The sequence below is a fragment of the Flavonifractor sp. An100 genome, from assembly GCF_002161175.1.
Taxonomy (GTDB): domain Bacteria; phylum Bacillota; class Clostridia; order Oscillospirales; family Oscillospiraceae; genus Lawsonibacter.
Window position 1 is genome coordinate 57,672 of record NZ_NFMA01000001.1, and the last position, 56,577, is coordinate 114,248.

Annotated in this window: 54 protein-coding genes, 1 tRNA gene and 2 riboswitches (2 of these 57 running past the window's edge); of the genes, 25 read left to right on the plus strand and 30 right to left on the minus strand. The window is 57.2% G+C overall.

From position 1 onward, the window contains the following. From B5E43_RS00265 to B5E43_RS00275, 3 genes are all read left to right on the plus strand, one after another. A protein-coding gene (locus B5E43_RS00265) for a homoserine dehydrogenase (RefSeq protein ID WP_087392751.1) crosses the window boundary here: on the plus strand, positions 1-1,120 show its 3' portion. Its footprint begins 92 nt before the window's first position; the window shows 1,120 of its 1,212 coding nt (coding positions 93-1,212); its start codon lies off the left edge, out of view; its stop codon occupies positions 1,118-1,120. Between the two features lie 97 nt (positions 1,121-1,217). Next, on the plus strand, positions 1,218-2,444 hold the full coding sequence (locus B5E43_RS00270; RefSeq protein WP_087392752.1) for an aspartate kinase: 1,227 nt from the start codon (positions 1,218-1,220) through the stop codon (positions 2,442-2,444). Between the two features lie 174 nt (positions 2,445-2,618). Next, positions 2,619-3,383, plus strand: coding sequence for a hypothetical protein (locus B5E43_RS00275; protein ID WP_087392753.1), 765 nt, complete (start codon positions 2,619-2,621; stop codon positions 3,381-3,383). Between the two features lie 98 nt (positions 3,384-3,481). Here the strand turns inward: B5E43_RS00275 and B5E43_RS00280 are convergent. The 6 genes from B5E43_RS00280 to B5E43_RS00305 form a co-directional block, all read right to left on the minus strand. Further along, positions 3,482-3,557 (minus strand) — tRNA-Gly (locus B5E43_RS00280). An 85-nt stretch (positions 3,558-3,642) separates the two neighbouring features. Next, a complete protein-coding gene (locus B5E43_RS00285) occupies positions 3,643-4,758 on the minus strand; it encodes a hypothetical protein (RefSeq protein ID WP_087392754.1) in 1,116 nt (371 codons plus the stop codon). 18 nt (positions 4,759-4,776) lie between these two features. Next, positions 4,777-5,649, minus strand: a complete 873-nt coding sequence (locus B5E43_RS00290; RefSeq protein ID WP_087392755.1) for a YitT family protein — start codon at positions 5,647-5,649, stop codon at positions 4,777-4,779. Between the two features lie 25 nt (positions 5,650-5,674). Further along, positions 5,675-7,918 (minus strand): DNA gyrase subunit A, encoded by a 2,244-nt coding sequence (locus B5E43_RS00295; RefSeq protein WP_087392756.1) that lies wholly within the window; start codon positions 7,916-7,918, stop codon positions 5,675-5,677. Positions 7,919-7,968: 50 nt separating this feature from the next. Beyond that, positions 7,969-8,250, minus strand: a complete 282-nt coding sequence (locus tag B5E43_RS00300; RefSeq protein ID WP_087392757.1) for a hypothetical protein — start codon at positions 8,248-8,250, stop codon at positions 7,969-7,971. 69 nt (positions 8,251-8,319) lie between these two features. Beyond that, entirely contained in the window at positions 8,320-10,305 is a 1,986-nt protein-coding gene (locus B5E43_RS00305) for a toprim domain-containing protein (RefSeq protein WP_087392758.1), read from the minus strand. Positions 10,306-10,561: 256 nt separating this feature from the next. Between B5E43_RS00305 and B5E43_RS00310 the strand changes: the two genes are divergently transcribed. The 3 genes from B5E43_RS00310 (at position 10,562) to B5E43_RS00320 (ending at position 13,305) form a co-directional block, all read left to right on the plus strand. Continuing rightward, a complete protein-coding gene (locus tag B5E43_RS00310; protein WP_143382908.1) occupies positions 10,562-10,933 on the plus strand; it encodes a hypothetical protein in 372 nt (123 codons plus the stop codon). A gap of 115 nt (positions 10,934-11,048) precedes the next feature. Further along, positions 11,049-12,464 carry a diguanylate cyclase gene (locus B5E43_RS00315; protein WP_158098919.1) on the plus strand — a complete coding sequence of 472 codons (1,416 nt, stop codon included), beginning with the start codon at positions 11,049-11,051 and terminating at the stop codon, positions 12,462-12,464. Positions 12,465-12,498: 34 nt separating this feature from the next. Then, complete coding sequence (locus B5E43_RS00320; RefSeq protein ID WP_275532977.1) at positions 12,499-13,305, plus strand: MBL fold metallo-hydrolase; 807 nt, start codon at positions 12,499-12,501, stop codon at positions 13,303-13,305. 98 nt (positions 13,306-13,403) lie between these two features. Here B5E43_RS00320 and B5E43_RS00325 read toward each other — a convergent pair whose 3' ends face one another. The 7 genes from B5E43_RS00325 to B5E43_RS00355 all read right to left on the minus strand — a co-directional run bounded on the left by B5E43_RS00325 (position 13,404) and on the right by B5E43_RS00355 (position 17,726). Beyond that, positions 13,404-13,559 carry a rubredoxin gene (locus tag B5E43_RS00325; RefSeq protein ID WP_087392762.1) on the minus strand — a complete coding sequence of 52 codons (156 nt, stop codon included), beginning with the start codon at positions 13,557-13,559 and terminating at the stop codon, positions 13,404-13,406. 26 nt (positions 13,560-13,585) lie between these two features. Continuing rightward, the gene (locus tag B5E43_RS00330; RefSeq protein ID WP_087392763.1) at positions 13,586-14,128 is read right to left on the minus strand and encodes an NADH peroxidase; all 543 of its coding nucleotides are present in this window, start codon (positions 14,126-14,128) and stop codon (positions 13,586-13,588) included. Beyond that, positions 14,125-14,538, minus strand: a complete 414-nt coding sequence (locus B5E43_RS00335) for a transcriptional repressor (RefSeq protein ID WP_087392764.1) — start codon at positions 14,536-14,538, stop codon at positions 14,125-14,127. Before B5E43_RS00335 ends, B5E43_RS00330 begins: the two co-directional genes overlap by 4 nt. Positions 14,539-14,670: 132 nt before the next feature. Continuing rightward, positions 14,671-15,360, minus strand: coding sequence for a VTT domain-containing protein (locus tag B5E43_RS00340; RefSeq protein WP_206406877.1), 690 nt, complete (start codon positions 15,358-15,360; stop codon positions 14,671-14,673). A 140-nt stretch (positions 15,361-15,500) separates the two neighbouring features. Continuing rightward, complete coding sequence (gene metF / locus B5E43_RS00345; protein ID WP_087392765.1) at positions 15,501-16,367, minus strand: methylenetetrahydrofolate reductase [NAD(P)H]; 867 nt, start codon at positions 16,365-16,367, stop codon at positions 15,501-15,503. 20 nt (positions 16,368-16,387) lie between these two features. After that, positions 16,388-16,930 carry an NUDIX domain-containing protein gene (locus B5E43_RS00350; protein WP_087392766.1) on the minus strand — a complete coding sequence of 181 codons (543 nt, stop codon included), beginning with the start codon at positions 16,928-16,930 and terminating at the stop codon, positions 16,388-16,390. A gap of 34 nt (positions 16,931-16,964) precedes the next feature. Next, positions 16,965-17,726 carry an exodeoxyribonuclease III gene (locus tag B5E43_RS00355; protein ID WP_087392767.1) on the minus strand — a complete coding sequence of 254 codons (762 nt, stop codon included), beginning with the start codon at positions 17,724-17,726 and terminating at the stop codon, positions 16,965-16,967. A 320-nt stretch (positions 17,727-18,046) separates the two neighbouring features. Between B5E43_RS00355 and asnA the strand changes: the two genes are divergently transcribed. From asnA to B5E43_RS00370, 3 genes are read left to right on the plus strand one after another with little or no spacing between them, the layout of a single operon-like run. Continuing rightward, the gene (asnA, locus tag B5E43_RS00360; protein ID WP_087392768.1) at positions 18,047-19,060 is read left to right on the plus strand and encodes an aspartate--ammonia ligase; all 1,014 of its coding nucleotides are present in this window, start codon (positions 18,047-18,049) and stop codon (positions 19,058-19,060) included. Between the two features lie 22 nt (positions 19,061-19,082). Continuing rightward, a complete protein-coding gene (locus B5E43_RS00365) occupies positions 19,083-19,760 on the plus strand; it encodes a vitamin B12 dependent-methionine synthase activation domain-containing protein (RefSeq protein ID WP_087392769.1) in 678 nt (225 codons plus the stop codon). Further along, positions 19,747-22,137 carry a homocysteine S-methyltransferase family protein gene (locus B5E43_RS00370; RefSeq protein ID WP_087392770.1) on the plus strand — a complete coding sequence of 797 codons (2,391 nt, stop codon included), beginning with the start codon at positions 19,747-19,749 and terminating at the stop codon, positions 22,135-22,137. The genes B5E43_RS00365 and B5E43_RS00370 overlap by 14 nt, the downstream gene beginning before the upstream one ends. Before the next feature lie 129 nt (positions 22,138-22,266). On the opposite strand, the gene B5E43_RS14795 is transcribed toward B5E43_RS00370, so the two are convergent. Beyond that, on the minus strand, positions 22,267-25,164 hold the full coding sequence (locus tag B5E43_RS14795) for a hypothetical protein (RefSeq protein ID WP_143382909.1): 2,898 nt from the start codon (positions 25,162-25,164) through the stop codon (positions 22,267-22,269). 39 nt (positions 25,165-25,203) lie between these two features. Further along, positions 25,204-25,293: riboswitch (cyclic di-GMP riboswitch) on the minus strand. A gap of 700 nt (positions 25,294-25,993) precedes the next feature. Then, positions 25,994-29,704, minus strand: a complete 3,711-nt coding sequence (locus B5E43_RS00385; RefSeq protein ID WP_087392772.1) for an Ig-like domain-containing protein — start codon at positions 29,702-29,704, stop codon at positions 25,994-25,996. 40 nt (positions 29,705-29,744) lie between these two features. After that, a riboswitch (cyclic di-GMP riboswitch) is annotated at positions 29,745-29,834 on the minus strand. Between the two features lie 401 nt (positions 29,835-30,235). Between B5E43_RS00385 and B5E43_RS00390 the strand changes: the two genes are divergently transcribed. Then, positions 30,236-31,144: a glycoside hydrolase family 25 protein gene (locus tag B5E43_RS00390; protein WP_087392773.1), complete on the plus strand. Its 909-nt coding sequence runs from the start codon at positions 30,236-30,238 to the stop codon at positions 31,142-31,144. Between the two features lie 55 nt (positions 31,145-31,199). Here B5E43_RS00390 and B5E43_RS00395 read toward each other — a convergent pair whose 3' ends face one another. Continuing rightward, entirely contained in the window at positions 31,200-32,279 is a 1,080-nt protein-coding gene (locus B5E43_RS00395; RefSeq protein ID WP_242964650.1) for a hypothetical protein, read from the minus strand. Between the two features lie 173 nt (positions 32,280-32,452). On the opposite strand from B5E43_RS00395, the gene B5E43_RS00400 reads away from it, so the two are divergent. From B5E43_RS00400 to B5E43_RS00410, 3 genes are read left to right on the plus strand one after another with little or no spacing between them, the layout of a single operon-like run. Beyond that, positions 32,453-33,415: a metal ABC transporter substrate-binding protein gene (locus tag B5E43_RS00400; RefSeq protein WP_158098921.1), complete on the plus strand. Its 963-nt coding sequence runs from the start codon at positions 32,453-32,455 to the stop codon at positions 33,413-33,415. Continuing rightward, positions 33,412-34,215, plus strand: coding sequence for a metal ABC transporter ATP-binding protein (locus B5E43_RS00405; protein WP_087392775.1), 804 nt, complete (start codon positions 33,412-33,414; stop codon positions 34,213-34,215). Before B5E43_RS00400 ends, B5E43_RS00405 begins: the two co-directional genes overlap by 4 nt. Continuing rightward, positions 34,215-35,060: a metal ABC transporter permease gene (locus B5E43_RS00410; RefSeq protein ID WP_087392776.1), complete on the plus strand. Its 846-nt coding sequence runs from the start codon at positions 34,215-34,217 to the stop codon at positions 35,058-35,060. The genes B5E43_RS00405 and B5E43_RS00410 overlap by 1 nt, the downstream gene beginning before the upstream one ends. Positions 35,061-35,123: 63 nt before the next feature. On the opposite strand, the gene B5E43_RS00415 is transcribed toward B5E43_RS00410, so the two are convergent. Beyond that, a complete protein-coding gene (locus B5E43_RS00415; RefSeq protein WP_087392777.1) occupies positions 35,124-36,053 on the minus strand; it encodes an AEC family transporter in 930 nt (309 codons plus the stop codon). 154 nt (positions 36,054-36,207) lie between these two features. Continuing rightward, positions 36,208-36,621, minus strand: coding sequence for a hypothetical protein (locus B5E43_RS00420; protein ID WP_087392778.1), 414 nt, complete (start codon positions 36,619-36,621; stop codon positions 36,208-36,210). A gap of 262 nt (positions 36,622-36,883) precedes the next feature. Here B5E43_RS00420 and B5E43_RS00425 point away from each other — a divergent pair, with 262 nt between their 5' ends. The 9 genes from B5E43_RS00425 (at position 36,884) to obgE (ending at position 43,741) form a co-directional block, all read left to right on the plus strand. Continuing rightward, the gene (locus B5E43_RS00425) at positions 36,884-37,330 is read left to right on the plus strand and encodes a DUF1934 domain-containing protein (RefSeq protein WP_242964651.1); all 447 of its coding nucleotides are present in this window, start codon (positions 36,884-36,886) and stop codon (positions 37,328-37,330) included. 42 nt (positions 37,331-37,372) lie between these two features. Continuing rightward, positions 37,373-39,121, plus strand: coding sequence for an arginine--tRNA ligase (argS, locus tag B5E43_RS00430; protein WP_087392780.1), 1,749 nt, complete (start codon positions 37,373-37,375; stop codon positions 39,119-39,121). A gap of 87 nt (positions 39,122-39,208) precedes the next feature. Further along, positions 39,209-39,832: a CoA pyrophosphatase gene (locus B5E43_RS00435; RefSeq protein WP_087392781.1), complete on the plus strand. Its 624-nt coding sequence runs from the start codon at positions 39,209-39,211 to the stop codon at positions 39,830-39,832. Between the two features lie 113 nt (positions 39,833-39,945). Then, a complete protein-coding gene (locus B5E43_RS00440) occupies positions 39,946-40,827 on the plus strand; it encodes a polysaccharide deacetylase family protein (protein ID WP_087392782.1) in 882 nt (293 codons plus the stop codon). A gap of 181 nt (positions 40,828-41,008) precedes the next feature. Beyond that, complete coding sequence (gene rplU / locus B5E43_RS00445) at positions 41,009-41,320, plus strand: 50S ribosomal protein L21 (protein WP_087392942.1); 312 nt, start codon at positions 41,009-41,011, stop codon at positions 41,318-41,320. Between the two features lie 2 nt (positions 41,321-41,322). Beyond that, complete coding sequence (locus B5E43_RS00450) at positions 41,323-41,652, plus strand: ribosomal-processing cysteine protease Prp (RefSeq protein WP_087392783.1); 330 nt, start codon at positions 41,323-41,325, stop codon at positions 41,650-41,652. A 3-nt stretch (positions 41,653-41,655) separates the two neighbouring features. Next, entirely contained in the window at positions 41,656-41,946 is a 291-nt protein-coding gene (gene rpmA, locus B5E43_RS00455) for a 50S ribosomal protein L27 (protein WP_087392784.1), read from the plus strand. Positions 41,947-42,011: 65 nt separating this feature from the next. After that, positions 42,012-42,434, plus strand: coding sequence for a PPC domain-containing DNA-binding protein (locus B5E43_RS00460; protein WP_087392785.1), 423 nt, complete (start codon positions 42,012-42,014; stop codon positions 42,432-42,434). Between the two features lie 26 nt (positions 42,435-42,460). Continuing rightward, a complete protein-coding gene (gene obgE, locus B5E43_RS00465) occupies positions 42,461-43,741 on the plus strand; it encodes a GTPase ObgE (RefSeq protein WP_087392786.1) in 1,281 nt (426 codons plus the stop codon). A gap of 82 nt (positions 43,742-43,823) precedes the next feature. Here the strand turns inward: obgE and B5E43_RS00470 are convergent, their stop codons facing one another. Further along, complete coding sequence (locus tag B5E43_RS00470; RefSeq protein ID WP_087392787.1) at positions 43,824-44,459, minus strand: methyltransferase; 636 nt, start codon at positions 44,457-44,459, stop codon at positions 43,824-43,826. A 110-nt stretch (positions 44,460-44,569) separates the two neighbouring features. On the opposite strand from B5E43_RS00470, the gene rsmI reads away from it, so the two are divergent. Beyond that, on the plus strand, positions 44,570-45,427 hold the full coding sequence (gene rsmI / locus B5E43_RS00475; protein ID WP_087392788.1) for a 16S rRNA (cytidine(1402)-2'-O)-methyltransferase: 858 nt from the start codon (positions 44,570-44,572) through the stop codon (positions 45,425-45,427). A gap of 66 nt (positions 45,428-45,493) precedes the next feature. Here the strand turns inward: rsmI and B5E43_RS00480 are convergent, their stop codons facing one another. Beyond that, complete coding sequence (locus B5E43_RS00480; protein ID WP_087392943.1) at positions 45,494-45,745, minus strand: AbrB/MazE/SpoVT family DNA-binding domain-containing protein; 252 nt, start codon at positions 45,743-45,745, stop codon at positions 45,494-45,496. A 265-nt stretch (positions 45,746-46,010) separates the two neighbouring features. Here B5E43_RS00480 and B5E43_RS00485 point away from each other — a divergent pair, with 265 nt between their 5' ends. Together B5E43_RS00485 and B5E43_RS00490 are read left to right on the plus strand one after the other, a co-directional pair. Then, on the plus strand, positions 46,011-46,628 hold the full coding sequence (locus B5E43_RS00485; protein ID WP_087392789.1) for a nucleoside recognition domain-containing protein: 618 nt from the start codon (positions 46,011-46,013) through the stop codon (positions 46,626-46,628). Positions 46,629-46,646: 18 nt separating this feature from the next. Further along, positions 46,647-47,171 carry a nucleoside recognition domain-containing protein gene (locus B5E43_RS00490; RefSeq protein WP_087392790.1) on the plus strand — a complete coding sequence of 175 codons (525 nt, stop codon included), beginning with the start codon at positions 46,647-46,649 and terminating at the stop codon, positions 47,169-47,171. 41 nt (positions 47,172-47,212) lie between these two features. Here B5E43_RS00490 and B5E43_RS00495 read toward each other — a convergent pair whose 3' ends face one another. The 10 genes from B5E43_RS00495 to rimP all read right to left on the minus strand — a co-directional run. After that, the gene (locus B5E43_RS00495; RefSeq protein WP_087392791.1) at positions 47,213-48,568 is read right to left on the minus strand and encodes a DUF1576 domain-containing protein; all 1,356 of its coding nucleotides are present in this window, start codon (positions 48,566-48,568) and stop codon (positions 47,213-47,215) included. Between the two features lie 66 nt (positions 48,569-48,634). After that, on the minus strand, positions 48,635-49,540 hold the full coding sequence (gene ribF / locus B5E43_RS00500; RefSeq protein WP_087392792.1) for a riboflavin biosynthesis protein RibF: 906 nt from the start codon (positions 49,538-49,540) through the stop codon (positions 48,635-48,637). 20 nt (positions 49,541-49,560) lie between these two features. After that, positions 49,561-50,433, minus strand: a complete 873-nt coding sequence (gene truB, locus B5E43_RS00505; RefSeq protein WP_087392793.1) for a tRNA pseudouridine(55) synthase TruB — start codon at positions 50,431-50,433, stop codon at positions 49,561-49,563. After that, entirely contained in the window at positions 50,423-51,373 is a 951-nt protein-coding gene (locus B5E43_RS00510; protein WP_087392794.1) for a DHH family phosphoesterase, read from the minus strand. The genes truB and B5E43_RS00510 overlap by 11 nt, the downstream gene beginning before the upstream one ends. A gap of 2 nt (positions 51,374-51,375) precedes the next feature. Continuing rightward, positions 51,376-51,765: a 30S ribosome-binding factor RbfA gene (gene rbfA / locus B5E43_RS00515; RefSeq protein WP_087392795.1), complete on the minus strand. Its 390-nt coding sequence runs from the start codon at positions 51,763-51,765 to the stop codon at positions 51,376-51,378. A 169-nt stretch (positions 51,766-51,934) separates the two neighbouring features. Beyond that, positions 51,935-54,361, minus strand: a complete 2,427-nt coding sequence (gene infB / locus B5E43_RS00520; RefSeq protein WP_087392796.1) for a translation initiation factor IF-2 — start codon at positions 54,359-54,361, stop codon at positions 51,935-51,937. After that, a complete protein-coding gene (locus B5E43_RS00525) occupies positions 54,358-55,005 on the minus strand; it encodes a 50S ribosomal protein L7 (RefSeq protein ID WP_087392797.1) in 648 nt (215 codons plus the stop codon). Before B5E43_RS00525 ends, infB begins: the two co-directional genes overlap by 4 nt. Then, complete coding sequence (locus tag B5E43_RS00530; RefSeq protein ID WP_087392944.1) at positions 54,995-55,273, minus strand: YlxR family protein; 279 nt, start codon at positions 55,271-55,273, stop codon at positions 54,995-54,997. Before B5E43_RS00530 ends, B5E43_RS00525 begins: the two co-directional genes overlap by 11 nt. A 47-nt stretch (positions 55,274-55,320) precedes the next feature. Next, positions 55,321-56,493 carry a transcription termination factor NusA gene (gene nusA, locus B5E43_RS00535; RefSeq protein WP_087392798.1) on the minus strand — a complete coding sequence of 391 codons (1,173 nt, stop codon included), beginning with the start codon at positions 56,491-56,493 and terminating at the stop codon, positions 55,321-55,323. 19 nt (positions 56,494-56,512) lie between these two features. Continuing rightward, positions 56,513-56,577, minus strand: partial view of a ribosome maturation factor RimP gene (gene rimP, locus B5E43_RS00540; protein ID WP_087392799.1) — the 3' end only. It continues 391 nt past the right edge of the window; 65 of the gene's 456 nt are visible here — the last part of the coding sequence; its start codon lies off the right edge, out of view; its stop codon occupies positions 56,513-56,515.

Below are 56,577 nucleotides of genomic sequence, written 5' to 3' on the forward strand. Positions count from 1 at the left end.
GGATGACCTGGTACGTTTGAAATACATTCTGGATGTGCGGGAGTTCCCGGACAGCCCCTATAAGGACTGCTTTGTCAAGGACTTCTCGGTGATTGAGAATGATCCGGAGGTCAATATTGTGGTGGAGACCATTGGCGGAGCCAAGATCGCCCTGGAGTTCACTACCCGGGCTCTGAAGGCCGGAAAGAGCGTGGTCACGTCCAACAAGGAGCTGGTGGCCACTCATGGCTATGAGCTGCTTCAGCTGGCCCGGGAGCACGGATGCAGCTATCTGTTTGAGGCCAGCGTAGGGGGCGGTATCCCCATTCTGCGGCCGTTGACCTCTTGCCTGGCCGCCAATGAGCTGACCCAGATCACTGGTATCCTCAATGGTACCACCAACTATATTTTGACCCGTATGATTAAGGCGGGACTTACTTTTGACGCGGCCCTGAAAGAGGCCCAGGCCAACGGCTACGCCGAGCAGGACCCCACTGCCGATGTGGACGGTCACGACGCTTGCCGGAAAATCTGCATTCTCTCTGCCCTTGCCTTTGGGGAGCATGTTTATCCCGAGCAGGTACCCACCCAGGGAATCCGGGATGTCTCTCTGGAGGATGTGGCCTATGCCGATTCCAAGGGCTATAAAATCAAGCTCCTGGGCCGGGGCATTCGTCAGCCGGAGGGCAAGGTGTGTGCCTTTGTGGCGCCTCATCTGGTGCCCAATGATAATCCTCTGGCCGGAGTGGAGGACGTGTTTAATGCCATTGCGGTGACCGGAAACGCCATCGGAGACGTGATGTTTTACGGTCGGGGTGCGGGTAAGCTGCCCACTGCTTCCGCTGTGGTGGCCGATGTGATCGACATTGCCAAGGACCTGAAAAAAGACCGGCATAACAGCTGGGGCCCCGGTGCGCCCGATCTGGTGGTATCCAGCGATATCCTGGCCTCCCGTTGGTATGTCCGGGCTGACGGGACAGCTGACCAGGCCAAGCAGGCCTGCGGGGAGATTGAACTTCTGTCCCGGAGCGGTGCTCCGGCGGGAGAGGTTGCCTTCCTGACCCAGCCCATGACGGAGCCCCAGGTGATGGAGTGCTTGAAGGGGATGCCGGTCCACTCCCGCTTCCGGGTGTTGGAGTGAGTGTCGGTTAGCTGTCTGGAACTCCGGCGCATAGTATGGAGGGGGCGCAAGTCGCTTTCCGTTTAGAAAGATTTGACCTTTAGGGGGAAACACATACATGGCACTGATTGTACAAAAATTTGGCGGCAGCTCGGTGGCTGACGCAGATCGAGTCCGGAATGTGGCCCGTATCATCACAGAGACCTATCGCAGAGGGCACAGTGTAGTGGCAGTCCTTTCGGCTCAGGGCGATACCACCGATGATTTGATCGCAAAGGCGAAGGAAATTAATCCCAACGCATCCAAGCGGGAGATGGATATGCTCCTGTCCACCGGCGAACAGATTTCTATTTCTCTGTGCGCCATGGCTATTGAGCGTATGGGATATCAGGCTATCTCCTTGACAGGGTGGCAAGCAGGCATGCTCACCGATTCTGGATACAGCAACGCCCGGATCAAGCGGATTCGTACCGAGCGCATCCAGAAGGAATTGGATAAGAAAAAGATCGTTCTGGTGGCCGGATTCCAGGGCATCAATAAGTATGACGACGTGACCACTTTGGGGCGGGGCGGTTCGGATACCTCGGCAGTGGCGCTGGCTGCTGCGCTGCGTGCAGACCTGTGTCAGATCTATACCGACGTAGACGGAGTTTACACCGCAGATCCCCGCACCGTAAAGGGAGCCCGGAAGCTGGAAGAGATTACCTTTGATGAGATGTTGGAGCTGGCCAGCTTGGGAGCTCAGGTGCTCCATAACCGTTCGGTGGAAATGGCCAAGCGATATAACGTAAATATGGAAGTATTGTCCAGCTTCAGTGGAAATCCCGGCACGAAAGTCAAGGAGGTTATAAAAACCATGGAAAAGACCCATGTTAGCGGCGTTGCCAAGGATAAGAACGTGGCCCGTCTGGCCCTGGTGGGCCTGGCCGATCAGCCCGGCATTGCCTTTAAAATTTTCTCTCTTCTGGCCAAGAAGGGAATCAATGTGGACATTATTCTCCAGTCCATCGGACGAAACGAGAGCAAGGATATCAGCTTCACCGTGGCCCGCAGCGACGCAGAGGAAGCCAAGCGGGTATTGGAGGAGAATAAGGAGGCCATTGGGTTCCAGACCGTTGAGCTCAATGACCGTATTGCAAAGGTCTCCATTGTAGGTGCCGGAATGGTCAACAACGCCGGTGTGGCTTGCAAGATGTTTGAGGCGCTGTTCTCTGCCGGGATTAACATCAACATGATTTCCAGTAGTGAGATCAAAGTGTCGGTGCTGGTGGATGAGCGGGAGGCAGACCGGGCAGTACAGGCCATTCACGACCGGTTTTTCAGTGAGTTTGGCAGCAACGCCTGATGTGTTAGCTGTGAACAGGCCGGAGCCCATAAAGCTCCGGCCTGTTGATTATTTTTTTTGGTGTTGCAAAAACTAAGGCTATCTGGTACAATATAAAAATGTCTGAGTAACAGATAATGATTAAGGTAAATCTGCCCCGGCAGTGAGACCGGGCAGCGAGGAGATTGAAACTGCATGGATAAAAACCAGAGAGAAGCACGCCGCCGCCAGGAGGACCGCGCCCTCAACCGCGGCTTACTGTGGGTAGCCGGAGCCATCGTGCTGGAGGCTCTGCTGCTGCTCGTCAATCGATATTATATTAACATCCTGACCTCCGAAGTGGATATTGCCATTTTCCTTCAGGGAGTGATGAAGATTGTCCGGATTACGGGGGCTGTAGCGGGAACGGTGAGTCTGGTGTGGGCGATCCTCCAGTTCCGAAAGGGAAAGGCATTTACCCTATTTACTGTAGTGGGGTTGGCCTGCTGGGCTCTAGGTTTATGCGCCCATGTGGTTCTAGCCTTTGATAAGGCTGGAATGCAGATGCTGTTTTTGCTGGTGCCCGCTTGGGCTGGTTTGGCGCTGGTGTATTACCTGTATCAGCGGGAACTGTTTTTAGCGGCAACGGCCAGTGGACTGGCAGCTGTGGGGCTGTGGTTTGTCCGTTATGGAGGTATGGGCTTTGAAGCCGGACTAGCGGTGGTTGGAATCCTGCTGGTGGCTGCCATCGCCCTTTGGCTGAAAAAGAGCGGAGGTGTGATCCGCCGGGGCGCTGGCGAAGAGGTCCAGGTCATGGCGAAGAATACTTCCTACGCTCTGGTGTTGGCCAGCTGTTTGGTAGGGTTAGTCGCTCTGATTGCAGGTGTCCTACTGGGCGGTGTAATTTCCTATTACCTGATTTTTGGAATGGTAGCATGGATGTTTGTGCTGCTGGTATACTATACCGTGAAGCTAATGTAACATGAGATAAGAGAGGGCTCCGTCTATTATGGAGCCCTCTCTTATTGCGAAAAAAATAAAAAAACAAAGGACACACAATTGTGTGTCCTTTGTTTTACTGGAGCGAGTGACGAGGCTCGAACTCGCTACCTCCACCTTGGCAAGGTGGCGCTCTACCAGATGAGCTACACTCGCAGCGACAAATGGTATTATAGCAGAACAGCGAAAAATGTCAATACTAAATTTGAAAAAAATCAAGTTTTTTTAAAGCGCAATGGATTTACGGAGAAGTGGTGCTGCCCGATGCGGTCTGAGCGGCCTGACGGCACCGGGGAACAGAAGCGGTGTCCCAGGTAAAGCCGGCCGCCTCCATCTGCTCATCTACAAGGAAGGAGCTTTGGACGGGATCCATGTGGGTCACATCCAGATGCCGCCAGCCGGACTGAGTGGATACCACCGTCCAGAAGTAGGGCTCGCCATTCAGTTTGCCGGGGACTACCTGGCAGGGGATACCCAATTCCTGGCAAAGAAGGGCTTGGGCCAAAGCCAGCCCCTGGCTGTCGGCGCCGCCCTCTAGGAGAGCGTGGTAGGCGGTGGAGCCGCCTGTAGGAAGATAGCCACCCTGTGCCAAAACAGTTTTTGCCGCAGCCAGAATGGCTTCGTCCCCTGTCACAGGCCCCAAGGCCTGGACCAGATGGTCGGCAGTCTGAAGGAGGGTGGTGTGGCGGCGCTCCAGCTCCTGAGGCTCCAGATGATAGGACAAGAGGATCTCTACGATGCGCTGCTGTCCGCTGTCCGGGTATATGGCAACTTCTACGTCGGGCATGTCCAGAGCGGTGGCAGGATTGGCGCAGAAGGCCTCCTGACACAAGGTGTGTATGTAGTCTTCGTCCTCGTTAAAATAGCTGATCCGCAGCACCTGTTCGGTGGAGAAGTTGGCCAGTGCGCTTTCCAGCTCATTTCGGATGGCAGTGGTGCCGGTGGCGGAGACGATGGAAGCCACCTGTTCCTTGGTGCGGCGGTAAGTGATCTGAATGTCTGCTTCGTAATAGGTGACCACAGAGGCGACACTGTATTTGATGTACTCCACCGCGTAGGCCCCCAGTGGGTCCTCCTGGTCAACTTCCAGGCAGGCGGCATCCAAATCCGCCTCCACGTCCTCCCAGTCGCTGTACAGCCGCACAGAGCCTGTTTCCATGCCCTGGGAGACGAAGTAAATCAAAGCGTTAACTAGCTCCTGATAATTCTCTGCCCGGAGAATGGAGGGGTCGCCTTCAGCGGCGGTGGGGGTCATATTGTGAGGGACCACATAAGAATATTCCCGGTTCAGCAAAGCGGAACAGCCGCTGAGCAAAATGGTTCCAGCCATCCATACAGCCACTATGGCCCGTTTCATTGTGATCTCTCCTCGCGGTTAAATGTCATTTTGGCGGTAACGGCGGAAGCCTCTGCCCAGCACCTCGTGGGCGTTGCAGACGATTAAAAAGGCGTCCGGGTCAATCTCCTTGACCGTCTGCTTGAGCACTACAATCTGGCGCTGCTTAAAGGCACACATAAGCACCTGCTTTTCTTCCCCAGTCCAGGCCCCCTGTCCGTGGAGGATGGTCACACCTCGATCCAGCTGATGGACCAGTACGTCCAGCACAGCCTCGGTGCGCTGGGTGATAATATAGGCCACCTTAGCCGTGTCCATGCCATAGAGGACGCCATCCATCACCACGGTAGAAATGTAGAGGGAGATCAGACCGTACAGGGCACTGTCCAGGCTGCGGAAGGCCAGCGCCACTGCGGCGATGACCACCAGATCTACCGCCAGAAGCAGCTGACCCATGGGAAGATGGCCAAAAGGGATTTTCAGCAGACGGGCGATCAGGTCGGTGCCGCCGGTGGTGGCCCGCTGCAAAAAGACCATGCCCAGGGAGAGGCCTATGAGCAGTCCTCCAAATACAGAGGCCAGCATGGGGTCCATAGGGGGAAAGGTGTAGGCGGCAGCGAGAAGGTCCACCGCCAGGGAGGAGACCGCCATGGCAAACAGAGAGGAGATGAGCATGCGTCCGCCCAAATATTTCCAGCCCAATAAAAAGATGGGGATATTGAGCAGGATAACTGCCACACCTACGGGGATGGCGGGTATAACCAGATGGACAATCTGGCCCACACCGGTGATCCCCCCTAAGCTGATCTGGTTGGGGACATAGCACCAGTCGAAGCCCAGGGCGTAGATGGCGGAGGCCAGGACAATCCAAAGGTAGGAGCGGACAGCGGCAAGGGGCTTGTGATTGGGCATAGCGGGAACCTCCTGAAAGATTCTGTTACATCAAAGACATCTGTTCCTCACCCCGGTCCTCTTCTTTCATAAGGGCTCCGGCGATGGGGAGGGAGCGGGCCCGGTACCGGGCGGCGTTGACGATGGGGGACTGGTCTAGAGGCAGTACCTTCTCCACCCGGTACTTGGGCTTCAGGGTCATCACATTGACCCCCTGGGTGGAGCGGGTGGTCTTGGGATTGAGACTGGCGGTGTGGAAGATCATGCAGCGGCCTTCCGTGGAGATGACTGCAATTTCAAAGTCCTCCTTGAGTAGGAAGGCAGCCACCAGGGGGGCCTTATCGGAGTAGGCCCCGGTGAGCTTTTTCCGCTTGGTCTGAGTCTGATAGGCGCTCAGTTCCACCCGGGCCACCTTGCCGTTGTCAAAGAAGAAGAGCAGGTTGCCGGAGTAGTCTCCGGGGATACAGGCCCAAATAGCCCGCTCCTCCGGCTCCATAGTCAGCTTGGAGGGCAGGTAGTCGCCCAGGGCACTGGCCTTGGTGTCGTCAAACTCGCTCAGGCGGGTTTTGTAGCACTGCTGCTTGTCGGTAAAGACCAGAAGCTCATCCTTGTTATTGGCCTCCCATTGCAGGAAGGGACCGTCTCCATCCTTGTATTTTTGGTCACTGGCCATGCGCAGAGACTGGGGGGTGATCTTCTTCAGGTAACCCTCCTGGGAGAAGAAGAGATGGACGGGGTAGTCAGGGGTGTCGTCCTCCTCAAAGGCCTCCGCCTGCACTTCGTGGTCGTAGATGATGTCGGTGCGCCGGGGGAGGGCGTACTTCTTTTTAACCTCCTCCAGCTCCCCGATGATGATGGATCGGATGCGCTTGGGAGAGTTCACCGTATCCTCGAGATCGGCGATTTCCTCCTCTAGGGCGTCCACCTCCTGGGTGCGCTTGAGGATGTATTCCTTGTTGATGTTGCGCAGGCGGATGTCGGCCACATATTCCGCCTGGACCTGATCGATGCCGAAGCCGATCATCAGGTTGGGCACCACCTCGGCGTCCTCCTCGGTGTCCCGGATGATTTGGATGGCCCGGTCAATGTCCAGCAGGATGCGCCGCAAACCCTTGAGCAGGTGGAGCTTCTCCTTTTTCCGCCCCATGGCATAGTATACCCGCCGGCGCACCGACTCCATGCGCCAGGCCACCCACTCGTCCAGAATCTCTCGAACCCCCATCACCTTGGGCATGCCGGCAATGAGGATGTTGAAGTTGCAGGACTGGCTGTCCTGGAGGGGGGTGGAGCGGAAGAGTTTGGCCATGAGCTTGTCCGGATCGGTGCCCCGTTTCAGGTCGATGGTCAGCTTCAGGCCGGATAGGTCGGTCTCGTCCCGGATATCGGAGATCTCCTTCAGCTTGCCCGCCTTGATGAGTTCCACCACCTTGTCCATAATGGCCTCTGTGGTGGTGGAATAGGGGATCTCGTAGACCTCGATGAGGTTGTTGGCCTTGTCATAGCGCCACTTGGAGCGCACCTTGAAGGACCCCCGGCCAGTGCGGTAAATTTCGCTCAGAGCAGCGGGGTCGTAGAGCAGTTCGCCGCCGGTGGGCAGATCGGGGGCCTTTAAGGTGGAGAGAATGTCGTGGTCGGGGTTCTTCAAAAAGGCGATGGTGGTGTCGCATACCTCCCCCAGATTGAAGCCGCACAGGCTGCTGGCCATGCCCACGGCGATACCCTGGTTGGCGGAGACCAGCACGTTGGGGAAGGAGGTGGGTAGAAGGGTGGGCTCCTTCATCTTGCCGTCGTAGTTATCCACAAAGTCCACTGTGTCCTGGTCAATGTCCCGGAACAGCTCGGCGCAGATGGCGTCCAGCCGCACCTCCGTGTACCGGCTGGCGGCCCAGGCCATGTCCCGGGAGTAGACCTTACCGAAGTTGCCCTTGGAGTCCACAAAGGGGTGGAGGAGGGCACCGTAGCCCTTGGAGAGGCGGACCATGGTGTCGTAGATGGCGGCGTCGCCGTGGGGGTTCAATTTCATGGTAGCCCCCACCACGTTGGCGCTCTTGGTCCGGGCGCCCCCCAACAGCTTCATCTGGTACATGGTATACAGCAGCTTGCGGTGGGAGGGCTTGAAGCCGTCGATCTCCGGGATGGCCCGGGAGACGATGACGGACATGGCGTAGGGCATATAGTTCAGTTCTAGGGTTTGGGTAATGGGCTGCTCCAGCACCTCTGGGCGCAGCCCCATCACGTTGGGGTTGATCCCCTTGGAGGAAGCGCCCTCCGGGGTTTTCTTCTTAGGCATTGGTATCCGTCCTTGCTATGTTAGAGTATCAGGAATGGGAAAGGGGGGGCTTACAGACTACCCACACCCAGCTCGCCCATGGGGTATTCGATGAGGTCGCCCTCAGGAGGACGCGTCAGAGGATCTTGGGAGGAGGCAGACATCCTCTGCTCCAGCTCAAGGCAGAAGTCCTCAGTTTCCACATTTTTGGCGCTCAGCTCCAGGGACAGCTTGCTCTTGGAGCCGGAGCAGTCCAGACCCACCGTGGCGTTGCCGTCGTCGGCGAGGGACAGGGAAAGGGTCAGCGCCAGGGACAGGATCAGAGACAGCAGCTTTGAGATGTTCTTTTTCATGATCTGGGCTCCTTTCTTCTGTGAAGTGAAATGGACAGCGCCTGGGGAAGAGGAGAGGCGTACAGGGGATCAGCTGATATCGGCCAGCTCCAGATATTTGTAGCCGTTATCGGCGATGTGGTTCTTCCGTCCGGTGAGGTCGTCTCCCAACAGCAGGTCGAAGACCTGGGCGGTGCGCTCCACATCCTCGGGCATCACCTTGATGAGCCGGCGGGTGGCGGGGGACATAGTGGTCAGGGCCATCATCTCCGGGTCGTTCTCGCCCAGACCCTTGGAGCGCTGGACATCCACTTTTTTGCCCTCCAGGGAGGCCACAATGTCGTTTTTCTCCTTGTCGGAGTAGGCAAACCAGGTCTTCTCCTTGCAGGTGATCTCGTAGAGGGGGGATTCGGCGATATACACATACCCCTCCTGAATGAGGGTGGGGGTGAGGCGGTAGAGCATGGTGAGGATGAGGGTGCGGATCTGGAAGCCGTCCACATCGGCATCGGTACAGATGACGATCTTGTTCCACCGCAGGCTGCCCAAATCGAAGGCGGCCATGTCCTTGGCCCGCTTGTCGTGGACCTCCACCCCGCAGCCCAGTACCTTGAGAAGGTCGGTAATGATCTCACTTTTAAAGATTTTCCCATAGTCGGCCTTCAGGCAGTTCAAAATCTTGCCCCGCACAGGCATAATGGCCTGGAACTCCGCGTCCCGGGCCATCTTCACGCTGCCCAGAGCGGAGTCGCCCTCCACGATGTAGAGCTCACTGCGGCTGACGTCCTTGGTGCGACAGGGGACAAACTTCTGTACCCGGTTGGAGACGTCCATGGAGCCGGTGAGCTTCTTTTTGATGTTTAGCCGGGTCTTTTCCGCGTTCTCCCGGGCCCGCTTGTTAATGAGCACCTGCTCGCCGATGCGCTGGGCGTCCTGGGGATTTTCAATAAAGTAGACCTCTAGCTGAGAACGGAGGAAATCGGTCATGGCCTCCTGGACGAACTTGTTATTAATGGCCTTTTTGGTTTGGTTCTCATAGGAGGTCTGGGTGGAGAAGTTGTTGCTCACCAGCACCAGGGCGTCCTGGATGTCGGGGAAGGTGATTTTGCTCTCATTTTTGGTGTACTTGTTCTGCTGCTTGAGGTAGCTGTCCAGGGCAGAGACGAAGGCGGAGCGCACCGCCTTCTCCGGGGAGCCTCCGTGCTCCAGCCAGGAGGAGTTGTGGTAGTGCTCCATGAGCTGAATTTTGTTGGAGAAGCAGAAGGATACCGACAGCTTTACCTTATACTCCGGCTTGTCCGCCCGGTCCCGGCCCTTGCGCTCGGTCTGCCAGAAGACAGGCTGGGTGAGGGCGTCCTCCCCCACCAGCTCCGCTACATAGTCGGAGATGCCGTTTTCATAGCGGAAGTCAGTAGTCTCAAACTTTCCTCCCGTCTGGAAGCGAAAGCGGAAGGTAATGCCCGCGTTGACCACTGCCTGCCGTTTCATCACGTCCAGAAAGTATTCCTTGGGGATGTTGGTGTCGGTAAACACTTCCAGATCGGGCTTCCAGTGGAAGGTGGAGCCCGTCTTTTTTCCACGGTCAGTGGGTTCCTTCTTCAGCCCGCCGATGTTTTCGCCCTTTTCAAAGTGGAGGGAGTATTTGAAGCCGTCCCGCCAGACGGTGGCGTCAAAGTATTCGCTGGCGTACTGGGTAGCGCAGGAGCCCAGTCCATTGAGACCCAGGGAATACTCATAGTTATCCCCGGCGTCGTTATTGTACTTGCCGCCGGCGTACAGCTCGCAGAACACCAGCTCCCAGTTATACTTCTGTTCCTTTTCGTTCCAGTCCACCGGACAGCCTCGGCCCTGGTCCTCCACCTGGATGGAGCCGTCCTCAAAACGGGTGACGGTGATGAGCTGGCCGTGGCCTTCCCGGGCCTCGTCGATGGCGTTGGACATAATTTCAAATACGGCATGTTCACAGCCCTCCAGCCCATCAGAGCCGAAAATCACGCCGGGGCGTTTCCGCACCCGGTCAGCTCCTTTGAGGGCGGTGATGGACTCATTGCCATAATTGGTTTTTTTCTGAGCCATGATAAATCTTCCTCGCAATGTCAAAGTGGTGTTGTGTACATACTAATACAGACTAATGATACCAAATCTTGTAGTCGAAAGTCAAGGAAACCTGGCTGTGGCGGAAGAAGGGACGTATAAAAGAAAATGGTGCCTGCCACACTCAGGAGGAAAGGGGAGAGAAAGGGTGGAGCGGTTTCAAGTCATAGAGTCAGGGGAAGGAATTGAGGGCGCCATTCTGCGAGGATTGTCAGCAGGGAGTGCGGGAGAGGTGCTTGTGAGTGAGGAGCATCCGGCCCTGCTGGTGGTGTCTCCGGGGGCAGCTCAAAAGGGATTGGAGCTTCCAGCGGCGTGTCGTACGGTACTGCTCCCTGGCGATGCAGGAAATCTTTTGAAGGGACTGCGGGCGGCCAGTGCAGTCAGCTACGGGGCTTCTCCCCGGGATAGTTTGACCATATCCAGCCGGGAAGAGGGGGTGATGTGGGCGGCACTGCAGCGAGAGCTGGTGACAGTAGACGGCCGAGTGGTAGAGCGACAAGAATTTCCCCTGCCTCTTCCAGGCGCGGGAGGAGCTCTGTCGGCGCTGGCGGTGGCGGGTGCTCTGTTGCTGCTGGGTGTTCCTCCCGAGGATTTGCGAGGCGGGTATTAGGGACTTTTGGCGGTTGGAAAAGGTGGACAAGGGGAGGGGGGTGTGCTAAAATAAAAAGGAAATATCTGGGGGATAGTGACAATAAGAAAGCAATCCCAAGGCTGGAGGGATGGGGATGAAGCAGCAGACACCCACCATAATGATTGTGGATGATAAAGAACTTGATCGTGCTGTGCTGGCAGACATCCTAGGTGGGGATTACCAAATCGTGGAGGCAGACAGTGGAGCCCAGGCATTAAATCTGCTGCAGGAACGGGGCGGTCAGATCCATTTGATGCTGCTGGATGTAACAATGTCGAATGTCAATGGCTATCAGGTGCTGGAACAGATGAAAGAGCAAGGCTGGCTGGAACGGATTCCGGTGGTTATGCTGGTGGGCGAGAATCGAATGGACCAGGTGGAGCGGGCCTACCGAATGGGGGCGGACGATCATATTCAGGCGCCTTTTAATGGCCGGATTATCCGCCAGCGTGTGGCATGCAATTTGATGCTGTATGCCCGGGAGAAGGAGTGGAACTGCATTCGTCCTTGGCGAAAATGGATTGAGGCTCCCTCTGACCGCACTATGCGCCTGTTGGAAAAGGAATGGACAAAATACCGTTTTTTTGCGTCTTTGTCCCGGGAAATCCAGTTTGAGTATGAGCCCGATTCCGACACCCTTAAAATTTCCGATTGGAGTGCCAATTATTTGGGACTGGACCGGGCAGATGTGAGCCCCAGTCGGGGCGATATCTTGTACCAGGTGGTGGACCGGGAAGATGTAGAGCGGGTGTGTGAGCTCCTTCGTGGGACCACTCCTGAGGAGCCGGAGATAGAATACTCCTGTGCCATTCGGGTCAAGGGAGAGCAGCGCTGGGGGAAGCTTTTGGCCATGGCTCTATGGAGTGAAGGACAGCCGCCAACCTATGACGGGGCAATTGGAAAGTTCGTGGATACCCATGAGGAGCATAACCGGATTAAAGTTTTGGAGCGAATTGCCTCTCATGACGGACTAACGGGGTTGTTAAACCGAGACAGTGTGAGCCAGCAGGTGAACCGCTTGCTGGAAAGCTATCCGGAGAAAACATATGCGTTGGCTGTGATCGACCTGGACCATTTTAAGGAAGCCAATGATAAGTATGGACATTTATTTGGGGATAACGTACTTAAATTTGTAGCGGAGAAGTTGAGAAAGAGTATACGAAGCACAGATCTGGCTGCCCGGGTGGGTGGAGATGAATTTCTGCTGTTCATGGAGTATACGGATCAGGTTTATAATCAGGTGGAACGTATTTTCCACTCCTTGTCAGGACACTATGAGGAATTTCCCATATCGGTCAGCATGGGGGTAGCCCGCTCTGATCTTAATTTAGGGGGGTACGAGGTATTGTTTCGTCGGGCGGACCGGGCGCTGTATGAAGCCAAGCGCCAAGGGCGCAACTGCTACTGCTTCTATGACGATTCCATGAAGGATATGCGCTCGGTGCTATCTCCCATTGAGAGCGACAGTAATCCGGATTATTTAGAAAAAAATGAGAGACCAAAGGTGTAAGGAGTTTGATATGAAATTTCAAATTACTACTCTAATGGAAAACGGGAGTCCAAAGGATTGTCTGGCAAGCGAACACGGGCTGAGCTTATGGATTGAAGGAGAAAACTTCCATTTGCTGTATGATACCGGAGCTTCTCCGCGTTTTCTAAAGAATGCCCAGGCCCTAAACGTGCAGCTGCAGCCCATCGATGCTCTGGTGCTCAGCCACGGACATTATGACCACACGGGAGGGGTGACCGCTGTGTTGACCGGTCCCAACCGGCCCGGGGCGATCTATTTGGGAAAAGACTTTTTTGGTCCCCGATATTCCCAAAAGAAGGACGGACCCATGGAGATTGGGGCGGCCTTTACGTCCTATGCCCTGGAGCAAAGTGGTATCCCCAGTTTTGAGGTAGGGGAAAAGCCATTGCAGTTAGCTCCTGGTCTGTGGTTGCTTTCCGGCTTTACTGCCACCGAGGAGCTGGAGGGCCCCATCCCCACTCTGCTGCGGGACACAAATGAGGGGCGGGAACCCGACCGGTTCCAGGATGAGGTAGCGGTGGTGCTGGAAGGAGACCGGGAGCTGGCCCTGGTCTCGGGCTGTTCCCACGTAGGGATTCTGAGCATGTGCCGCCGGGTGCGGGAGATATTTGGGCGTCCGGTGACAACATTTTTGGGAGGAACACACCTCATGGCGGCGGGAGAGGAGCGGATTCGCCGCACCTGTGCCTGTTTAAAGGAATGGGGCGTGGAACGGCTGGGGGCCTGTCATTGTAATGGTGAGCGGGCAGGGGCATATTTTGAAGCAAATTTCCCCGGCTTTTTCCAAAATCACGTGGGTTCCTGTGTAACAGTGGAGTAAAAAAGAAGATAAAATGGGCGGCAGGAAGAGTCCAGCTTCCTGCCGCCCATATATTTAAGAAAAAAGAGGACGGAGCGATCGCTCCGTCCTCTTGGATATTATTCCTTCTCGAAGGAGTCCTTGGCCAGGCCACATACCGGGCAAACCCAGTCGGAGGGCACCTGCTCCCAAGGAGTGCCAGGAGCTACACCGTTATCGGGATCACCAACTGCGGGGTCATAAACATAGCCACAGGGGCATACGTACTTATCCATACTTGCTGTACTCCTTTATCTGAATATTAACCGAAGTAGCGCTTCAGCAGGCCCTCGAAAGCCTTGCCATGGCGGGCCTCGTCGCGGGCCATCTCGTGCACGGTGTCGTGGATGGCGTCCAGACCCAGCTCCTTGGCCTTCTTGGCCAGCTCAAACTTACCAGCGGTGGCACCGTTCTCAGCATCCACACGCATCTCCAGGTTCTTCTTGGTGGAGTCGGTCAGCACCTCGCCCAGCAGCTCAGCGAACTTGGCGGCGTGCTCGGCCTCCTCATAGGCGGCCTTCTCCCAGTACAGGCCGATCTCAGGATAGCCCTCCCGGTGAGCCACACGGGCCATGGCCAGGTACATACCTACCTCAGAGCACTCGCCCTGGAAGTTCTCACGCAGGCCGTTGATGATCTCCTGGTCCACGCCCTGAGCCACGCCCACGACGTGCTCGGCAGCCCAGGTCTTCTCGCCGGACTGCTCCTTGAACTTCTCAGCGGGAGCCTTGCAGATGGGGCAGAACTCAGGGGGAGTGTTGCCTTCGTGGACATAACCGCAAACCGTACAAACAAATTTCTTCATGATTTAATTTCCTCCTCATTATGATGCATACAAGTTTGGCATAGGCCATGGAAAATAAGTTCGTGCCGCTGGACTGCTATGCCATATTGGTCGCTGATCCTTTCGTCCAGCTGCTTGTTGAGCGTGAGCTGATCCAGGTCCAGAACTGCCCCACAGCCGCTGCAAATGAAATGGCTGTGAGGAGTGGTGTCACCATCAAACCGCTCTTGCCCTTTGACCACACCGATGCTTTGGATGGCGCCTGTCTCCTGGAAAAAAACTAAGTTGCGGTAGACAGTCCCCAAACTCAGATCGGGGTGCTCAGGCTTCAGAGTCTGATAGACCCATTCCGCCGAAGGGTGGCATTTCGTACCGCGGATCGCGGCAAGGATAGCCTCTCGTTTTTTACTGTATCGTATTGCGCGTTCCACCGTCACCCTCCTTATCAATAGTAGTTATTATTTACAACAAGATAATAGCACACCTGAATGCCTTTGTAAAGAGGGAAAATGAAAAAAATAAAAAAAGTTCAGGATCTGGAGGAAGATCCTGAACATGAGATGCTAATTCCCTTTTTGCTTGCGCAGGCAGGCCAGTAGCCGCTGCTCCAGCCGCTGTCCATAGACCATCCCCAGTAGAAAGACGGCAATCCCCAACAGACCGATCAAAATAAGAGCCCACAAGGGGACGGAGAGGGAGGAGCCGCCCAGGGCGCTGGCAAAGAGCAGGCCCCAGGGGCGGGTCAAGAGGACGATTAAGGTAAAGCGGCGGAAAGACAAGTCGGTCAGTCCGGCCAAAATACACAATACATCGTCGGGGAAGTAGGGAAACAGGAAAGCCAGGATCAGAAAAACGGAGGTCTTGGAACGAATGAGGTCCTGATATTTCTCTGATAGTCGGCGACTGACTACCCGATCGGCAAAGCTGCGTCCCAGGCTCCGGGCCAATTGAAATACCACCAGGGAGCCAGAGAAGACGGCGGAGAAGGTGAGCAAAAAGGCAGACCAGGTGCCAAAGAGCACACCTCCGGCCGCAGCGGTAATATTGCTGGGGATGGGAGCCAGAATTACCGACAGAAACTGTACCAGAAAAAAGAGCAGGTGGGAATATGGGGCGGAGCGGTCAATATAGGCCTGCAGGGCCTCCGGGGAGGTACAGGCGGCAAAAAAACCGCTGTAATAGAGGAAAGCCAGCCCGCCGATGAGGAGCAGGAGGGTAAGCATCAGACTGCCAAAACGAAAGCGGATGCCCATGATCGGAGATACCTTCTTTGCGGGGACCGGCGGGAACCGGTCGGATTTCAGGGCGGCTGTTTCGCCCACAGCCCCATCGTAACAGAAAAATATTAAGATAATACGAAAAAAGAATGAAAAAAGACGAAAGATTTTCCTGCTTATAGGGAGCGGATGGAGGACAAACTGCCGGCAATCTGGCGGGCCACATCGGGATTATTCATGGTGTACAGATGGATTCCGTCTACCCCGCCAGCGATCAGATCGGAGATCTGGTCAATGGCGTAGGCGATGCCAGCCTCCCGCAGGGCCTGGGGGTGGTCGCCGTAGCGGCCCAGAAGGCGGGTGAGCTTTCGAGGCAGACTGGCGCCGCACAGGGATACCATGCGCTGGATGGAGGAGGCGCTGAGCACGGGCATAATGCCCGCCTCAATGGGGACGGTAATCCCGGCGATGCGGCAGCGCTCCAAGAAGCGGAAGAAGTCCTCATTGTCAAAGAAAAGCTGGCTGACCAGGTGCTGGGCTCCGGCGTCCACCTTAGCTTTCAGGTAGCGGATGTCGCTGACCAGGTCGGGACTTTCCAGGTGACCCTCCGGATAGCAGGCGGCGGAGACGCCAAAATCGCTGGTGGAGCGGATGTAGGAGACCAGCTCATTGGCATGGAGAAAGTCCGTTTTGGGAGGGACGGAGGGGTTGACATCCCCCCGCAGAGCCAGTACGTTTTCCACACCGTCTGCTTTCAAGCCGGCCAAAAGTCCGTCTACCTCCTCCCTGCCCGCAGCCACACAGGTGAGGTGAGCCATGGCGGGGATGTGGTATTGATTTTGAATGATAGCGGCAATTTCCCGGGTGGTCTGGTTGACCTGGGAGCCGCCCGCGCCAAAGGTGACGCTGATAAAGTCGGGCTGAATGTCCTTCAGACCATCCAGTGTTTTGTAAATGCTGTCCACAGGGCTGGTCTTTTTTGGGGGGAATACCTCGCAGGAGAATACAGTTTTTCCTGTTTGAAATAATTCGTGAAGTTTCATATAAGGTTCCTCATTTTCGTTCAATTTACGCCGCAGGGCTCAGCAGGCTGATTGGGGAGATCCAAGGCGTGGGGGTGTTGGACAAAGTAGTCTGCCACCAGGTAGGAGATGGCTGGGTAAGGGTGCAGCAGAGTGAGTGCTTTCTGGGAAGTGACCCATACCGCCTGGTCCACCTCGCCGGAGAGATGGAAATCCTGCTTGTGGACCCGGGCCAAAAAGCCGATCATCAGCATGTCCTTTTTTTCCAGCCAGTAGGTGCCGGTCAGTACCAGGCGGGATACCTCCAGACCCAGCTCCTCTCGGATCTCCCGGGCTGCACAGGTCTCGGCAGATTCCCCGGGCTTCATGTAACCGGAGACCAGCACATGGTACTGCTGGGACAGATAGCCCTGGCGCAGCAGGGCCACTTCTCCATCCTCGTTGACGGCCAGAGCAATAATACAGGTAGCAAACATAGGAAACAGGGGCAGCTTACAGTTTTCGCACCAGGGCACTAAGCCCTCGTCCCCGATCTCCTTTAAAACAGGTTTGCTGCCGCAGTGGGGACAAAATTGAAATCGCATCGTTTGATCGCCTTTCTTTCCAACAGAGTGCCGCTCACTCCAGGTCCAGTTCCAAAAGGACCGGACAGTGGTCGCTGCCTTCTACCTGAGTGAGAATTTCTGCCTGCTTGATGCGGTCCCTCAGTCGGTCGGAGACAATGAAATAATCAATCCGCCACCCGGCGTTGTTCTTCCTGGCGTTGAAGCGGTAGGACCACCAGGAATACATGCCCGTCACGTCGGGGTAGAGGTAACGGAAGGTGTCGGTGAAGCCGGAGGAGAGGAGGAGGGACATTTTTTCCCGCTCCTGGTCGGTAAAGCCGGCGTTCTGCCGGTTGGTTTTTGGGTTTTTCAGGTCAATTTCCTGGTGGGCCACATTCAGGTCACCGCAGTAAATTACCGGCTTCTTCTGGTCCAGAGACAGCAGATATGCCCGCAGATCCTCCTCCCACTCCATGCGGTAGTCCAGACGCTTCAGGCCGTCCTGGGAGTTGGGCGTGTAGCAGCACACCAGATAAAAGGCGGGATATTCCAAGGTAATGAGTCGCCCCTCGTGATCATGGATATCCTTGTCCATACCCATGGCAACACTGATAGGGGTGTGGGGGGTAAAGATCGCGGTGCCGGAGTACCCCTTTTTTTCCGCGGAGTTCCAGTATTCCAAATAGGCTTCACCCAAATCCACATCTGCCTGTCCTTGTTCCATTTTGGTCTCCTGTAGGCAGAGAAAATCAGGGGTCTGCTCCTGGAAAAAGTCCAGAAATCCCTTTTTTAAACAGGCGCGCAGGCCATTTACGTTCCAGGAAATCAGCTTCATGGGCTGGGTACCTCCCATATCGGTAATGAGTTGGACGGGTGCATGTCCTTATAAATTATAAACGAAGACAGCTTTGGGTGCAAGAGTGGGATTGCACTGGAGAAAAGGCCCTGTTAACGGAACGGTCCATGTGCTTCAATTCAGTCTGGAAAGGATGCCCGGCGGTGGAAGCGAGATGGACCGTTGCTTTTCCGGCTTGAATTTTGTATAATAGGGCCTGTTAAATATGGGTCATCCCCTCGCCATAGGTTAAAAAGAGGGGGCAGCTTTGCTCCAATTGAACTTGGAGAGAGCCAATTGTTAGGATAGGAGTGTTCACCATGCGGCAGATTCAACTTCCTAAGGGATATCAGTCTCTTCTTTCCGTCTATGAAACACAAAAGGCCATTGGCCTTCTTAAGCGCCTGTTTGAGGACAAATTGTCCGGTGCGTTGCGGCTGCACCGGGTATCGGCTCCTCTGTTCGTGGCGGCCTCTTCCGGTTTGAATGACGATTTGAACGGTGTGGAGCGGCCGGTGGCCTTCGATATCAACGGAGTTCGGGACACCGCTCAGGTGGTACACTCCCTGGCCAAGTGGAAGCGTCTGGCCCTAAAGCGGTATCAGTTCCAGGTGGGAGAGGGCCTGTACACCGATATGGATGCCATTCGACGGGATGAGGAGCTGGACTATCTCCACTCCGCCTATGTGGACCAGTGGGACTGGGAGAAGATCATTACCCGGGAAGAGCGGAATGTGGAGTATCTCAAAGAGACCGTCCGGGCGATCGTGGGGGCGTTGGCGGATACCCAGGCATTTTTGTGCTCGGTATTCCCTCAGCTGTCGGTGCTGCCCCCCCTGACCACCCAGGTCACCTTCCTCACCGCCCAAGAGCTGGAGGACCGGTATCTGGATTTGACCCCCAAGGAGCGGGAAAACGCCATTGCGGAGGAGTGCCGAACGGTATTCCTCATTGGCATAGGGGGAAAGCTGCGTTCCGGCAAGCCCCACGACGGCCGGGCGCCTGACTATGATGATTGGTCCCTGAACGGCGATCTGCTGGTGTGGGACAGCGTCAATGGGAAGGCCATGGAGCTGTCTTCCATGGGAATCCGGGTGGACCCGGAGAGCCTGGACCGCCAGCTGACCTTGGCTGGCTGCGACAACCGGCGGGAGCTGCCCTTCCATAAGATGCTGCTGGCTGGCCAGCTTCCTCTGACCATGGGCGGAGGCATTGGCCAGTCCCGGGTGTCCATGCTGCTGCTGGGCAAGGCTCATATTGGAGAGGTGCAGTCCTCCCTGTGGGATGAGGATAATTTGGCCGCCTGTCAGGCGGCTGGCATCGAGCTGCTGTAATAAAGAAACGGGAGGAACCGGCATGGCGGTGGCACTGACAAAACTGGATACGGATGAGGTTCTGCGGTACATGGGCTGTCCTCCAGAACAAGCAAAGGAGGACCTGCGGCTACAGGTGGAGCGCGGCACCCAACAGGTGCAGCGGGCGGCGGTGCCGCGCTGGGCCTACCGGGTCTTTGCCATGGCGGTGGAGGAGGAAGGCGTACGCCTGTCCTGTGGTTTGCTGCTGCCGGGAAAGGATTTGAAGGCTCATTTGTCCGGGTGCGGCCAGGTGGTATTGTTTTGCGCCACTCTGGGGGCCCAGGTAGACGCCCTGATTCGCCGGGCAGAGAGCGAGGATATGCTACAGGCCTTGATCCTGGACTGCGCTGCGGCCGCAGCGGTGGAGCAGGTGTGCGATCAGATTGAGGGGCAATTGCAGAGGATGTTTCCGGAAGGACATTTTCCCTTCCGGTATAGTCCCGGCTATGGAGATCTGCCCTTGTCCCTCCAGGGTGACCTTCTGGCCCTGTTGGATGCGCCCCGCCGGGTGGGCTTGACGGCCACTTCCAGCCATATATTGCTGCCCCGCAAGTCGGTGACCGCCTTTTTGGGGGTCGCGGACCGGCCGGTGGAGAGGCGCGTGCGCAGCTGCGTGAACTGCCCCGCCTATCAAACATGCCAATACCGAAAGTCAGGTGGACATTGTGGAATTTCGTGAACTGCTCAAGGGGCCAGGCCCCATTTTATTAGATGGAGGCATGGGAACCATGCTCCAGGCCAAGGGCTTGGCCATGGGGGAGGCGCCGGAGCTGGCGGCGCTGGAGCACCCGGATCGGCTGCTGGAGATCCATCGGGCCTATGTGGAGGCGGGGACTCAGATCCTGTGTGCCAATACCTTTGGAGCCAACCGGGAAAAGCTGGCCCGGACGGGGAAGACGCCGGAGCAGGTGATCGGTCCCTCCATTGCCGTAGCCAAACAGGCCGCGGCGGGCCGGGCTCTGGTGGCCCTGGACCTGGGGCCGTCCGGGCAGCTGCTGGAGCCCACAGGGATTCTCGCCTTTGAGGATGCGGTGGAATTATTTAAAGAAGAAGTCCGGGAAGCGGTGAAGGCCGGAGCAGATCTGGTGATGATTGAGACCATGGCCGACCTGCAGGAGGCCCGGGCAGCCCTGTTGGCCGTCAAAGAGACCTGTGACCTGCCGGTCATGGTCACTATGACCTATGAGGAGCGGGGACGTACCTTCCTAGGCTGTGATCCGGCATCGGCGGCTCTGACCCTGGAAGGACTGGGGGCGGACGCCATCGGGGTGAACTGCTCCTTAGGTCCCCGGGAGATGCCCCCTCTGGTGGAGGAGCTGAACCGCTGGACCACCTTGCCCATCGCCATCAAACCCAATGCGGGCCTTCCTGATCCGGGCGGAGCTGGATACGACATCACCGCCGATGAGTTCGCCCAGAGCATGGCCGAGCTCACCCGGTTGGGCGTGAAGTTGTATGGCGGCTGTTGCGGGACAACCCCGGAGTATATCGCCAAGCTGAAAAAGGCCCTGGAGGGGCGGGAAATTCAGACCATTGCCCGCCATGTGCCCGCCGCCGTGTGCAGCGGCAGCCGGACCGTGGCCATTGACCGGGTGCGGGTGATTGGTGAGCGCATCAACCCCACCGGAAAGAAGCGGATGAAAGAGGCGCTCATTCAGGGGGATATTGACTATATGCTGGGCCAGGCTCTAGCACAGACAGAGGCTGGGGCGGACATCCTGGATGTAAACGTAGGTCTGCCTGAAATTGATGAGGCAGCCATGATGGTCCGGGTGGTCAAGGGGCTGCAGGGTGTGACAGATGCTCCCCTGCAGCTGGACTCCACCCGCCCCGAGGTGCTGGAGGGGGCCCTGCGGGTCTACTGCGGCAAGGCCATCGTCAACTCGGTGAACGGGGATGAGGAGAGCCTGAGCGCTATTTTGCCCCTGGTAAAGAAGTACGGCGCTGCGGTAGTCGGGTTGACGCTGGACCAGAATGGCATCCCCCAAAGTGCCCAAGCCCGGGTGGAGATTGCCCAGCGGATTTTAAAACGGGCACTGTCCTATGGGATTCGTCGGGAGGATGTGTATATCGACTGCCTCACTCTCACCGTTTCCGCTGAGCAGGCAGGGGCGGCTCAGACCCTGGAGGCGCTGAGTCGGGTTAAGTCGGAGCTGGGGCTGAAAACGGTGCTGGGTGTGTCCAATATCTCCTTTGGCCTGCCCGCCCGGCCTCTGGTCAACCAGAATTTCCTGACCATGGCCATGACCCGGGGGCTGGATCTGCCCATCATCAACCCCAATGTGGACGCCATGATGGCGGCGGTACGCAGCTATCACCTTTTGATGAATATTGACAGGGATGCCCGGGACTTTTTGGCGGCCTATGCCGGGGCCCAGGTGTCTGGCACGGTGGTGACGGCGGGGGAGCGGACGGTTGTTTCCCCATCCGGCGGAGAGCGGGACCTGGCCCAGATTGTGGAAGCCGGGCTCAAGGGCGAGGCCGGGGAAGCGGTGCGGCGGATGCTGGAGCAGCGCTCGCCCATGGAAATTGTGGATCAGGTGCTCATTCCAGCTCTGGACAAGGTGGGAGCGGACTTTGAGGCCGGACGCGTATTTTTGCCCCAACTCATCCAGTCGGCGGGGGCGGCCCAGGCGGCCTTCGAGGTGATCCGGGAGAAGCTGTCCGGACAGCCGGGGCAAGAGAAAGGGAAGGCTCCCATTGTACTGGCTACGGTAAAGGGAGATATTCACGACATCGGCAAGAATATCGTAAAAGTGCTGCTGGAGAATTATGGATACCCGGTCATTGACCTGGGCCGGGACGTGGACCCGAAGCGGGTCCTTCAGGCGGTGCGGGAGCATAAGGCACCCCTGGTGGGCCTGTCCGCCCTGATGACCACCACGTTGGGCAGCATGGCGGATACCATCCAGCTGCTGCGCCAGGATGGCGTCCCCTGTAAGGTGGTGGTGGGGGGAGCGGTGCTCACCCCGGAGTATGCCCAGCAAATTGGAGCAGATTTCTATGCCCGGGACGCCAAGGAAAGCGTGGATGTGGCTCGCCAGGTTATTGGGTAAGGGTTCGGGTCGAAAGGCGCCCGGCACGGAAAGAGAACATTCAAAACCGAAAAAACAGAGGAAAAGCCGCCCGTCTCCTTGTGGAGACGGGCGGCTTTTGGTATGAATCAGAGAAATTGGAGATGAAGATCAGTCTTCCCGCTTGCCTTTGCGCTCAGAGAGGGCGAGCCAGGCAAGGCCGGAGCCGGACAGGGCAGAGGCGGCCAGCCACAGCAGAGAGGGATCTCCGGTGGCGGGGACATCGGCCTTGGGAATCTCCTCCTCGGGGAGCTCGGTAACGGGTTCCTCAGTGACAGGTTCCTCCGTAACGGGAGCCTCAGTGGTGGGAGTTTCCTCGTCAGGGACGTCCACAGTGGGGGTATCCTCGGGGGTGTAGTTGTCATCCCCGCCATCATCCCCACCGCTTGGAGGAGTCTGAGGCTGCTCGTACTTCAGATCGAACGCCATACCGAATCCGAACTTCATGTTTTGGAATCCATTGTTAGTAGTGAAAGCTTCTAAACGAGTGGTAAGAGTAAAGACCTCATCGTTATTATAAGCCTGGGCAAATTGGGAATTCAGCTGTGTATTATCAGCCATCTGCTCGTACAGCGTCAAACCGTTAAAGGTATAGACCGAACCATAAAAAGCATAATACAGCGCTTCGGCTGCCTCTTGGCAGGTTTCCGTGATTCTCGCGCCAGAAGCATTTGCGGTCAAACTGGCCAATTCAAGGTCGGTGAGATCCTGGAAAGAAGTGGCAGCGTTGTTAGGAGAACGGAAATGGGTGTTGAAGTAGTCCAGGTAATAGCAGCCGAGATAGGTCTGAGTGATCTCGGCATTGCTCAAATCTTCCCCTGAACCATAGCCGAGTTGAGCAAGCAGAGCTCCGATGGCATCATCCGAGATGTCATTTGTAACGCCCAAGTAGCGCAAAGGCTCATTGATCACTCTTCTGGGAATGAAAGAGTAAGAGGTGCCGTTTTCCAACACAGGGGCGGGGATCGCATAGCCTTCAAAGCCGCTGCCCAAAGAAGTACCGCCAGTATAGGAGTTTACAGTGCCAACCTGAACGGAATCGTTCACATAGTCCATAGCTCTGCCGCTGTTGTTGACCACGCGGAATGTGTAGATCATTTTGTCACCGGGCTGGATTTGATTCGGACCGTCAGCAGCGGACATTTCCTTCATGACCTGCTGTAACACATCGTTGAGATTAATGTGTACCGAGTCAGGAGCGTCCTCAGTAATGGTGATCGTGATTTCCGAGCGGAACACTTGGTCGAGGTAGGTGGCGGGAGTATGAGAGAAAGTGACTCCAGCGCTGGTAGCCTGTTCCGTCATCGCATCCACCGAAGAGATAGACAGGGAACCATAGTCGATCTTATCGACAGTGGGGCCCTCGGGGTTGGGATTCTCGGGATCAGGATTCGGATTCTCAAGAGGATCGGCTACGTACCAGACGGTCATGATAGTGACTCTGCCGTTGCTGATATTATTTTCCAGAGCTCTGAGTTGCTCAAGGGTGACAGTTTGACCGTAAAGTACTCCGTTCTGATCGGTTACATATTGCTGAGCGTCTGCTAAGGAACCGGAAGTGAAGTTTACTTTGTGATAGGAGGGGTAGGAATAGTCGTCATCCGAAGTATAGACCTTGGGCTCCAGGACCTCATAATCGCCGTTTCCGATGGCACCGTAGTAGGGGATAAAGCCTACACACTGCCATGTGTGCCGGTCATTGAGATTGAGGACAAACTCACCGTAATAAGTGCCCACATCGCTGTTGGAAACATAACCGGTGTTGGGATTATTCGTTTTGTTAAACGCATTTTCAAAGGAGAAGACCGTATTTTCCAGCAGATCAAGAGAGGATTTGCTGTTGCCGATGGACATGGTAGCGGTGGAGGGAGTGCCATTATTGTACCAATAGCCCATTTTAGCTCCGGCAAGGTAAATAGAGGTGGTTCCCTTAAACTTATTGATATGAACAGAGGTATCTCTAGACAACTCAGAGAGCGGTTCGCCGTCCATGGTTACAGAGAATGCGGTAATCAGATCGCTGCCGAGTTCCACATCCGCATCAACAGTAGCATAGAGCGTAGCGGACAAATTGCTGCTTTTTACCATACCAGGAATGGTGATGGTCAGCTGACGATTCTCTTCATCATAACTGGCGGTCGCAACACTGTACTCGGGGATAACAGACCCCTTATAATTACCGCTGAAATAAACAACTTTCTTGCTGGAATAATTCGTAAATTCCAGCCCTTCGGAGAATGTGAAGGTGAGCGACAGGTTCTCCAGAGGAAGCAGCCCATTATTATTGAGCTGGAGGTTATACGACAGCTTTTCGCCGGCACTGGCGTTGGCTTTGCTGACAGTATATTTGGTCAGAGCTAAAGTAGCAGCTTTGTTGTCGATATAAGCCTGTACTTCATCTGCACTTAGCGGGGTAGTCTGAGTTGCCTTGCATTTGGAGCAAGTTTCAGTCAACACGCCACCGGTGACGGCTCCATCAGAGTCATAGCTGATGTTCAGATCAGAGGCTTTGAAGCTGCACTCCTCACAACGGGGGATCGTGACCGTCCAGGTCTCCATACGTTTGACAAGGGTGAAGCACTCGTCAAAGTCTTCATTGTCCTCTACATCCGCTACCTGGTCAAGGTCATAGTAAGCGTGTTCATTGTACGAGGGATTGCTTTGGAAGTCATAGACATAATAATAGGTGTTCCGGGTGACCTCCGAGGTGCCGGCAGCCTTACCCTGAACCCGGGCTCTGCTTTCGGAGGAGGCAGAGAAAAGGGAGAGATTGGAGTTGCTCACCGTCCAAATGGTGGAAGAGGTCTTCTTAACGGGCTGTACCTGAGTCTCTTCCGGTTCTGGATAAGCGGCTAAGAGATCCTCCATATAGAGGTATTTCCCTACTTGTACAGTGGGACCCTCCCCCTCGTCTGTAGCGAAGGCGGTGAGGTTGAGCAGACTCATAGTCATGCTCACCGCCAGCGTAACGGCCAGCAGCTTTTTTAATCGTGTTCGCATTTTTGCCATAGTTCCGTTCTCCTTTACCAGTAAATTGAGATCGGAATAAATGGCGGCCGGGCTGGCGTGGCGGAGCAACTCCGCTTTAGCCCCCTGGCTTTGCGTCCCGCCCTTTCAGACGGTTTGCCTTTACATTAATTCCTTGCGCGGCACTCCGCGGGATTACGAATTTGGGTCTCGCTCCTGTAGGAGCGATCGAAAAGAGGTACCTCTTTTCGAAAGGGTATTCAAGTCTAACAAAGCGCTGTGGATGAGAAGGACCAGTTCCAAAACACTTCGGAAGCTGGCTTCTCTTCGCCCCTCCAGCCATAGAACTGAGCCCTGCCAACTGGCGTTTTCCTGAAACAGAACCCGGATCAAGAAGGTAGCGCGCTTTCCTTCCGGCGGGGGATCAGACGGGGAAACGGCAGGTGGGGAAGGGGAGAAGGCGGCAGAGGGAGAACTGGGGAAGGAGTCTAAGAGTTGCTGGATCTTAAAAATCAACTGGGATAGGCTAAGAAATCCTTCCCCTTGGGGCAGACTGGGGTGGTATAAGGTTCCCACTGGTACGTCTGCCTGGTAGTCATCCATGCAGACTGTGAAAATCTTATAGTTGTGCTGGAACCCGAAATCGGGCACGTGTGCTTCACCTCCATCTGCTGAGGATGGAAAAAGTATAGCATAGACTGGTTACAAAACTGGGTACATTTTCAAAAATCTCTTTCAAAAGTGACACATAATTTTTTACAAAAAGAAGATGCGGTTTTTAGCAAAAACTCACAAAAAGAATCCGGCCTGCTCCATACTGTGGAGCAGGCCGGATTGGGGTCAAGGGATAGAAATCACAAAAAGGGAACGATTAGTCTTCCCGCTTACCCTTACGCTCGGAGAGGGCCAGCCAGGCAAGGCCGGAGCCGGACAGGGCGGAGGCGGCCAGCCAGATCAGGGAAGGATCGCCGGTGGCGGGGACGTCAGCCTTGGGTACCTCCTCCTCAGGCAGCTCCGAGGTGGGAGTCTCGCCGTCGGGCAGCTCGGTGCCGGGATCCTTAGGATCCTCCGGATTCTCGGGCGTTTCCGTGGTAGGAGTCTCGGGCTCTTCGATATCCTCCTCGCTTACGTACCAGACGATGATCTCCTTGTCAGAGTTCATAGTACCCTTTACAGGATCACCGGTGATATCGGTTTGCACATAGCCATCGATTTCCTTTTCGGTGCGGTCGGTTACGTCGTAGGAAGAGCCGGAGACCTTGGTGGTGGAGTAGGCGGTAGCCAGCACCTTTTCGGTGCCCTCCTCCAGATAGCGGACAATCAGGTCATAGGAGGTGGTTGTTCCGCCGCCGCCACCGCCGCCAGAGGTCTCCACCGTGTAGGAGACGGTGGGCTTAGCAAAGTTTTCGGGAACTCCAGCGGCTCCAGTCGAGTCCACAGGGTAGAGTGTTGCCTCCAGGTTAGTCAGCAGGCTGGTTTCATGATTGGTGCCGTATTCGTCATACACCCCATAGGTGCCGGAGGTAGACTGGGGGTTGGTAAGGACAACAGAATAGGTGAGTTGGACAGGAGCTGTTTTGGTGACCGGCTGGTTGATCTCCCATACGAAGCACTCCTGGGAGGAGCCGTCCTCGCCCTTGGCATAGTAGCGCAGCAGGAAGGGGTAGACACCGTCCTTGGCAGTTCCAAAGCCGTAGGTGTTCTCATCGATGGTGGTAACAGCCAAAGCGGTGCCGCCCACGGTAAGGGACAGCTTGTCGGCCTGGTTGACGAAGTCGAAGTTGTAGTCGTTGCCGGCGTTGTCCACACCGCTGCCGATGACGTCAACTACCTTGGAGCCGGTGTCCACCAACTGGATGAGTTCGTCCTTCACGTTGTCGAAAATCTTCTCGGTGGAAAGGCTGCCGGAATCATAGCGGGTCACATAGCCCTCGTCGTCCAGCCAAGCGCGGAAGGACTCAATGTACTGGCCGAAGTTGGTCTCATTGTGGTAGGGGTAGGAGACCAGGACCAGGTGGGCCTCATTGGCCGCCTCAGTCAGAGAGGTGGCAGCATAATAGGCAGCGGCCTCATAAGTGGTATAGTAGCCAGGATCATTTATAACAGTGTCCGTGCTGGCTACGTCGCTCTGGGAGGCAGCATTCTTTTCTGCCTCCGTCATGCCATAAGCGCCAATGGTGATGCCCATCTGAGCGTCCGCCCAGGTATCCGAGAAGGAGGGGCAGGGAGTGTTGCCGGGGTAGCGGAAGTCCACAAAGTCACAGTTGCTGTTCCAGTAAACCCTGTCGTTGCACCAATAGGCCTGGGCCATGGCGGCTCCATCCTCATACCACATCCGGGCAGCGCAGTCAGTGAGGAGGATCATATATTTGTCCTCTGCAGAGACAGAGCGGTCAGCCCCGAGCATGGCGCGGGCGGCCTCCACGCCGGCCTGCAGGTTGCTTCCGGAACGGCCATCCATGCCATCATAAGAGGAGTCGGTCATTTCAGTCTGAAGGGCAGCCAAATTGGCAGGATCCTCCAGGGAGAGCAGGCTGCCGCTGCTGTAAAGGACGGGCTCGGAGCCGCCGAAAATCACGAGGCCAGCCTTGGTATTGAGATTCTCAAAGCCAGCAAGTTCACCTAGAAGCTGAGAAGCGGCAGTGGCCAAATCATCCTCATCCGTGCTGGTGGAGCCGTCCAAGACAAACACTACGTCCAGCGCCTGGGAGTAGCTGGCGGCAGGGAGGGATAGAGTCACCTGAGACTGATAATCCTCGTCCAGATTCGTGGCCTTCTTGGACTTGGAGATGTCCCAATCGGGCAGGTCTGGGTCATCGGGCTCCAGGGGGATCAGTCCGTGGGCGGCCTTTAGGGCCAGAGGACCGACGACGGGGCTGGCGGTGTAGCCGGTAAATTCCTCTGTATGCAGAGGCTTTTTGTGAGCGGCCCAGCGGTTGTCAGGGCCGTCCTGATACCAGCCGTCAATGGCGTGATTGCAGTCGTCCAATACCCACTCGGAGTCCGTAGCGCCAAAGGTTAGGGTTGGACCCTCTACGCCTTCGGAGACGTAAATGTCATCTCCGCCGACAGAGGAGTGGTTGTTATAAATAGCAGCGTCAGAGGGGAGAACAACAGTGGGGTCGTAGTTAGCGCCGTAGCCGACATAGAGGCCGCCGCCGTAGCCGTCCAAAAGAGAGTTGCCAACCTGGTTTCCTGTAATCTCCAGAGTAGCGCCCTCTTCTACGGTGAGGGAGCCCTGACGCACATACAGACCAGTATTATGATTGTCTTTGATGTACAGCTTGCTGGTAGCATCCACAAGGCAGGCATAATCATTGTACAGGCGAACTGCAGCGTAGCCATAAGAACTGTTGGAAGCGTTATCCATCACAGTTACCGTGGAGTTATCGGTGATTTGCAGTTCATTGTTTACGGTAATGCCCATACCGTTGTTGCTGTTAGCAGTAACGGTGGAATTCTTAATGTGAAGCAGGCCGGCAGAGAGGCCGCGGCTTCCGTTACCGCTGAAATCGACGGTAGAATCTTCAATGATAAAGTGGGAGCCATTGGAGCCGTTTCCGGCGCTGTTAATGACTTCAACATTGGAATTTTTGATCGTGGCATAGAATGTGCCGGTAAAGCCGGAGCGGTTGTTATCAGAGATGTAGGTGGAGTTGGTGATGTTTACGTTATAGCCGCCATCGCCGCCATCCCACTCCAAGGCGTCTTGTTTATAGTTTTTAATGATTAACGTGGAATAATCCAGGTTCAACTGGTTATTGCTGCAGAAATAGATAGCATGTACATTTCCTGCACCCGTGCCGTCTAAGGACATAGTGGCATTGTTTAAAGTGAGGGAAGCATCTTTGCTTGCGCAGATGGTCATCCAGTTCCATTCAGCCGTATAGGGAGTGGAGCCGATACCCTCTAGCACAACATCACATTCTTCAAAGGTCAGGCTCTTTCCCCACAGGGCAATACCATTGTCCGTGAAGGTAATGGTATACTTTTGGCCATCCTCGCTCTTGATCGTGAGGTCTTTTTTGAGATTAATTCCCTTTGTTGTGCAGTCCCGCAGCAGCACGATGGTGGAACCCTCCGGGGCCTTCTCCACAGCCTCGTCCAGCGTATCATAGGCGGTGTCGCCCACCTCAGCCGCGGGACCGGGGACCTGGATCTCCCAGGTGGTCACGGTCCTCTGGAGGGTCATGTTCTCATCCGGATCGTCGACCTCGTCAAAGTCATAGGGGTCCTGCTGGGACTCATCGTCCGGATTGGTCCAGAGGTAGAAATAGCTGGTGTGGGTGATCACAGCCTCGCCCTGGTATACGCCGGTCACGGTGCCGGCTGGGTCCACGGAGGCGATCTGAGGATCACTGGATCTCCAGGACTCATCCGTGGCCTCGTCCGGATCGGTGACGGGCTCAGTGGAGGTGCTGCCGTCATCCCGGCCGGACAGGTCCAGAGTCTGTCCCACTTCCACGGTGAGGGGGTCGCTGCCATCCGTGGCGAAGGCAGTGAGGTTGAGCAGACTCATGGTCATGCTCACCGCCAGCATAACGGCCAGCAGCTTTTTTAATCGTGTTCGCATTTTTGCCATAGTTCCGTTCTCCTTTACCAGTAAATTTGAGATCGGAATAAATGGCGGCCGGGCTGGCGTGGCGAAGCAGTTTCGCTTTAGCCCCCAGGCTTTGCGTCCCGCCTTTTCAGACGGTTTGCCTTTGCATTATTCCCCATACGGACCCATCCGGTTATGAGCTGAAGTGAACCCGTCCACATGTGGACGGGTAAAATGGGGTACCCCATTTTACCATTAAAGGTTCATTGCGGCTGAAAACAAGGATGGTCTGCTCTTCCGTATCTGGGTAGAGTATACCATGGGGGCGTTACAAAACCGGATACATTTTCCAAAATGTGGTTCAAAAATAAAAGAAAAAATGCACAAATATCGCATATCATTTTCATACAAAACAACTAAAACAATAAGGGGCCGTTCCTTTATCAAATGATTGGGGCAAAAAAGAAAGGGAATATTGGTTGCATAGGTCCAGTCGGACTGTTATAATCAAACCTCAAGAAAAGTGTCGAATGAAAGGCACGAGCAAATTCCCAAACGACCTGGAGGAAGACCATGAGTGAGCAGGTACAGCAATATCCACAGCCCGAGCAGCGAGGACCGGGGCGGCGACAGAAAAAGAGTGGCTGGATGGGAAAAACGGCATTGGTGTGTTCCATTTTGGCCCTTGTTCTGGCTGGCACAGCATTATTTTTCGTGCTGTGGGAGCGTCCTCCGGTTACGTTCCAGTATCGGGATATGACGTTGGAAGCCAAAGAAGGGGTTCCCGTCAATGCTTATGCTCCGGATGGTTTTTACTTGGACGAGTTGGGACGGGTGCGCTACCGGCAGGGCGACGAGGAGGCCAAGGTGGGTATCGACGTCTCCTTTTACCAGGGAGAGATCGATTGGCAGCAGGTGGCGGCGGACGGAGTGGAGTTTGCCATCATTCGCCTGGGCTATCGGGGTTACACCGAGGGCAATCTCCGTCTGGACAGCCGGTTTGAAGAAAACATAAGGGGGGCTCTAGAGGCCGGTTTAGAGGTAGGAGTTTACTTTTTCTCCCAAGCCATAACGCCTCAGGAGGCGGAGGAAGAGGCGGCTTTTGTGACGCATGCGCTTGAGTCCTATTCCATCGCCTACCCTGTGGTCTTCGACTGGGAATTTATTACCTCGGGCGGTCCCGCTCGCAGTGACGGGATGGACGGACTTCAGCTGACAGAGTGTGCGTTGGCCTTTTGTCAGGTGGTAGAGAAGGCCGGCTATACGCCCATGGTCTATCTTAACCAGGAGATGGGATACTTTACCTATGATTTAGCTCAGATGGCAGGTATCCCCTTGTGGCTGGCAGAGTATGACAGCAAGCCGGATTTCTATTACCATTTTGACCTCTGGCAGTATACCCACACCGGAACGGTGGCAGGGATTGAGGGCAGTGTGGACTGGAACTTGGATTTCCGAGGCTTGTCTCAGACGACAAAGTAAGAAAAAGTCCCGGCTGTCTAAGGAATAGAGACAGCTGGGACTTTTTGATATCGTATCAGGCGAGGATTTCCTGGGTGATGGAGCGAGCCATTTCCCCCACCAGGCCGAAGTCCACATGGGGGTTATAAAAGGCCTCCAGCTGATCGTGAATAGCCTTGGCCTGAGATAGGGATTCAATGCCTTCCTCCAGTAGAGCCCGAGAAACTTTTTGGGTAAAGTGGAGGCGGGGCCTGTTGCGCCGCAGGATTTCCTGGTCCGCGGCCGCGTTGAGACGGATACGGCGGTAGGGAGTGCCCGGGAAGGGCAGCTGCGGGGTAGAGGTGAGGAAGGCCAGACCCATCTCGGGGACCAACAGGTGGGCCAGCCGGTCCGGCTCCATAGGATCCGGGCAGGCCACCACGTTGTAGCCTCCGGCAGTGGCGCCGGCCAACAGGTGGAGGAGAAGCTCGTGAGCTAAGCCGTAGTGGTCCACCAATTCATAAATGCGGGGACATTGCACCATAGCGGTATCAAAGAGACACATGGAGCCTTTGTGGGTAACAGCTCCTAAAAATCGCTGCGTCACCTGGCCAGGTTCCGCTCCTTTTTTCCTGCGCAGCTCCCGGGATAAAATGCCGCGGGCCCGTTTGGCCAGCTTTTCCTTTAAACTGTCCGTGAGTAAGGTGGCGCGCAGGTCCGGGTAAACCTCTCCGGCAGCTTTCAGACACCGGTATGCACGTTTGTAACAGTCCTTATAACCTAGCATGGTCCTCTGGATGTTCTCACGCTCCTGGGCCAGCGCCTGGGTATCATAGCCAAGGCCCAGATTGACATATCGTTCCACCACTCCGGGGTATTTCGGTTCCACAACATGGGGAGCAGTGCCGTCCACCAAGGCCACTTTTTGTTCCGGTAAAATCAAGGCGTCCAGCGAGTCAGGATCTCCCGAGCATAAGATGTATTCGCAGGCCAGGCCGGCTTCCTCCATGGACTGGCCCACCTGCCGCATCAGGGTGGATTTTCCACAGCCCGGTCCACCTTTCAGAATATAGATGGCCCGGGCATCTTCTGGACGAATCAATTCCGAGTAGAGAGAATAAAATCCGCTGGGGGAATTGGCCCCCAAAAAGTATTGAATATGGGGTAAAGCAGTCATAATCGACCCTCCGTATCACAAATCTGTACCCCAGACTATGCGCGTCTGTTCCGGTTGGTGCGAAATGGTGGCGGAGGGGAATTGGCGATTTACAACGGGATAAAAGTGAGCTATACTATAACAGTTCCAGATAAATGGTAAAAAAACGGAATAATTTAAAAAATGAGGTATTTATGAAACAACGCATTCTGACCTGTTTAATTGCGCTGACTTGTCTGCTTGCCGGCTGCGGGACCAACGCCGGTTCATCGGCAGCCTCCCAAAGTCAGGAGGAGATGCGCATCGTTGCCACCACCTATCCGGTCTATCTTCTGATCCGCTCCGTGACCGAGGGAGTGGAAGGAGTGAGCGTAGAGCGGCTGAACACGGGAGAAACCAGCTGTCTACATGACTACACCCTGTCGGTAGACGATATGAAAAAGGTTGAGGGGGCGGATATCCTTGTCCTGAACGGAGCCGGGCTGGAGGACTTTATGGACGACGCCCTGGCTACCACCACCGCTCAGGTCATCGACTGCTCGGAACATGTGGAGCTGCTGGAAAACCTGGCCCACGACCACGAGGAGGGGGATGAGGACGGCCATGACCACGGCCACTGGGACCCCCACTACTGGATGGACCCGTACAATGTCGGGATCATGGCGGAGAACATCGCGGCAGGCCTCATGGCCGCCGACCCAGACCATCAGCAGGTCTACCGGGAAAATATGCTCAAGACCACCACCTTCCTGGCCTCCTGGAAGGGGACGCTTCAGTCTCTGCTTAACTGGGACGAGGGACCGGAGATCACCGGCCTGATCACCTTCCACGACGGATTCCAGTATTTCGCCAAAGCCTTCGACCTGCCTCTGCTGGCGGCCATTGAGGAGGAGGCGGGCAGCGAGGCCAGCGCCAAGGAGATCCAGGAGATCACTGCCCTGGTGAAGGAGTATCATTTGCCCATTATCTTCACAGAGGTCAACGGTTCTGATGCCACCGCCCAGGCCATCGCCCGGGAGACGGGCTGTGCCGTGGGCCAACTGACCATGATCATGGACGGTCCGGAGGACGGGACCCTCCAGGATAATTATTACTTTGCTCTGAAAGACAACGTGGCGGCCATTGTCAACGGCTTTGCGGGAGAGGAAATTCAATGAGAAAGATCAAGCACGGCAAGATGTCGGGCAGCTGTGCCGACTCCTGCTGCTTAAAGCTGGATGGACTGTCTGTCAATTTGGAAGGGGACTCCATCCTGGAGGACGTGTCCTTCCATCTCCACTGCGGGGAGATCGTGGCCCTCATTGGCCCCAACGGGGCGGGCAAGTCCTCGCTGTTCCGCAGCATTCTGGGGCAGATGCCCTACCGGGGGAACATTACCTTCGCCCCGGCCGGAGGGCCTGCCATCCGCCTGGCTGACGGCACGGTCACCGGCGGAAACCGGCCTTTGGTGGGCTATGTCCCCCAGTCTCCCAACTTCGACCGGGGGGACCCAGTGAGTGTGCTGGATTTCTTTACCGCTGCCACCGCCCGTTGGCCGGTGTGGCTGCCGGTGCCCAAGCGCTACCGGGAGCGGGCGGCGGCCAGCCTGGACCGGGTCCACGGCTCCGATTTACTGGATAAGCCCATGGGGGCTCTGTCCGGTGGCCAGCTACAGCGGGTGCTGCTTGCCCTGGCCCTGGAGCCGGTGCCCCATATTTTGATTCTGGATGAGCCCCTGTCCGGCGTAGATATTGAGGGGGAGCATCAACTGCTGGAGATGCTGGACGAACTGCGCACCGAGTACGACCTGTCCATCTTCCTCTCCACCCACGACTTTGCCACCCTGGGCCAGTTTGCCGACAAGGTGATCTTGCTCAATAAACGGGTGCTGCGGGCGGGCCCCCCGGAGGAGGTCCTCTCCTCTCCGGAGTTTTATGAGACCTTCCACCTGCGGATGGGGAAAGGAGGGGAGCGGTAATGGAAGTGTGGTATGCTCTGGTCTCCCTGCTGCCCTTTGACTGGGCTCAGCCCGGAACCATGCTGTTTATGAAGCACGCCCTGTTGGCGGTGCTGGTCATCTCTCCCCTCTTTGGCATCCTGTCCACCATGGTGGTCCACAGCCGCATGTCCTTCTTCTCCGACGCCCTGGGCCACTCCGCCTTCACCGGTATGGCCATCGGGGCCATCTGCGGCTTTAACGAGCCCACCTGGGCGGCGGTGATTTTCGCCCTGGTCTTTGCCCTGCTTTTCAACCTGGTCCGCCGCCGCTCTGCCCTGGCCAGCGATACGGTCATCGGCGTGTTCTCATCCACTGCGGTGGCGCTGGGCATCTTCCTCTCCACCTTGGGGGGGCGGTCCTTTACCAAATTCAATAACCTGCTCATCGGCGATATTCTGTCGGTAGAACCCTCTAAAATTGGGCTGCTGGCCCTCATTTTACTGCTGATCATTGTACTGTGGTGCCTGTCCTTCAACCAGCTCATGCTCTCCGCCGTCCATCCCGCCCTGGCCAACAGCCGGGGAATCAAGGTGTTCTGGCAGGAGACGGTGTTCTCCATGGCCATTGCCGTGGTGGTCACCCTGTCCATGACCTGGGTGGGCCTGCTGGTCATCAACTCCCTTCTGGTCCTCCCCGGGGCGGCGGCCCGGAATGTGGCCCGGAACCTGTGGCAGTACCACCTGTTTTCCCTGGCCGGAGCGGTGGTGGCTGGAATTGCCGGCTTGATGACCTCCTACTACATCGGCGCCTCCGCCGGCGCCTCCATCACCCTGTATTTGGCGATCTGGTTTGCCCTCACCTTCCTGCTGCGGAAGAAGGGATGAATAGAAAAAAGGCCGCCCCAGAGGAATCTCTCTGGGGCGGTCTTTTATTCGTTAAAAAAGGGTTTAACCCAATACCAGTCCCCAGGCGGGGATGGTGATGACGGACAGGAGGATGGTGACCACCACGCACTTGGTGGCAAAGGGGGCGTCGCTGTCGTACCGGGCGGCAAAGAGGACGGTAGTGCTGGCTCCGGGCATACCGGACATCAGCACGGCGATGCCCACCGCTACCGGGTCCAGAGGGAGGAAGAGGCGGCACACATAAGTGATAAGGGGCAGCCCCACCAGGCGGATGAGGCTAAAGTAGAGGGCGTCCCGGTCAAAGAAGTGCTTGGGGTCCATATCGGCCAGGATGGAGCCGGTGATGACCATGACCATGGGGGTGGTGCAGGCGGCCATGGAGCGGACGGTGGAGTCCAGTACCCCGGGTAGGGTGCAGGGGGTCAGCATGAAAAACAGCCCCAGGTAGAGCCCCACCAGACAGGGGTGCAGGAAGACCTTCCGCAGCACTTCCTTCCGGGAGGGGGGTGTGGTGAAGTAGGATAGGCCGATGGACCACATAAACACCCGCATGGGGATGAGGAAAATGCAGTTATAGAGCAGACCCAGGTCGCCATACAGCCCTTCGGAGATGGCGGTGCCCAGAAATCCGGAGTTGGAGGAGAGGGTGGTGTACTGCAAAATCTTCCGCCGGGCGGGAGAGTAGGAGCGATAGAGCACTTTGTTGAGTCCCACATATAAAAGCTCCAGAGCAATAGCCAGGCCCAGTAAAACAGAGCAGGAGCGCAGGATGTCTAAATCCAGCTCCCCTAAAAAGGATTTCAGAATGTTGCAGGGGATAAAGATGTGGATGGTCACGTCGGTTAGCACCTGGCGTCCGGAGTGAGAGATGATCCCACCCTTGGCCAGCAGCAGGCCGGCAGCCATCATCAGCACCAGGGTGCCCTGGAGCTCCAGAAGGGGATATAAGGTTTGGGTCAGTTGTGTCAGCATGGGCGGCCTCCTGTGGGACAGAACAAGTTTGGCTCGGTGTCCATCCATATTGTACCATAAAGAGGCGGAAAGGGACACAGGAAAAGGGAAAAAAGAAACAGCCCTCCGTCCGCCAAGGGCGGGCAGAGGACTGCTTAGCCGTCTTGCAAAGGGATCAGTGGTCAATATCCACCAGGATGTTGTCGGTGCCGTGTTCTTCAAATTCGGCGATGTAGGCGTCAATGCGGCTGGCCAGCTCGGCGTAATTGCTCTCGTCAATGGGGGCGTCGTCCATGTCCCGGCGGGCCAGGTCCTCGGCCAAAATATCAAAAAATACATTGTTCTCATATTCGGCAATGGCCTCATGGATACCGCCCTCCACAAAGGCGCGGGAGGGGACGATCTCTCCCTGGTACAGCTCAGCCAAGGAGGGCATGCCCTCCAGGGCGGCCCGGGCGAAGACCAGGCTCTCCACCTCGTCGTAGTCGGCAAAGCGCTGATCCCCACGGGTGGAGTTTAAAATCCAGTTTCCGATATATACCAAATCCAGCAGGCGGCGAAATTGCTTTTTGCTCAGTTCCAGCTCCATAAAAACACAGGCCTCCTTTTCCGAAGCAAGAGGGATGAGTCACTTTCATTATAGCCGTCAATCCCCATTTGTCAAATGGGGATCGGGCTGCGGCAGCCGATTTTCCGTGGAAATTTCCCCTTGTCTTTCCAGACTAAATGACATAAAATAATCTCTGCTGGAAATTCATGCCCTTTCCTTTACAATAGGAGGGAAAGCGTGTATAATACCTCCACCTGCGGCCTGAGAGGGCCGGGAATATGAACAAAGCCGTTGGAGGCAAATGATGGAAAAAGATGTGGTCATCTCCATTAAAGGGATGCAGAAATATGAGGATGCCGCCCCGGACACCATTGAGCTGGTGACGGAAGGGCGTCTGATCCGGGACGAGACGGGCTATACCCTCACCTATCAGGAGAGTGAGCTCACCGGCCTGGAGGGGACCCTGACCACCATCCAGGTGGAGGGGGAGCAGGTGACCCTGATGCGGGCAGGGGAGTTCAATGCCCAGATGGTGTTCCAGGAGGGACGGCGCCATCTGTCCATGTACAATACACCATATGGCGCCATGGCCATCGGGGTGAATACCCGTCACCTGATGGCCGACCTAAACGACCATGGCGGCGACATCGAGATTGATTATGCCATCGAAGTGGACCACGCCATCGCCGGGCGCAATGTCTTCCAGATCAAGGTGAAGGAAGCGGAAGGCTTCAGCCTGAAGCAATAAGAGAGAAAACAAACGATAAGTATAGTATAAGGTGTGATAGACGTGTCAAACATGATTCAGGCCGCCCGTCAGCAGGTGGCCCAGCTGACCCAGCAGGCCTATGAGCGCTGCGCCGCAGAAGGGATTTTGCCTGCCGGAGCGGAAGTAAAGGCCACCATCGAAATCCCCAAGGATACCGCCCATGGGGACTACGCCTCCTCCTTTGCCATGGCGGGGGCCAAGGCTCTGCACATGGCTCCCCGGGCCATTGCCCAGGCCATTGTGGACCACTTGGAGCTGGAGGGGAGCTATTTCCAGAAGGTGGAGATTGCCGGACCGGGCTTTCTGAACTTTACCCTGGGTCCCAAGTGGTTTGGGGAGGTGCTCTCCTCCGTAGAGACGGAGGGGGCCGACTACGGTGCCGGGGAGGAAGGCCGTGGCCGGAAGGTGATGGTGGAGTTCGTCTCCGCAAACCCCACCGGGCCTATGCATATGGGCAATGCCCGGGGCGGCGTGCTGGGGGACACCCTGGCCAACGTACTGCGCCGGGACGGCTGGGACACCTGGAAGGAATTTTACGTCAATGACGCCGGCAACCAGATCCACAAGTTTGCCGTGTCCATCAACGCCCGATATATGCAGCTGATCGTGGGGGAGGAGAACTTCCCCTTCCCCGAAGAGGGCTACCACGGGGAGGACATCAAGGCCCTGGCCCAGGCGGTCTATGCCGCCCATGGGGAGAGCTGGAAGGACCTGCCCGAGGAGGAGCGGCTGGAGAAGCTGGCCGAGTATGGTCTGTCGATGAACATCCCCCGGATGAAGGAGGACCTGCTCAAGTACGGTATCACCTACGATGAGTGGTTCTTTGAATCCTCCCTGCATAACTCCGGCTATGTGGCCCAGACGGTGCAGATGCTCACCGACAAGGGCTGGACCTATGAGAAGGACGGAGCCCTTTGGCTGGATACCACCCGCCTGCTGAAGGAAAAGTACATGCGGGAGGGCAAGACCCAAGAGCAGCTGGATAAGCTGGACCTGAAGGACGACGTGCTGTGCCGGGCCAACGGGTTCTACACCTACTTTGCCGCCGACATCGCCTACCACCGCAACAAGCTGGAGGTACGTAACTTCGATCTGGCCATCAACATCTGGGGCGCTGATCACCACGGCCATGTGGCCCGGCTCCAGGCCGCTCTGGACGGACTGGGACTGGACGGCTCCCACCGCCTGGTGGTGGTGCTCATGCAGCTGGTGAATCTGATGCAGGATGGCAAGCCGGTGCGTATGTCCAAGCGCTCGGGCAAGACCATCGCTCTCCACGACCTGCTGGATGAGATCAGCGTGGATGCCGCCCGGTACTTCTTCAACTCCCGGGCCGCTACCACTCCTCTGGACTTTGACCTGGACCTGGCGGTGCGCCAGGACAGCGAGAACCCGGTGTACTATGTCCAGTACGCCCACGCCCGCATCTGTTCCCTCATCGCCCGTCTGGCGGAGGAGGGAGACCAGGTCTGTTCCGCCGCACAGGTGGATGCCAGCCTGCTCACCGCCCCGGAGGAGCTGGCCCTGGTGAAGGCCCTGGCCCAGTTCCCCGAGGAGATCCACCTGGCTGCTCGGGACTATGATCCCAGCCGGATCAACCGCTACCTGGTGGCTCTGGCCGGAGACTTCCACCGCTTCTATAATGCCTGCCGCATCAAGGGGGAGGAGAGCCAGGTGCTGGCCGCCCGCCTGAAGCTGGCGGATACAGTCCGTTCCGTCCTGGCCAACGGCCTGGGTCTGCTGGGCGTGACAGCTCCGGAAAAAATGTAATGTAAATCAAAAAACACGCCCTTCCGGCGTGTTTTTTGTCAATTGGGGTCGGGAAAAGGCGGACCGGCCCGGTGGGGAGGCAGGAGCATGGACGTTAAGAAACTGGAACAAATGCTGAAAAACAGAACCCCCGGCCTGATGGATGCTACAGGGCGGTATGCGGTTCTGGTCCCCCTGGTGGAGCGGGAAGAGGGACTGTTTGTGCTCTACGAGGTACGGGCGCTGACGCTGCGCCGTCAGCCGGGGGAGGTGTGTTTCCCCGGCGGACGGATGGAGGGGGAAGAGACCCCGGAGTGCTGTGCCTTGCGGGAGATGGAGGAGGAGCTGGGCATTCCGCCCTCGGCGGTGCGGGTGCTGGGCAGACTGGATTTTATTGCCCACCGGGCCAACTTCATCATGTATCCCATTTTAGGACTTGTGAAGGGGGAGGCAGTGGAGGGGATGACTCTAAACCCCGGGGAGGTGGACTCCACCTTTTTGGTCCCTCTGGAGCATCTGCTTCAGACCAAGCCTTTGGAGTATGACTATACCCTGATTCCCCATACCGGGGAAAACTTTCCCTATGAGCTCATCGGGATCCCCAGGGATTACCGCTGGCAGCCGGGGGGAGAAAATGTGCCGGTGTACCCCTGGGAAGGGCACGCCATATGGGGACTGACCGGCCGAATCACCCGGCATTTGACGGCGCTGCTCAAGCAAGGAGAGCATTGACTTCTTAAGATTTTTGAAAGTCCCTTGTAAAGGGGAAAAATCCCGGTATAATAACCACCATAACCAGGAAATCATTGGGTTAATTACCAAACCTGTGTGAGGGAGGGAACGGGATGAAGAGGAAATGGACCATCGGGTTGGCAGCTCTGGTGTTGGCGGCCATCGTGGGAGCGGCTGTGTTGGTAGTTCTCCATCGGATGGGAACCGCGGTGCCGGTTTTGATGTATCACCACTTCATCCAGGAGGGCCCCTCGGAGGCAGACACGGTGGTGACCGCTCAGCGTTTTGGGGAACAGGTGAAGGCGCTGCGGGAGGCGGGCTATACTGCCGTCACACCGGAGCAGGTTATCCGGTATGTGGATGGGAAGGAAAAGCTGCCGGAAAAGCCGGTTATGATCACCATTGACGACGGCTATACCTCCAATCTGGAGATTGCCGCCCCCATTTTGGAGCGGTATGGCATGAAAGCCACCATTTTTGTCATTGGCATTAACGTGGGACAGACCGTCTATCCCCATACCGGTCAAGCCCTGGACCCGCCACGGTTCAGTTGGGACCAGGTGCGACCCTGGGTGGAGAAGGGAGTTATCTGCGTCCAAAGCCACACCTATGATCTCCACCAGCGGTCGGAGTACGGCCTTTCCGGCCGGGACGGTGTGCTCCGTATCTCCGGAGAGTCGGAGGAGGAGTATATTCAGACCCTGCGGGAAGATTTGATCAAGGCCCGAGAGGGTTTGCGTCAGGGATTGGGGGTAGAGCTGGATGCGCTGGCGTTTCCCTTTGGACTGTACAGCAGCCAGGCAGTGGAGGAGCTGGCAGAGCAAGGGGTTCGGATGACGTTCAGCACCAATTGGGGCTGCCGGAGGGTAGTGCCCGGCTGGAATCGCACACTACAGTGTATGGAGCGGATGTGGATCTGCGACGGGTTGACGGGGGAAGAACTTCTCTCCAAGGTCCAGGACCGGGTAGCCCGGGCCCGGGTCGACCTGTTTTAAGAGAAAATTTTTAAAAAGCAAGTCAATTCTCTTGACAAAGCTAGAAATGATTGATAGAATATCAGAGCCGCTTTGAGTGGGGAAGAAGCGCCAAGCGCCCCGAAAGGAGAGCTGTGGAGCCCCAAGCGGAACGTGAGTTCCCTCCCAGGAGAGCGAGCCCGTAATGAAGGAGTTGAAACAAATGCAGGCAATCATCGTGACCGGCGGCAAGCAGTATAAGGTGAGCGAGGGCGACACCCTGTTCATCGAGAAGCTGGAGGCCGAGGCCGGAGCTAACATCACCTTCGACCAGGTGCTGGCCATCCTGGACGGGGACAAGGCCACCTTCGGCGCTCCCACCGTGGAGGGCGCTGTGGTGGACGCCACCGTGGTGAAGAATGGGAAGGGCAAGAAGATCCGGATCTTCAAGTACAACCCCAAGAAGGGCTACCGCAAGCGTCAGGGCCATCGTCAGCCCTACACTAAGGTGCAGATCGGCGCCATCAAGGCCTGATTATGACCACCGTGACCTTCCATTCCGAGGGCAGCCGGATTGTAGGCTTTGAAGTAAAGGGCCACAGCGGCTACGCCCCCGAGGGTGAGGATATCGTCTGCGCAGCCATTACCAGCGCCGTCCGCCTGACCGAGTGCGCCGTAAACGACGTGCTGGGGCTGGAGGCCTCGGTGAAGGTGCGGGAGAAGGACGCATCCATCACCCTAAAACTCCCCAACGGCTTGGGACAGACCAACGAGAGCACCTGCCAGACCCTTCTGGCGGCGCTGATGGTCCATTTTGTCCAGCTGGCGGAGGAGTACCCTGACCATATTTCAGTCTTGGAGGTGTAAGATATGCTGAACATCGGTTTACAGTTTTTCGCCCATAAAAAGGGCGTGGGCTCCACCCGTAACGGCCGCGATTCCGAGGCCAAGCGCCTGGGCGTGAAGCGGGGCGACGGTCAGTTTGTGCTGGCCGGCAACATCCTGGTCCGCCAGCGCGGCACCCACATCCATCCCGGCGTCAACGTTGGGAAGGGCAGCGACGATACTCTGTTCGCGCTCAAGTCCGGCAAGGTGAAGTTTGAGCGTCTGGGCAAGGATCGCAAGCAGGTTTCCATTGTGGAGATGGAGATCGCTCAGTAATTTGCTGACAGGAAGCCGCAAACGGATGGTCGTTTGCGGCTTCTCTTTTGAAAGGAGGTCCTAGAATGGAATATCGAAAGTTTAACCAGGGCTATGTGATGCGCCTGGATCCCGGGGAGGAGATTGTATCCTGCCTGACCAAGCTGGTAGACCAGGAGGGCGTTGCTTTAGGGACAGTATCTGCCCTGGGAGCAGCCAACGACGTGACCATCGGGATCTTTGACACCCGGGAAAAGCAGTACCATTCCCAGCGCTATCAGGGCCAGTATGAAATTTCTGCCCTGGTGGGGAATGTGACCCGGCAGGAGGGGAGACCCTATCTCCATCTCCATATCACCATCGGGAATCCGGTGACGGGAGAGGTCCATGCTGGTCATCTCAGCGAAGCCACCATCAGTGCCACCCTGGAGCTGTTTCTCCAGGTGTGGGACGGCCAGGTGGACCGAACCTTCAGCGATACAGTGGGGCTGAACCTGCTGGAATTTTAATTCGAAACGAAGAGGAGGTGGCGGCAGTGGCTGCACCTTTTGTAGATACCGCCCGAATCACCGTCCGCTCTGGTAACGGAGGCAACGGTGTGGTCTCCTTCCACCGGGAGAAGTATGTGGCGGCCGGCGGCCCCGACGGGGGCGACGGCGGCCGGGGCGGCAATGTGGTGGTGACGGTAAACGACCACATGTCCACCCTTATGGACTTCCGCTATAAGCGCAAATATGTGGCCGGCAACGGCATGGACGGCCAGGGCAAGCGCTGCACCGGCAAGGACGGAGAAGACCTGGTGTTGCGGGTGCCCCGGGGAACCATTATCCGGGACTCGGAGACCCGGGAGATCATCAAGGATATGTCCGACGACACCCCCTTCGTGTTGTGCAAGGGGGGGCGGGGCGGCTGGGGCAACAAGCACTTCGCCACCCCTACCCGTCAGGTGCCCCGGTTTGCAAAGGCGGGCCTACCTGGAGAGAGCCGGGACGTGATTTTGGAGCTGAAGCTGTTGGCCGATGTGGGACTGGTGGGTTTCCCCAACGTGGGTAAGTCCACCCTTCTTAGCGTGGTCAGCCGGGCCCAGCCCAAAATCGCCAACTATCACTTTACCACGCTCTTCCCTAATCTGGGCGTAGTCTACGTGGAGGAGGGAGTCTCCTTTGTCCTGGCCGATATCCCCGGCATCATTGAGGGGGCAGCGGAGGGGGCCGGCCTGGGCCACGACTTCCTGCGCCACATCGACCGCTGCCGTCTGCTCATCCATGTGGTGGATGTGTCCGGCTCTGAGGGCCGTGACCCGGTGGAGGACTTTGAGGCCATCAACGCTGAGCTGAAGCAGTATTCCCCGGAGCTTGCTTCCCGGAAAATGATTGTAGCGGCCAATAAGGTGGACATTATGACCGATCCCACCCTGCTTCAGCGGCTGCGGGAGCACGTGGGGGCCCAGGGACTGGAGCTGTTTGAGATGTCCGCTGCTGCCCACCAGGGCACCCGGGAGCTAATGAAGCGGGCGGCCCAGGAGCTGCAACAGCTGCCTCCCGTGGCGGTGTACGAGCCCACCTATGTGGAGCGGCCTCCCCAGGTGGATACCTCCGGTGAGGTGGAGATCCAGCAGTTCGATGACACCTGGGTGGTGGAGGCCCCCTGGCTGCAACGGCTCATTGCCAATGTCAACTTCTCCGACTATGAGTCCCGGAACTGGTTTGATAAGATGCTTCGCCAGTCCGGCCTGTTCGATCAGCTGGAGGAGATGGGCATTAAAGACGGAGATATCGTCTCCCTCTATGACCTGGAGTTTGAGTACCAACGCTGATGGAAAAAATAGTGCGCGCCCCTCTGCCTTTTGACAGAGGGGCGCGCTTTTTTATGTCTGTTGTAGGTTGGGTACCATAAAGCTAAGGAAAGCGCAGGCTGGTGGTGATCTTCACGCCCGACCGCCCCTGTTTGATGCACTCGATTAGAATCAGAGAGGGGGGGTGAGCCCGGTCATGTGACACCAGCTCCAGCCGTTTGGGCTCTAAGCGGTTGGTGCGCAGGGTACAGAGAAGGTCGGTGAGCCGTTCGGGCCGGTGGCACAGGGCGAAGCGCCCTCCATTTCGGAGCAGCCGTCCGGCGCAGGTGCAAAGCTCCTCCAGCGTGCATTGCGCTTCGCTCCGCTCCGGCCCTGCGCTGTCCCCGCTGCCCACAGAAAAGTAGGGAGGATTGGAAACCACCAGATCAAAGGTGCCGGCCGGAAGGGAGAGCTGGCGCAGGTCTTCGGGGACGATATGGCCAGCTAGGCCGTTGCGCTCCAAATTTTCCCGGGCGGTTTGGGCGGCAAGGAGGTCACGTTCCACCCCAAATAAAGTCACGTTCGGCTGTCGACCGGCCAGCAACAGCAGCAGTACCCCGCTCCCGGTCCCCAGGTCACACACCTGCCAGCCCGATTTCAAAGAGGCGAAGTTCCCCAAAGCCAGGGCGTCCTGACCCAAGGGGAATACGCCGTCCGGCCAGCATAGGGTATAGGGGTCCAGAAATTCCTTCCCACCCATGGTTTCACCTCCTGAAGATCAATCTGAAAAAAGAATACCATAAAAAGGTTGCTTATGCTATAATATTTAGGACGAATTGGGCCCTGGGCTCAAAACAAAGGAGAATTACCATGTCAGGCACGCTCTATTTGGTCCCCACTCCCATTGGAAACCTGGGGGATATCTCCCGACGGATGGCACAGACCTTGGAGGAGGCGGATTTCATCGCTGCGGAGGATACCCGGGTGACGGTCAAGCTCCTGAACCACTTGGGCATTAAAAAGTCCATGGTGACCTATCACCGCCATAACACCGAGAGCGGTGGGCGGCAGGTGATGGAGCGGCTACTGGCGGGGGAGTGCTGTGCCTTGGTGACCGATGCGGGTATGCCGGCCATCTCTGACCCAGGGGAGGAGCTGGTGGCCCAGTGTGTCCAGGCGGACATCCCTGTTGTGGCCATTCCAGGTCCCTGCGCCCTGGTCACAGCGTTGGCAGTGTCGGGCCGGCCCACCGGACGGTTTACCTTTGAGGGCTTTTTGGCCATGAACAAGAAAAATCGCCGTGCCCACCTGGAGTCTCTCCGGGGGGAGGAGCGGACCATGATCTTTTATGAGGCGCCCCATAAGCTGATTGCCACTCTGGAGGACCTGGCAGCGGCCTTTGGAGCGGACCGGCCGGTGTCCCTGTGCCGGGAGTTGACGAAGCTCCATGAAGAAGTCCGCCGGACCACCCTGGGGGAGGCGGCGGCCTATTACCGGGAAAACGCCCCCAAGGGGGAGTTTGTGTTGGTGGTAGAGGGGGCCCAGCCTGTGGAGGCGGGAGAGGTCACCTTGGAGGACGGCCTTGCTCTGGTGAAGCGGCTGCAGGAGGAGGGAGCCTCCCTGCGGGACAGCGTGAAGCGTGCGGCCAAGGAATTGTCCCTTCCCCGCAACCAGCTGTATGAGCTGGCGGTATCCCCCCAGGCGGAGCCTTCAGACAGTGAGGAATAAAAGAACGCGCCCGGCTGATGATGGCAGCCAGGCGCGTTTCATTGATATGGGCGGAAGAGCGCAAACTTATCCCTTTTCCGCATCTTGGAGGGCTTTGATACATTTGGAGCATACATTCTTGCCGCGGAACACCAGGATGTCCTTTGCCTCGTCACAGAAAATACAGGTTGGCTGATATTTTTTTAGCACAATCGAGGGGCCGTCCATATAAATCTCAAGACAGTCTTTCTCGGCGATGTCTAATGTGCGGCGGAGTTCAATGGGAAGAACGATACGCCCCAATTCATCTACTTTGCGAACGATGCCGGTTGATTTCATGTAACAGTTTCTCTCCTTCTTAAAAAATAAACGTGATTTGCCGACAAGCAAATACAGGTGAAAAGGTGACGTCTTCTCCTGGACCAAGACTGTTTCCATTTTACTACAAAGAAAAAATCTGTCAACTATTTCCGCTGTATTTGCATTAAATTGGAAAAAATTTAACTTTATTTCCAATATTTCCCTCCTATTCGCTAAAATTTGACAGGGGCATATAACCCCCGTGCCGGGCGTATAAATGAGGGGAAGAAGGGGGAGTGGTAGGATGACGATGACAGTCATTTGGACGGGAATGATTGTGCTGTCCGTGCTCTGCGGTCTGGGCACAGGGCGGGAAGCGGAGGTAGCGGCAGCAGCGATAGAAGGGGCATCGGCAGCGGTAGAGCTCTGTTTGTCCATCGGCGGGATGCTGTGCTTATGGAGCGGGGTGATGGAGGTGATGCGCCGGTCCGGGTTGGCAGATCGGCTGTCCCATCTGCTGGGGCCGGTGCTGCGGATGCTGTTTCCCCAGTGGGCGGAGGACCAGGAGACAATGGACAGCATAGCGGCCAACGTGTCGGCCAACCTTCTGGGGTTGGGGAATGCGGCCACCCCTTTGGGAATCCAGGCTGCGCGGCGGATGAGCCGCCGGAGTCCGGGAGTTGCCAGCGACGGACTGTGTATGCTGGTGGTCTGTAATACCGCGTCCATCCAGCTCATCCCCACCACCGTGGCGACTGTACGGGCCGCGGCAGGTTGCGCAGCACCTTTTGATATTTTGCCGGCGGTGTGGTTGGCCTCCACCGCCTCGGTGGGAGTGGGAATCCTGGCCTGCAAGGTGTTTTCTCGGCTGTGGGAGCCTGGCGCAGGGCGGGGAGTTATGCGCCTGCGTGTCCCTATGTAGGCACAGGGGAGGATATCAATGGATGTAGTCTTCACTATGGTTGTGCCTCTTACCCTATGTGGGGTAGCCCTGTACGGGACTATACGGGGGGTGGATGTATATTCCTCTGTTGTGAAGGGGGCGGGAGAGGGACTGGAGACAGTGATTCGGATTCTGCCCGCGCTGATTGGACTGATGACAGCGGTTTATATGCTGCGGGCCTCCGGGGCGCTGGATTTAGCTGCGGCCGCTCTAGGGCCGGTACTGGAGAACCTGGGACTTCCGGGGGAACTGCTGCCTCTGATGCTGGTACGGCCCATCAGTGGGTCAGCCGCTCTGGGGGTGGGGGCGGAACTGATTTCCGCTTATGGTCCCGATTCTTACTTGGGCCGAACCGCAGCGGTGATGTTAGGGTCAACAGAAACCACATTTTATACCATTGCAGTTTATTTTGGGGCGGTGGGGATTACAAAGACCAGGTATGCAGTGCCAGCCGCATTGTGTGCCGACGTGACCGGCTTTTTGGTGGCTGCCTTAGCGGTTCGGCTGTGGTTTGGAAGTTAAAAACGTGGATGCCGCTTCTGTGCGGCATCCACGTTTTTTGTTTAGCCGTCCCGTTCTTCCTGAATTGCTGCCGGATCGGGGGGAGTGACGGGGGAGTCGTTTTCCAGCAAATCCAGATAATCCTCATCCTGCAAGGTGGGCTTGCGCCGCCGAGCTACGGCGATAATGGTGGGATACAGCACAATGGCCACCAACCCACCGGAAAAGCCATTGTTGTATAGATTCATTCCAGCTACGGGGGAGCCGGTGTAGAGCACCACAGAGGAGTGGAGAAAGCCGGCCAGAATCCCATAGGGCCAGCCGAAATAGCCAGAGATCGGGGCAAGGGTGGTGCAAAATAGACAGGCAAGCTGGACTGCGGAGTCGCTCAGGGACCAGTGCATCACCACGCCGCCCAAAAACACACCGGCCATTACGGGAATGATGTTGCCGGCATGCTTGCCGAAGGAAGAAAAGCCCATAATGGTGAGAATGCCGCCGATGGTGGGGCCATTCAAATCGCCCCCTACACACAGGATAAAGGTCATGCCAATCAGACCATTTACACCGGTGTTGATGAGGACCGGAGCGGCGCCAAACATACGGACGTAGTCACTGGGGGCCCGGCCACTGGTCTGAAGGAGGCGGCGGTAGCCGGCCCAGGCGGCCCAGACAGGCTTGTGGCATAAAAACAGGCCGCTGAAAATCAATCCAATGCAGAAAATTGCCAGCGCGGGGGCGAAGAGGATGTCATAGCCCTTGGCCCAACGGTAATGGACGGTGGGATCAGCCCCCATGGAGCTGATGAGAGGAACACAGATAAAGGCCACCAAGCCGCAGGCAAAACCTACGTTATAGAGGTTCATACCGTTTTGAACCTTGTAGGTATAGGCGGACAGGGAGGGCATAAGAAATCCGATCACCACGCCCACCAGGATCCCAGCCTCCAGGGTGCCCCAACCATTGTCCAGAGCAATATAGCTGACCACAGGGGCAAGGGCCGTGGCCATCAGGCCGATGGGGGCATACTTTCCAAAGGGTTCTTTGCGGCTTTTGGCGTAGAGCCAAGTCCCAAAGAGAATAGGCCAGATGTTCACAAAGTTTTTTCCAAAGAGGGAAAAGCCGGACATTAGTCCAATGACCACCGACGTCATTCCATTAAAGGGGATCCGGGAGGAATGGAGGATAAAAACGGAGATCAATGTGACCAGTCCGGAGTTAATGAGAGCAGGACCCGGACCCGCTACCAGGACGTAGTCAGTGATGAGGGCGTCCTCGGTTAATACAATTTTGCTCAATCCATCCAGTGCTTGCCTGGGGTCTCCCATGAGCAATCCGGCGATGAGAAGAAGGACAGCATAGCCGAGGAGGATGGGGTACATGATCTCATAACGGCTATGTAGGTTGGAGGAGTCCATATGTGTGGCCTTCCTTTCTGTCAGATATGGGGGACAGGACTGTGCCTGTTTGAATACGTAGAGAAATCAAGGCAGCGTGCGAAAATAGTCCCGGGTCTGCTGGGCGTTGCGGCGAATCTCGTCGGACAGGGCCTGCATGGAGGGAAACTTTTGCTCCGGACGGAGGTGGCGGAAAAATTCCATGCGGATCTCATGGCCGTACAGATCGCCATCAAAGTCCAAAATAAAGCCCTCCACCGTCACTCGGGTATCGTTGTCCTGGACGGTGGGTCGCACGCCCACGTTGGTCACCGCGCAGCGGCACTGGCCGTCAAACCAAACCCGGGTGGCGTAGACGCCAAAGGCGGGAACAATTACACCCTGGGGTACCTGTAAGTTGACCGTGGGGAAGCCCAGAGTGGAGCCGCCAATCCGTTTGCCGTGGGCCACCCGGTTGGTCAGAGTGTGGGGGTGGCCTAAAAATTCCGTGGCCCGTTCCATTTCACCCTGGGCAATGAGGGTGCGGATGTAGGTGGAGGAAATGGTAATGCCATCCTGTTCCACCCGTCCGATGATGTCACAGCCCAGGCCCAGTTCGGTACACTTGGCCTTCAGGCGCTCGGGATTTCCCTTGCCCATATAGCCGAAATGGAAGTCATGGCCGGCCACAACATGGACAACGCCCAACTGTTTGATGAGATATTCGGTAATAAAGTCCTGCCAGTCCATCTTCTGCATGCCGTCAAAGGAGGCTACAATGACCTCCTGGATGCCGTAGTAGCGGCGCATCAGCCAGATGCGGTCCTCCACGGAGCTGAGAAGGGGGACAGGCTGTCCGGTGATGACGGCGGTGGGACTGCGATCAAAGGTGAATGCGCAGGGGCGGGCCTCCAGCCGGTCGGCAGCGGCATTCACGGCCCGAAGCAGGGCACCGTGGCCCCGGTGGACTCCATCGAAAAAGCCCAGGGCAATCACCCGTTTGGTGGTGCTCAATCTGAATTCTCTCCTTATTTTCAAATCTGAAAAAAGCTCTTGATGGTAGTAAGTTTGCCCTGAGATACCCGGCACAGGGCTAAAAATTCCTGATTCCGGCTGTAGACCCGACATTCCCCCTCTGGCAAGCCAGGCATTAAAAGGGTTGTGCCATTGCGCACTTTTTTCTCAGAATCGGGGCCAAGGGTCAGAACAGGACGGTCAGCGAACAAGGTGTCCACTCCCAGCAGCAGGGCGGAGGGGTCCGGGGTCTGGAGCACCTGCTCGAGAGGTACAGCATCAGCCAGGGTAAAGCCGCAGGCCATAGTCCGGCGCAGGGAGAACATGGTTCCCCCACAGCCCAAAGCCTGGCCAATGTCATGGCAGAGGGTTCGGATATAGGTGCCCTTGGAGCAGCGGACCCGGAGATAGTAATCGGTGGGACTTTCCTGTCCCTCAACGTCCAGGGAATATATGGTAATAGCCCGGGGTTTGCGCTCCACCTCACGACCCTTTCGGGCCAGCTCATAGAGCTTTTTCCCGTTTACCTTGATGGCGGAATACATGGGGGGCAGCTGTTGGATCTCTCCCCGGAAGGGCGCCAGAGCTGCTTCCAGCGCCTGACGGGTCACCTGGACCGGATGCTCCTCCAGAACGTGGCCGGTGGTGTCCTGAGTATCGGTGACAGTGCCCAGACGCAGTCCGGCCAGGTATTCCTTGTCCCCCTCGCTGGCAAATTCCACCGCCCGGGTGGCCCGCCCCACAAAGACGGGCAGCACTCCGGTGGCCATGGGGTCTAGAGTGCCGGCATGGCCGATACGCCGTTCTCCCAGGGCACCCCGGAGCTTGGCGCACACATCCATGCTGGTCCAGTCCTGGGGCTTGTCAATCACTAAAATTCCGTTAGCCGCCATACTTCACCTGCCGAATGGCCTTTAAAACAATAGCCTTGGCCTGCTCCACGTCTCCATCAACGGTGGCTCCGGCGGCGGCGGCGTGGCCGCCTCCTCCCATCAGAGCGCATACCTTACTGGCGTTGAGGTCATTGGGATCGGTGCGGACGGACAGCTTGCTGCGGCCGGGTGCCAGCTCCCGGATTGTCACGCCGGTCTTGACTCCCTCCATCTGTCCTACGAGGGAGGCAATGTCCTCCGCGTCCCGTTCGGTTGCGCCGATGGAGTCCATCATGTCCAGCGTGACAGGGGCGATGGCCACGGTACCATCTTCGTGGAGGGAGATAGCGGCGATGATGGCGCTTTCCAGCTTCATGCGGCGGATGCTCTTGGTACGGAAATGAATCTTGTTCAGCCGGGCCACGGGGACACCAGCCTCTATAAGGGCGGCAGCGACCCGGTGGGTATCGGCAGTGGTGTTGCCATAGCAGAAACAGCCGCAGTCGGTAGAGATGGCCACATAAAGAGGAGTTCCTATTTCTGGGGTTATTTGGCAGAAAGATTGGACGATTTCGTACACCAATTCCCCGCAGGCTGCCCGGGAGGCATCCAAGCAGGTTTCTTTGGCAAAGAACTCCTGGGAGGGGTGGTGGTCGATGGCCAGATCCACCCGCTCCAAATAGGGGATGGCATTGGCGGGAAAGAGGCTCCTGGCGGCGATGTCCACGCTGACTATGGTGTCGCAGGAATAGGAGTCGGGGGCCAGCAGTCCCTCCAGGTAGGGGGAAAATAGGGTGGTAACCTCCGGATTGGGGAGGACGTGGGCGGTTTTGCCTGCCTGACGCAGGGCCAGACACAGGCCGGCAGCGCAGCCGATGGTGTCCCCGTCCGGGCGCAGGTGGGTCAAAATGAGGTAGTTGTCGTGGCTCAGCAAGAAGCCGGCAGCCTGCTCAGGGGTCATATTCATCCCTCCTCATCCAAGTGGATGTGTTCGTTTTCTGGGTTGGCGGGCTTGACCACCTGGGGATTGCGAAGCATCTCCAGGATGTGGGCGCCCTTATCAATGGAGTCGTCCCGCACAAAGGTGAGCTCCGGGGTATAGCGCAGTTGGAGGGAGTGGCCCAGTTCCCGGCGCAGAAAGCCGGAGGCGGATTTCAACCCCTTGAGTACCTGGGCGCAGTCACTTTTGTCCAGGACACTGATATAGACCTTGGCATAGCGCAGGTCGGGGGTGGTGTCCACGGCGGTGACAGAGATCATACCGGATACCCGGGGATCTTTCACGTTGGGGATCAGCGAGGAGAGCTCCCGTTGGATCTCCTCGTTAATGCGGCCGATGCGGTTGCTCGCCATAATGGTTCTCCTTTCCGGGCATAAAGGCCCATTAAGATCAGATGTTGGCGGGAAGGCAGTCACAAAGGGCGGCTAGATGCCGCGGCTTATAGGACTTCGGTCAGCGGAAAAAGGAAAGCAGGACGGGCGAAAACGCCCGCCCTGCTGGTTGGTGTTCTGAGTGATGGATTTAAACCTGAATCTGCTCCATAAGGAAGGCTTCGATAATGTCGCCCTCTTTGATATCCTGGAACTTCTCGAAGGTGATGCCGCACTCGTAGCCGGCAGCCACCTCTTTGACGCTGTCCTTAAAGCGCTGCAGAGAAGCGATGGCGCCGTCGTAAATGACGATGTTGTCTCGCAGCAGACGCATCTGGGCGCCGCGCTGCATTTTGCCGTCCAGTACGTAGCAGCCGGCCACCATGCCCACGCCGGTGATGCGGAACACATTGCGCACCTCGGCCCGGCCCAGGTCCACTTCCTTGAACTTGGGGGCCAGCATGCCCTTCATAGCTGCCTCAATCTCGTTGATGGCATCATAGATGACCCGGTACATCCGCATATCCACATTCATGCGGGCGGCGGACTCCTTGGCGTTGGCGTCGGGGCGGACGTTGAAGCCCACGATGATGGCGCCGGAGGTGGAGGCCAGCATGACGTCGCTCTCGCTGATGGCACCCACCGCGCAGTGGATGACCCGTACTCGGACCTCCTCATTGGTCAGCTTTTCCAGGGAGGCTTTCACCGCCTCAGCGGAGCCCTGGACGTCGGCCTTCACAATGACGTTCAGATTCTTCATCTCACCGGCCTGGATCTGGCTGAACAGATCCTCCAGAGAGACCTTGCCCACCGGGGAGGCGGCAGCTGCTTTCTGCTCATGCTTGCGCTGCTCCACCAGCTCCCGGGCCATGCGCTCGTCGGCCACGGCGTGGAAGTCGTCGCCGGCGCCGGGCACCTCGCCCATACCGATGATCTCCACAGGGACGGAGGGACCAGCTTCGGTGACCTTCTGTCCCTTGGCGTTGGTCATGGCGCGGACACGGCCCACCGCAGTGCCGGCGATGATCACATCGCCCTGGTGGAGGGTACCGTTCTGCACCAGGAGAGTGGCCACAGGTCCGCGGCCCTTGTCCAGCCGGGCCTCGATGACGGCGCCGTGGGCGGAGCGGTTGGGGTTGGCCTTGAGCTCCCGCATCTCAGCGGTGAGGACCACCATGTCCAGCAGGTTATCGATGCCCATGCCAGTCTTGGCGGAAATGGGGCAGATGATGGTGTCGCCGCCCCACTCCTCGGGCACCAGCTCATACTCGGTGAGCTGCTGCATAATCCGATCGGGGTTGGCAGTGGGTTTATCCATCTTGTTGATGGCCACAATGATGGGAATTTCAGCGGCCTTGGCGTGGTTGATGGACTCCACAGTCTGGGGCATGATACCGTCGTCAGCGGCCACCACCAGGATGGCCACGTCGGTGATCATGGCGCCCCGGGCCCGCATGGCGGTGAAGGCCTCGTGGCCGGGGGTGTCCAGGAAAGTGACCACGCTGCCGTGGACGTCCACCTGATAGGCACCGATGTGCTGGGTGATGCCGCCTGCCTCGCCGGAGGCCACGTTGGCGTGGCGGATATAGTCCAGCAGAGAGGTCTTGCCGTGGTCCACGTGGCCCATAACTACCACCACGGGGGCGCGGGGAACCAGGTCCTCCTCTTTGTCCTCGGCGGTGTCGATGAGCTTCTCCTCAATGGTGACAATAACCTCTTTTTCCACCTTGCAGCCCATTTCCTCTGCAATGATGGCGGCGGTATCAAAGTCGATGATGTCGCTCAGCGAGGCCATAACGCCGTTTTTGATGAGGCACTTGACCACCTCAGCACCGGTCTTCTTCATCCGGGATGCCAACTCACCCACGGCGATCTCGTCGGGAATCAGAACCTTAACCGGGGCCTTTTTGGCAATCTCCAGCTGCAGGCGGCGCAGGCGGTCCTGCTCCTCCTGGCGGCGTTTATTGCCGAAGTTGCCGGCTTGCTTGCCGCCCCGCTGACGCTGGGCGTTGCGGCCCTGGAACTTCTGCTTGCCGCCCCGGTCCTGCTGCTTTTCGGAAGTAAAGGACTCCAGGCGCTCGTCATACTTATCCAGGTTGACGCTGCCGCCACGGGTGTCCACCACCTTCTTGGCGGGGACGCGGGTGGTGGGACGGCTGATGGGCTGAGTCTCCTGAGGCTTGGCAGGCTCAGAAGCGGGAGCCTGGGCCTGAGGCTGGGCAACCGCCTGAGCGGCAGAAGCAGCTTGGGGACGGGATTCCTGCTTGGGGGCAGCCTTGGGCTTCTCATCGCTGTGGGCCGCCTGCTTGGGAGCGGCGGGGGCAGCGGGAGCGGAAGCCTTGGCTGCGGCAGGGTCATGGTAAACGTCAGCATACACCGACTCAATAGAATCGATCTGGTTGTGCTGGGTCAGATACTCAAACACAATGGACAGCTCCTGGTCAGTCAAAGGCTGCATGTGGTTCTTTGGGGGATGGCCGTATTCGGTGAGAATGTCCATGACCTCTTTGGAGGAAAGTTCCTTGGATTGCTTTTTAAAGTCTTTGGCAACCTTATGGATGGGGTATTTTATCATCATAGGGGAAAGCCACCTCGTTTCTTCGAGATTGTGCCGGACAGGCGACGGCCGCCGGGGCCGGGACGGGAGGATGAACCGGGCCGGCGGGTACCGGCCTGATCAAAAGATGCCGAGGTGCCTTGTCCGGGAGGCTTCGGCTTGGAGTGGGAATGCTTGGAAGAACCCTTCCGGGGCTGAGCAGGTGCCTGTTCGGCCTGGGAAGGGGGAGGAGCCCAGGGCTTTCGCTGGCCCTGCCGCAGATTTTTTTCATGCTGTCGGCGCTCCTGTTGGCGCTGAAGCACCCGGTCGGCCTTGAGGCGAAGCTGCTGGGCGGCGGGGGCATAGTGATCCGGGTCCCGGGCGGCCAGCTTTTCGGTCAGGGAGGCGGCAAAGCCAGCGTCGGTGAGGGCCAGCATGGCGCAGGAACCCCGGCCAAGCTGGAAGCCCAGCTCTGCTTTGGTGTAGGGCAGTTCCAGCCACAGAACATTGCCGGCCTGACCGAAATGAGCGCAGCGCCGGCGGGTGTTGGCCGCAGCGTCCGAGGCCAGCAGCACCAACCGGGCATGGCGGGCCCGGCATGCCGCGCCCACCGGTTCCTCTCCGATCTCCAATCGCCCGGCCTTTCGGGCCAGACCCAGTAGATGGAGAATGGGATCATTGGGCATCCGGGGGCACCTCCTTCATCTGGGCCTCCAGGGCCTCCCATACTTCGTTGGGCAGGGGAGCGGAGAAGGCTCGCTCCAGACCCTTTGACTTCCGGGCCTTGGCCAGGCAGGCCGGATCGGGACACACATAGGCCCCCCGGCCGGGCAGTTTGCCCTTGAAGTCCAGGCTGACCACACCCTCGGGGGAGCGGACCACCCGGATCAGCTCTTTTTTTGGTTTCATTTCCCGGCAGCCAACACACTGGCGCATGGGTATTTTTTTGGGCACTTGCTTCACCTCATCATCGGAAATCCACAAAGGGGAGAAAACGGAGGTTATACCTGGTCGTCTCCCTGGGGTTGGGTGTCAGCATCCTCAACAAACAGCTCCTCATCCGCGTCCTCAATGGGCTCCAGAGGGGCGGAAGCGGGCTTGATGTCAATTTTATAGCCGGTGAGCTTGGCGGCCAGACGGGCGTTCTGGCCCTCCTTGCCGATGGCCAGGGAGAGCTGGTCATCGGGAACGATTACCCGGCAGCTCTTGCCGTCGGGCAGTTCCTCCACACTGATGACGTCAGCGGGGGACAGGGCGGCGGCAATGTACTCAGCGGCGTTTTCAGAATACTTGATGATATCCATCTTTTCGCCCTTGAGCTCTTCCACAATGGTGTTGACCCGCTGTCCCTTGGGGCCAACGCAGGCGCCGATGGGGTCTACGTTGGGATCGGCGGACCAGACAGCCAGCTTGGTGCGGGAGCCGGCCTCACGGGCCACGGACTTAATCTCCACGGTGCCGTCGTAAATTTCGGGCACCTCCAGCTCAAACAGGCGCTTGACCAGTCCGGGGTGGGTGCGGGAGATCAGAACCTGGGGACCCTTGGTGGCCCGGCGGACCTCCACCACGTAGACCTTTAACCGCTGGCCCTCCACATAGTGCTCGCCCTTGACTTGCTCGTTGGCGCCTAGGTAGGCGTCGGTAAACTCAGAGCCGGAGTGGATGCGCAAGGCCACGGAGCCGTTGCGGGGGTCGATGCGGGTGATCACGCCGGTGAGCAGCTCGTGCTCCTTGGAACAGAACTCGTCATAAACCATGCCCTGCTCGGCCTCCCGGATGCCCTGGATAATAACCTGGCGGGCCGTCTGGGCGGCCACGCGGCCGAAGTTCTTGGGCTTGATCTCAATGCGGACCACATCGCCCAGCTGGGCCTGGGGCAGGACAGAGCGGGCCTCCTCCAGACCAATTTCGGTGGCGGGATTGTCCACCACTTCCACAATGTCCTTTTTCAAAAACAGACGGACGGTGGCAGCCTGCTCATTGGCCTCGATCACCAGATTATCGCCCACACCCTCGTGGTCGCGGCGATAGGCGGAAAGAAGGGCCTGGGTAATTTTCTCCATCATGTAGCCGGGTTTAATGCCCTTTTCCTGCTCGATCTGGGCGATGGCAGCAAAAAATTCCTTTCCATCCAGTTCGTTGCTATTGACATTTTTTGTCGTTCTCTTAGCCACGGTGCTTTCCTCCTAAATGTTAAAACCGGGGGTACAGCCGTACCAACGCGATCTCTTTTTTTTCAAAGGTTACGGGGGTTCCCT

Bases quoted from the DNA above. Each gene is read 5' to 3' on its own strand.
- B5E43_RS00270 (WP_087392752.1), top strand. From the start codon at position 1,218: ATGGCACTGATTGTACAAAAATTTGGCGGCAGCTCGGTGGCTGACGCA.
- B5E43_RS00275 (WP_087392753.1), top strand. From the start codon at position 2,619: ATGGATAAAAACCAGAGAGAAGCACGCCGCCGCCAGGAGGACCGCGCC.
- B5E43_RS00285 (WP_087392754.1), bottom strand. From the start codon at position 4,758: ATGAAACGGGCCATAGTGGCTGTATGGATGGCTGGAACCATTTTGCTC.
- B5E43_RS00290 (WP_087392755.1), bottom strand. From the start codon at position 5,649: ATGCCCAATCACAAGCCCCTTGCCGCTGTCCGCTCCTACCTTTGGATT.
- B5E43_RS00295 (WP_087392756.1), bottom strand. From the start codon at position 7,918: ATGCCTAAGAAGAAAACCCCGGAGGGCGCTTCCTCCAAGGGGATCAAC.
- B5E43_RS00300 (WP_087392757.1), bottom strand. From the start codon at position 8,250: ATGAAAAAGAACATCTCAAAGCTGCTGTCTCTGATCCTGTCCCTGGCG.
- B5E43_RS00305 (WP_087392758.1), bottom strand. From the start codon at position 10,305: ATGGCTCAGAAAAAAACCAATTATGGCAATGAGTCCATCACCGCCCTC.
- B5E43_RS00315 (WP_158098919.1), top strand. From the start codon at position 11,049: ATGAAGCAGCAGACACCCACCATAATGATTGTGGATGATAAAGAACTT.
- B5E43_RS00320 (WP_275532977.1), top strand. From the start codon at position 12,499: ATGGAAAACGGGAGTCCAAAGGATTGTCTGGCAAGCGAACACGGGCTG.
- B5E43_RS00325 (WP_087392762.1), bottom strand. From the start codon at position 13,559: ATGGATAAGTACGTATGCCCCTGTGGCTATGTTTATGACCCCGCAGTT.
- B5E43_RS00330 (WP_087392763.1), bottom strand. From the start codon at position 14,128: ATGAAGAAATTTGTTTGTACGGTTTGCGGTTATGTCCACGAAGGCAAC.
- B5E43_RS00340 (WP_206406877.1), bottom strand. From the start codon at position 15,360: ATGGGCATCCGCTTTCGTTTTGGCAGTCTGATGCTTACCCTCCTGCTC.
- metF (WP_087392765.1), bottom strand. From the start codon at position 16,367: ATGAAACTTCACGAATTATTTCAAACAGGAAAAACTGTATTCTCCTGC.
- B5E43_RS00350 (WP_087392766.1), bottom strand. From the start codon at position 16,930: ATGCGATTTCAATTTTGTCCCCACTGCGGCAGCAAACCTGTTTTAAAG.
- B5E43_RS00355 (WP_087392767.1), bottom strand. From the start codon at position 17,726: ATGAAGCTGATTTCCTGGAACGTAAATGGCCTGCGCGCCTGTTTAAAA.
- asnA (WP_087392768.1), top strand. From the start codon at position 18,047: ATGCGGCAGATTCAACTTCCTAAGGGATATCAGTCTCTTCTTTCCGTC.
- B5E43_RS00365 (WP_087392769.1), top strand. From the start codon at position 19,083: ATGGCGGTGGCACTGACAAAACTGGATACGGATGAGGTTCTGCGGTAC.
- B5E43_RS14795 (WP_143382909.1), bottom strand. From the start codon at position 25,164: ATGGCAAAAATGCGAACACGATTAAAAAAGCTGCTGGCCGTTACGCTG.
- B5E43_RS00385 (WP_087392772.1), bottom strand. From the start codon at position 29,704: ATGGCAAAAATGCGAACACGATTAAAAAAGCTGCTGGCCGTTATGCTG.
- B5E43_RS00390 (WP_087392773.1), top strand. From the start codon at position 30,236: ATGAGTGAGCAGGTACAGCAATATCCACAGCCCGAGCAGCGAGGACCG.
- B5E43_RS00395 (WP_242964650.1), bottom strand. From the start codon at position 32,279: ATGACTGCTTTACCCCATATTCAATACTTTTTGGGGGCCAATTCCCCC.
- B5E43_RS00400 (WP_158098921.1), top strand. From the start codon at position 32,453: ATGAAACAACGCATTCTGACCTGTTTAATTGCGCTGACTTGTCTGCTT.
- B5E43_RS00405 (WP_087392775.1), top strand. From the start codon at position 33,412: ATGAGAAAGATCAAGCACGGCAAGATGTCGGGCAGCTGTGCCGACTCC.
- B5E43_RS00410 (WP_087392776.1), top strand. From the start codon at position 34,215: ATGGAAGTGTGGTATGCTCTGGTCTCCCTGCTGCCCTTTGACTGGGCT.
- B5E43_RS00415 (WP_087392777.1), bottom strand. From the start codon at position 36,053: ATGCTGACACAACTGACCCAAACCTTATATCCCCTTCTGGAGCTCCAG.
- B5E43_RS00420 (WP_087392778.1), bottom strand. From the start codon at position 36,621: ATGGAGCTGGAACTGAGCAAAAAGCAATTTCGCCGCCTGCTGGATTTG.
- B5E43_RS00425 (WP_242964651.1), top strand. From the start codon at position 36,884: ATGATGGAAAAAGATGTGGTCATCTCCATTAAAGGGATGCAGAAATAT.
- B5E43_RS00435 (WP_087392781.1), top strand. From the start codon at position 39,209: ATGGACGTTAAGAAACTGGAACAAATGCTGAAAAACAGAACCCCCGGC.
- B5E43_RS00440 (WP_087392782.1), top strand. From the start codon at position 39,946: ATGAAGAGGAAATGGACCATCGGGTTGGCAGCTCTGGTGTTGGCGGCC.
- rplU (WP_087392942.1), top strand. From the start codon at position 41,009: ATGCAGGCAATCATCGTGACCGGCGGCAAGCAGTATAAGGTGAGCGAG.
- B5E43_RS00450 (WP_087392783.1), top strand. From the start codon at position 41,323: ATGACCACCGTGACCTTCCATTCCGAGGGCAGCCGGATTGTAGGCTTT.
- rpmA (WP_087392784.1), top strand. From the start codon at position 41,656: ATGCTGAACATCGGTTTACAGTTTTTCGCCCATAAAAAGGGCGTGGGC.
- B5E43_RS00460 (WP_087392785.1), top strand. From the start codon at position 42,012: ATGGAATATCGAAAGTTTAACCAGGGCTATGTGATGCGCCTGGATCCC.
- B5E43_RS00470 (WP_087392787.1), bottom strand. From the start codon at position 44,459: ATGGGTGGGAAGGAATTTCTGGACCCCTATACCCTATGCTGGCCGGAC.
- rsmI (WP_087392788.1), top strand. From the start codon at position 44,570: ATGTCAGGCACGCTCTATTTGGTCCCCACTCCCATTGGAAACCTGGGG.
- B5E43_RS00480 (WP_087392943.1), bottom strand. From the start codon at position 45,745: ATGAAATCAACCGGCATCGTTCGCAAAGTAGATGAATTGGGGCGTATC.
- B5E43_RS00485 (WP_087392789.1), top strand. From the start codon at position 46,011: ATGACGATGACAGTCATTTGGACGGGAATGATTGTGCTGTCCGTGCTC.
- B5E43_RS00490 (WP_087392790.1), top strand. From the start codon at position 46,647: ATGGATGTAGTCTTCACTATGGTTGTGCCTCTTACCCTATGTGGGGTA.
- B5E43_RS00495 (WP_087392791.1), bottom strand. From the start codon at position 48,568: ATGGACTCCTCCAACCTACATAGCCGTTATGAGATCATGTACCCCATC.
- truB (WP_087392793.1), bottom strand. From the start codon at position 50,433: ATGGCGGCTAACGGAATTTTAGTGATTGACAAGCCCCAGGACTGGACC.
- B5E43_RS00510 (WP_087392794.1), bottom strand. From the start codon at position 51,373: ATGACCCCTGAGCAGGCTGCCGGCTTCTTGCTGAGCCACGACAACTAC.
- rbfA (WP_087392795.1), bottom strand. From the start codon at position 51,765: ATGGCGAGCAACCGCATCGGCCGCATTAACGAGGAGATCCAACGGGAG.
- infB (WP_087392796.1), bottom strand. From the start codon at position 54,361: ATGATGATAAAATACCCCATCCATAAGGTTGCCAAAGACTTTAAAAAG.
- B5E43_RS00525 (WP_087392797.1), bottom strand. From the start codon at position 55,005: ATGCCCAATGATCCCATTCTCCATCTACTGGGTCTGGCCCGAAAGGCC.